Raw genomic sequence first — 46,428 nt, 5'->3', positions numbered from 1 at the left:
GCGGTAGAGGAGCGTCGTGTAAGCCGACGAAGGTGAGTCGAGAGGCTTGCTGGAGGTATCACGAGTGCGAATGCTGACATGAGTAACGACAAGGGGAGTGAAAAACTCCCCCGCCGGAAGACCAAGGGTTTCTGTTCGACGCTAATCGGAGCAGAGTGAGTCGGCCCCTAAGGCGAGGCCGAAAGGCGTAGTCGATGGGAAACGGGTCAATATTCCCGTACCTCACATGGTTGCGATGGGGGGACGAAGAAGGCTAGGTGGGCCAGGCGTTGGTTGTCCTGGTGAAAGCCGGTAGGCTGGGATCTTTGGCAAATCCGGGATCCCCAGGCCGAGAGGCGAGACGAAGGCACTACGGTGCCGAAGTCATCGATGCCACGCTTCCAGGAAAAGCCTCTAAGCTTCAGATCATGTGGGACCGTACCCCAAACCGACACAGGTGGTCAGGTAGAGAATACCCAGGCGCTTGAGAGAACTCGGGTGAAGGAACTAGGCAAAATGGTGCCGTAACTTCGGGAGAAGGCACGCCGCGTTAGTGTGAAGGCCCTCGCGGCCGGAGCACGAGGCGGTCGAAGATACCAGGTGGCTGCAACTGTTTATTAAAAACACAGCACTCTGCAAACGCGCAAGCGGACGTATAGGGTGTGACGCCTGCCCGGTGCCGGAAGGTTAATTGATGGTGTTAGCGCAAGCGAAGCTCCTGATCGAAGCCCCGGTAAACGGCGGCCGTAACTATAACGGTCCTAAGGTAGCGAAATTCCTTGTCGGGTAAGTTCCGACCTGCACGAATGGCGTAATGATGGCCACGCTGTCTCCACCCGAGACTCAGTGAAATTGAAATCGCAGTGAAGATGCTGTGTACCCGCGGCTAGACGGAAAGACCCCGTGAACCTTTACTACAGCTTCACACTGGATGCTGATGTTGCTTGTGTAGGATAGCTGGGAGGCTTTGAAACCCGGACGCCAGTTCGGGTGGAGCCAACCTTGAAATACCAGCCTGGCATCATTGGCGTTCTAACTCAGGTCCGTGATCCGGATCGAGGACAGTGTGTGGTGGGTAGTTTGACTGGGGCGGTCTCCTCCTAAAGAGTAACGGAGGAGCACGAAGGTACCCTCAGCACGGTTGGAAATCGTGCAGTGAGTGCAAGAGCATAAGGGTGCTTGACTGCGAGACAGACACGTCGAGCAGGTACGAAAGTAGGTTCTAGTGATCCGGTGGTTCTGTATGGAAGGGCCATCGCTCAACGGATAAAAGGTACTCCGGGGATAACAGGCTGATACCGCCCAAGAGTTCACATCGACGGCGGTGTTTGGCACCTCGATGTCGGCTCATCACATCCTGGGGCTGAAGTCGGTCCCAAGGGTATGGCTGTTCGCCATTTAAAGTGGTACGCGAGCTGGGTTTAGAACGTCGTGAGACAGTTCGGTCCCTATCTGCCGTGGGCGTTGGACGTTTGAGAAGAGCTGCTCCTAGTACGAGAGGACCGGAGTGGACGCACCTCTGGTGTTCCGGTTGTCACGCCAGTGGCATTGCCGGGTAGCTATGTGCGGACAGGATAACCGCTGAAGGCATCTAAGCGGGAAGCCTCCTTCAAGATGAGACGTCCCCGAGGCCTCGAGCCTCCTGAAGGGCCCAGCGAGACCAGCTGGTTGATAGGCCGGGTGTGGAAGCGCTGCAAGGCGTTGAGCTAACCGGTACTAATGGCCCGTGAGGCTTGACCATATAACACCCAAGAGGTCTGTGATCGCAGACGATTGCGGATACGCCGAGACGATCGCGCCAGCATGATTCATACGTTTTTCGCCTGACGACCATAGCGAGCGGGAACCACCTGATCCCATGCCGAACTCAGTAGTGAAACCGCTCAGCGCCGATGGTAGTGTGGGGTCTCCCCATGCGAGAGTAGGTCATCGTCAGGCATTTATTCAGAAGCCCCGGCCATTGGTCGGGGCTTCGCCGTTTTGGGGGCTCCCATGGAGAGTAGCGGAGCGCCGCCCGGGTCGTCAGGCATCTATACCGAAAGCCCCGGATTCGAATGAATCCGGGGCTTTCCTCGTTCTGCGGCTGTGGCAGCCGGTGAGAAAGGTTGAACGATCACGATTACCAGGGCCTGCTCAGGGTCTATGCTGTGAGCCACTGCAGGTGTCGGGAGGCCTACCATGGCATGGCAACGCTGGTTAGTGCTGACGGTTGTGTTCGTGCTGATGCCCGGGGGCATGGGCCATGCGGCAGCGGACAAGCGTGTGCGGATCGCCACGCTCTTCGACTACCCTCCCTATGGCTTCTACAAGGAGGATAGGGCGCCTCGCTATGCTGAAGTGGTGGTGCCGCCCGGCTCCGATGCGGTCGGATTCCAGGGCTACAGCTGGGACATCCTGCGCGAGAGCTTCCATGCTCAAGGCTATACCATTGAACTGGTCGTCACCCACTGGGCCAGGGCAATGGCCAGCGTCAAGGAAGGTCGCGTGGACCTGCTGTATCCGACCGGCATGAACACGGAGCGACTGGCCTACTTCTCCTATTCCCGTTCGCCCATCAACGATGCAGCCTTCCGTGTCTACATCAACCCGGAGACGGAGATCGACTGGCAAGGCCTGTCGTCCCTGGATGGCATGACCATCGGCATGGTGCGCGGCTACAACTTTGGCGATGCCTGGGCCGTGCAGGAAGGGATCTCGAAGTATCCCCTGGACAGTATCGAACAGGGGTTCCGCATGCTGGAGCGGCAGCGCCTGGATGGTTTTGCGGGGTACGAAACGAACTGGGACTACGTGCTCAAGGAAATGGGCCTGCAGGATCGGTTCGAGAAGCTGCCGGAGTTCGGCTCCAGCAAGGAGTATGTGGTCGGCCTGCGGGACAACCCGACCACCGAGCAGCTATTGCGCGACTTCGATACTGGCTTCGACCTCATTCGGGAGTCGGGGGAGTATCGCCGGATTACCGAGCGTTGGCGATGAGACGGCGGTAGCCGGTCATGCCGACCGGCTGCCGTCCTGGCCTCAGCGGCAGAAAGTTTCCAGGGTCTCGATCAGGCTGTTCATCTCGTCCTCGGTGCCGATGGAGATACGCAGGAAGTCACGCAGGGCGTCGCTGCCGAAGTGGCGTACCAGAATGCCGCGCTCGCGCAGCCCGACAAACAGCTGGGCGGCGTCGAATTCGGAATGGCGCGCCAGGATGAAGTTGGTCTGCGATGGTAGTGCCTCGAAGCCGAGATCTGCCAGGCGCCGTCGCGTCCGCTCCCGGGTGGTGATCACCTTCTCGCGGCAAGCCTCGAAGTGCTCCCTGTCTTCCAGTGCGGCAATGCCGATGGCGCTGGCCAGGCTGTCGATGGGGTAGGAGTTGAAGGAGTCCTTGACGCGCTCGAGCCCCTCGATCAGCTCGGGTGAGCCCACCGCGTAGCCCAGGCGTATCCCAGCCAGGCTGCGTGATTTGGAGAAGGTGCCGGTGACCAGCAGGTTGGGGTAACGCGCGACCAGCGGCACGGCGCTCTCGCCGCCGAAATCCACATAGGCCTCGTCCACCAGCACCACCGACTCGGTGACGCGCTCGAGCAGCCCGGCAATGGCGTCGCGGCCATGGCCATGGCCGGTGGGGGCATTGGGATTGGCGAAGATCACGCCGCCGCAGTCGGGGCCGAAGGCCTCCAGGTCCACCTGCCACTGGTCGTCGAGGGCGTGGGTGCGGCGCTCGATGCCATACAGTCTGCAGTAGACGGGATAGAAGCTGTAGGTGATGTCGGGCATCGCCAACGGCCTTGCCTGACAGAAGAAGGCGTGGAAGGCCAGCGCGAGGACTTCATCGGAGCCATTGCCGACGAAGACTTCCTCCACCGTCACGCCGAGCTCTCGAGCAAGCGCCTGGCGCAGGGCTCGTGACTCGGGATCGGGGTAGAGCCGCAGATGGTCCGTGGGGAAGTCGCGCAGCACCGCCCCGACGCCGGGTGCCGGGGGGTAGGGATTCTCGTTGGTGTTCAGCTTGATCAGGCGTTCACGGGGCTGCTCGCCGGGTACATAGGGCGTCAGTTCGCGAACCACGGGGCTCCAGAACTTGCTCATGGTCACTCGCTCGGGTGGCTCGGGTTGGATGGACTCCAGTCATGGTGACGCGCGCAGCGTGACCGCGCAAGCCGCCGGCATGCTAGGCTGGTGCCCATTTTCGCGTATCCGAATCCACTGGATCCCAACATGACGGCCCAGATCCTCGCCACCCTGCTGCCGGTATTCCTGATCGCCGGCTGTGGGACCCTCTACGGTCGCTACCGCACCCCCGATATTCGCGGCATGAATACCCTCAACATGGAGCTGTTCGTGCCCATGCTGGTATTCGCGGTGCTCGCCGACGGGCAGGCACCGCTGGAGGAGTATGTCGGCCTGGCCCTGGCCGGGGCGGTGGTGGTGCTGGGGTCGGGGTTGCTGCTCTGGCCGCTGGTGAAATGGTTGCGTCTGGAGCCGAAGACCTTCCTGCCGCCGATGATGTTCAACAACTCGGGCAACATGGGGATCCCGCTGTTGCTGCTGGCCTTCGGCGAGGCGGCGCTACCGGCGGCGGTGGTGTTGTTCATCGTCGAGATGCTGCTGCACTTCTCGGTGGGGCTCTACATGCTCAGCCCGCAGACGCCGCTCTGGCGACTGCTGCGGATGCCCATCGTGCTGGCCAGCATCGCCGGCCTGGGCGTCAACCTGGCGGGTGTGCCGTTGCCGGGCTGGCTGCTGGAGGCGCTGCACATGCTGGGAGGGGTCTGCATTCCGCTGCTGCTCTTCGCCCTGGGGGTGAGGATGCTGGACATCGACTTCGGCGACTGGAAGACCGGGTTGCTCGGTGCCCTGCTCTGTCCGTTCTCCGGCCTGGTGCTGGCGGCGCCGCTGGTGTGGCTGCTCGGCCTCGATGGACTCCAGGCCGCGGCACTGTGGGTGTTTGCCGCACTACCGCCGGCGGTGCTCAACTATCTGGTGGCCGAGCAGTACCGTCAGGAGCCGCACAAGGTGGCTTCGCTCGTGCTGATCGGCAACCTGGGCAGCCTGGTGGTGATACCGGTGGTACTGGCCGTGGTGTTCGCCCACGTGCATTCCGGCGCGTCATGACCGGGGAACCCCCGGCGCGGGAGACTGTCCGCTGATGACGTGAGAGGTTATGCTGTCACTCAGGCTGCCGTGGCTAACGGCGTCATGCCCTTTGGTTAGGAGGACTAAAATGCAAATCAGGACCTTGCTGGCCGGCTCGGCCTTGCTCGCCCTGCTGGCCGGTTGTGCCGCCGGCCCGACCGACGATCGTGCTGCGGCACCCGAAATGGACGACACCGAGGTGGTCTACCAGGGCACCCTGCCGTGCCGTAACTGTGATGGGATCGATCTCGACGTGCGGCTGACCGGTGACGAGCAGTCGGCAGCGGAGGAGCGCACCTTCTCCCTCCAGGCCACCTACCGGGAGCACCCGCAGAATCCGCCGGACGAGAACTATGCCGGCAACTGGGAGGTACTCGGCGGCACTGCTGCGGATCCGGATGCCACCGTCTACGAACTGACGCCGGACGGCGAGGGCCAGATCTACTATTTCCTGCGTGTCGACGACCGGACGCTGGAGTTGATCGATCCCCAGCGCCGCCGCTTCCAGAACAACGAGATGCTGCAGTTGCAGCGTCAGTGATTGCCGGAGCAGCGATTCGGGAGGGCGGCCTGCGGGCCGCCCTCCTGCGTTAGAATGGACACGACACGCCAATAGAGAGCAGCGCATGGCCAAAGCGAAAAGCGCCTTCGTCTGCACCGAGTGCGGTGCCGAATACCGCAAGTGGCAGGGGCAGTGCAGCAGCTGCCAGGAATGGAACACCCTGAGCGAAGTGCGCCTGGCGGTGGCGCGGCCCGGCGCCGGCGTGGCCACCGGTGCCGGTCGTGGGGGCTATGCCGGCGGTCTGTCGCGCGAGGTGGTCGACCTGGCCAACGTCGATCTCGCCGAAGTCCCGCGGCTCTCCTCGACCTTCGAGGAGTTCGACCGGGTATTGGGGGGCGGCCTGGTACCGGGTTCGGCCGTGCTGCTGGGCGGCAACCCCGGGGCGGGCAAGTCGACCCTGCTGTTGCAGACCGCCTGCAAGCTGGCCCAGGGACGCCGTGTCCTCTACGTCACCGGCGAGGAGTCGCTCTCCCAGGTGGCGATGCGCGCCCACCGCCTGCAACTGCCCACCCGGGGGCTCAAGATGCTGGCCGAGACCAGTGTCGAGACGATTCTCGCCGTGGCCGAGCGCGAGCGCCCGGAGATACTGGTGATCGACTCCATCCAGACCATGCACCTGGAGGACATCTCGTCGGCGCCCGGTGGCGTGGCCCAGGTGCGTGAGTCCGCGGCGGCCATGACGCGCTTCGCCAAGCAGTCGAATACCGTACTGCTGCTGGTGGGCCACGTGACCAAGGATGGCACCCTGGCCGGCCCCAAGGTGCTCGAGCACATGATCGATGCCTCGCTGCTGCTCGAGGGCGGGGCCGACTCGCGATTCCGCACCCTTCGGGGCCAGAAGAACCGCTTCGGGGCGGTCAACGAGCTGGGGGTGTTCGCCATGCTCGAGCACGGCCTCAAGGAGGTGAAGAATCCCAGCGCCATCTTCCTGTCGCGGGGCGAGGAGCAAGCCTCCGGCAGCCTGGTGATGGTGGTCTGGGAGGGCACGCGACCGATCCTGGTGGAGGTACAGGCGTTACTCGACGACTCGGCGCTCGGCAATCCGCGCCGGGTCGCCGTGGGCCTGGACCAGAACCGCCTGGCGATGCTGCTGGCGGTGCTGCATCGCCACGGTGGCCTGTTCACCGGCGACCAGGACGTCTTTCTCAACGTGGTCGGTGGGGTCAAGGTGCTGGAGACCAGTGCCGACCTCGCGGTGCTGCTGGCGGTGGTCTCCAGCCTGCAGAATCGCCCCCTGGCTCGCGAGCTGGTGGTGTTCGGCGAGGTGGGGCTCTCCGGCGAGATCCGCCCGGTGCCCAGCGGACAGGAGCGCATCGTCGAGGCCGCCAAGCACGGCTTCAGGCGAGCCATCGTGCCGCGTGCCAATGCCCCCAGGCGTCCCCCCGAGGGCATGGAAGTGGTGGTGGTGGACAAGCTGGCCGATGCCCTGGAAGTGCTGTGAGACGAGCCCCGAAGGGCGCGCCCTCATGTTGTAGAATGCCGGTAACAATTGCCTAGGAGAACGAGATGAGCGCCATCCGCCTGACTCAGTACAGCCACGGGGCTGGCTGTGGCTGCAAGATCGCCCCCGACGTACTCGACGGCATCCTGGCCAAGGCCGGGCCGGGCGCCAGTCACTCGCGGCTGATCGTCGGCAACCAGGGGCGAGAGGATGCCGCCGTCTACGACCTGGGTGACGGGCGCGGCATGATCGCTACCACCGATTTCTTCATGCCCATCGTCGATGATCCCTTCGACTTCGGCCGCATCGCCGCCACCAATGCCATCAGCGACGTCTATGCCATGGGTGGCCAGCCGGTGCTGGCACTCGGCATCCTGGGCTGGCCGCTGGACAAGCTGGGGCCGGAGGTGGCCGGTGACGTAGTAGCCGGCGCCCAGGCGGTGTGCCGCGAGCTGGGGCTGGCACTGGCCGGCGGCCACTCCATCGATGCCCCGGAGCCGATCTTCGGCCTGGCGGTCAACGGCCTGGTGGATCTCGCCCACCTCAAGCTCAACAAGGGGGCTCAGGTGGGCGACCTGCTGTTCCTGACCAAGCCACTGGGCGTGGGCATGCTGACCACCGCCGAGAAGCAGGGCCTGCTCGATGTCGACCACCGGGGGCTGGCTCGCGAGACCATGCTCAAGTCCAACGCCATTGGCATGGAGCTGGCAACGGTCAAGGGCGTGAACGCCATGACCGATGTCACCGGCTTCGGCCTGGCGGGCCACCTGGCCGAAGTGTGCGCGGCCAGCGGCGTGGCCGCGCGGATCGACTTCCGTCGCCTGCCGCGCCTGGTCGAGGCCGAGGCCTATCGCCGCCAGGGGGCGGTGCCGGGGGGCACCCGGCGTAACCGGGAGGCGCTGGGCACGTCGCTGCCGGCCATGGACGAGGCGCACTGGCAGTGGCTCTGCGACCCCCAGACCTCGGGGGGACTGCTGCTGTCGGTGCATCCCTCCTGGGAGGATGACGTCGAGCGCATCGGCCGTGCCCACGGCATCGAGCTCGTGCCCTTCGGCGAGATCATCGCCGCCACGGGTGAGGCGCTGATCGAGGTGCGTGGATGAGCCTGCCGCTGGTCGAGCCGGACCTCGCGCTACTGCGGGAAGGGCGCATGCTGATCGACGTGCGTGCCCCGGTCGAGTTCGCCCAGGGGGCACTGCCCGGCGCCGTCAACCTGCCGCTGATGGACGACGAGGAGCGTCACCTGGTCGGCATCGCCTACAAGCAGCACGGTCAGCAGGCCGCCATCGACCTCGGCGAGCGGCTGGTTCGCAACGGGATCAAGGCGGCCAGGGTCGCCGCCTGGCGCCGCCTGCTCGAGTCCCACCCCGACGCCATCATCTACTGCTTTCGCGGCGGGTTGCGCTCGCAGGTCGCCCAACAATGGCTGATGGATGCCGGCCTCGAGCGCCCGCGCATCCGCGGGGGCTGGAAGGCGATGCGCCAGGCGCTCTGCGCGCGGATCGATGCCGCCGCCGAGCAGCCGCTGCTGGTGGTGGGCGGGCTGACCGGCTGCGCCAAGACGGCGCTGATCCGCGCGCTCGGCAATGGGCTCGACCTTGAGGGGTGTGCCCGCCATAAGGGCTCCGCCTTCGGGCGGCACCCGTTGCCGGCGCCCTCCCAGATCGACTTCGAGCACGCCATGGGGCTACGCCTGCTGGATCTGCCGGGGCCGCTGGTCGTCGAGGACGAGTCCCGTCACATCGGGGCCGCCAACATTCCACTGACTTTCTGGCGGGCCATGGAGTCCGCCCCACGGCTGCGGGTGGAGATGCCCCTGGACTGGCGACTCGTGCAGATCCACAAGGACTACATCGACGATTTGTGGGAGGTGCATCGCCAGCAGTTCGGCGAGTGGCTGGGCTGGGCGTTGATGCGCAAGCAGCTCGCCGGCTCCCTGGCGCGGCTCAGGAAACGCCTGGGCAGTGCTCGGCTGGCCAGGCTGCAGCGGTTGCAGGCGCTCGCCTTCCGCGAGCACGAGCGCGGCAACCGCCAGGCCCACGAGGCGTGGCTGGCCCCGCTGCTCACCGAATACTACGACCCCATGTACCGCCACCAGTTGGAGAAGCATCCCGAGCAGCGCTTCCTCCACGTGGGGGACTGGGAGAGTTGCCTCGAGGCGGCCAGGGCCTGGGCAGTCGAGGCCAAGCAGCCGGCCTGAGGCCGCCTCAGGCCGGGACGCTGCGCAGCCATTGGCTGAGGACGCGATCGAGCAGCGGGGCGAGCAGGTCGAACCGCTTCGGCTCGTCGAGCATGGCCTCGCGCGGCTGGGTATGGGGGCTGGTGTCGCAGCCAGCGGGTGGGGCCTGGTGGTCGAGCAGCGCGGTCACGCTATCCGGGGTCGCCTCCAGGTGGCAGAGCAGGCCGACCACCCGGCCGGCATCCCAGGCGAACCCCTGCACCGGGCTCGCCGCACTGCCGCCCAGGGGCTGGCTGTCGTCGGGTAGCCCGAAGACATCGCGGTGCCACATGAAGGCGTCGAACTGCTCCGGCAGGTCGAAGGGGCTGTCGGGAGCCAAATCGACCCGATGCCAGCCGGTCTCGGCGAAGGTGCCCGCCGCGACCACGGCACCCAACGCCGAGGCGATCAGCTTCGCGCCCAGGCCGATGCCCAGCAGCGGCTTGCTGCCGTCGAGGGCCTGCTCGACCAGCTTGCGCTCTCGCCGGAGCCAGGGGTGTTCGGCATCGTCGCCGCTGCCCATGGGCCCGTCGAGCACGACCAGGGCGTCGCAGTCGGCCAGCCGGGGCGGCAGCTCCCCCGCATCGAGGTGGAAGATCGTATAGCTGTGTCCCATGCTGGTCAGCCAGTCGGCCAGCCGGGCCGGACCATGGTGGGGACTGTGCTGAAGCAGGTGAAGGTGCATGGAAGCCTCGCCATCGATGGGTGGACGCAGTGGAGCGAAAGGGTACATGAAGCGGGAGCTGGAGGAACAGATCTACACCATCGTGGCGGCGATCCCTCCGGGGCGGGTGACCACCTATGGAGGCATCGCCGCGATGACCGACGGGGCCACTCCGCGCATGGTGGGGGCGGCGCTGCGGCGCTTGCCGGATGGACACGGGTTGCCCTGGCATCGGGTGATCAGTGCCTCCCGCCGGCTCGCCGATCATGGCGGTGCGCGGACCCAGCGCGACCTGCTGATCGCCGAGGGCGTGGCCTTCGATGTGCGCGGCCGGGTCGACGCCGAGCGGCTCTGGCCCTGAGGCCGAGCGCTGCCATCCAGACATGAGACAACCGATCAGCGAGGAGACTCCATGAGCCAGGCTTCCGGCGGCTTCCACCAGCGGTTGCAGCGACTCGAGCCGCGACGGCAGCAGGCCTTCATGGCGGTGCTGTGCGAGCGGCTGCTGCCCAATTACGTTCTCTATGCCCAGACGAGCGGGTACGGTGACCCGCATGGGTGGCGGGTGATCCTCGACCTGGTCTGGGAGCGGCTGGTGGTGCATGACGCGAAGATCGACTTCGAGCGCCAGGCCGAGAAGCTGGCCGAGCTCGAGCCACCGGCGGACGATGACAGCTTCGGCGCCCGGCGGGCCCTGGAGGCGGTGGTGGCGCTCTCGGCGCTGCTCGACACCCTGCGTGGCGAGGCTCCCGAGGCGGTGCTCGAGGTCAGTCGCACCTCGAAGGGCGGCGTGCGCGCCTTTATCGAGCTCACCGAGGGCGAGGAGGATGCCGGGCGGCTGGCCGCGCTGGTGCGCGATCATCCGCTGATGGCCGACGAGAACGACTTCCAGGATGCGGTACTCGAGGCGGTCGAAGGCTCGCTCGATCGCGACGCGGTCAAGCTGCTGCGCCGCCTGGGGCGCAACGGTGGCGTCAGCAATCTGGGCCTGTCGATGGACTAGGCCCTAGAAGCGTACGCCGGCGGTCACCAACAGGCCGGCGGTGCCGAACAGGATCAGGTCGGACTCGACGCGTCCCCACTGCACGCCGACGCTGGGCAGTGCCGCCGGGGCGATCTCGTAGCGATTGAAGGGGATCTTGTCGCGGTACTCGCCGCGGTAGCCGTGGAGGGCACCGGCGGTGAGCTTGGCGCGAAAGGTGACCGACTCGGCGGGCTTCCAGAAGGGAAACTCCCGGCCCACATAGAGATAGAGGGAGTCCTGGTCGAAGGAGTTCTTGAACCACGCCGCCCCGGTCAGCCAGCGCTGCGGATTGTGCAGCTCGACGCTGACCAGGTCCTGCTGGTTGGTATGCTCCGGGTCGGGGCTGTGGTGGTGTGTGTAGAGGCTGGTCTGCACCAGCACATGGCTCAGCTCCGGCTTGGGGGGCCAGCTCGACCCTTCTTCGGCAGCGACCGGCCCCGCCGCCGCCAGCGCCAGGGCCATGACGCCGCCTGTCGCCGCCTTCCATGGTGATTGCATCGTATCCAATTCTCCCGGATGCTCGTCAGAGGCGCATCTCGATACCGCGTTCGGCCATGTAGCGCTTGGCCTCGGGGATGGTGTATTCGCCGAAGTGGAAGATGCTGGCGGCGAGCACCGCATCGGCACCGCCCTCGAGCACGCCCTCGACCAGGTGGTCGAGGTTGCCGACGCCGCCGGAGGCGATCACCGGTACGGTCACCGCCTCCGAGATGGCACGGGTCACGCCCAGGTCGAAGCCGACCTTGGTGCCGTCCCGGTCCATGCTGGTGAGCAGCAGCTCCCCGGCGCCGTATTCGACCATCTTTTTCGCCCATTCGACCGCGTCCAAGCCGGTGGGGCGACGCCCGCCGTGGGTGAAGATCTCCCAGCGCAGGGGTTCGCCTTCCCCGGATACCCGCTTGGCGTCGATGGCCACCACGATGCACTGGCTGCCGAAGCGTTCGGCGGCCTCGCGCACGAAGTCGGGGTTGTTCACCGCCGCGGTGTTGATCGACACCTTGTCCGCCCCCGCATTGAGCATGGTGCGGATGTCGTCGCAGGTACGAATGCCGCCGCCCACGGTCAGCGGGATGAACACCTCGCCGGCGATGCGCTCGACCATTTCCACGGTGGTGTCGCGGTCCTCGTGGCTCGCCGTGATGTCGAGGAAGGTGATCTCGTCGGCCCCCTGCTGGTTGTAGCGCTGGGCGATCTCCACGGGATCACCGGCGTCGCGGATGCCGATGAAGTTGACGCCCTTGACCACGCGGCCGGCGTCCACGTCCAGGCAGGGAATGATGCGCTTGGCCAGTCCCATGATTCAGCTCCCGGCTCGCTTGAGCCCTGCAGTGAGTTCGTCGCACAGTCGCTGGCCCTCGGCCACGTCCAGCGAGCCCTCGTAGATGGCACGGCCGGTGATGGCACCGAGAATGCCGGGCTCACCGGCGGCGATCAGGGCGCGCAGGTCGTCGAGGTCGGTCACCCCGCCCGAGGCGATCACCGGCAGGCCGCCCTCGCGGGCGAGCTGGGCGGTGGCCTCGACGTTGACGCCGGACATCATGCCGTCGCGGGCGATGTCGGTGTAGACGATGCTGGAGACGCCATCGTCGGCGAAGCGCTTGGCCAGGTCGGTGGCCTTCACCGACGAGACCTCGGCCCAGCCGTCGGTGGCCACATAGCCGTCACGGGCGTCGAGGCCGACGATCACGTGGCCGGGGAAGGCGCGGCACATCTCGCCGACGAAGTCGGGCTCCTTCACCGCCTTGGTGCCGATGATCACGTAAGAGACGCCGGCGGCGAGGTAGTGCTCGATGGTCTGGGCGCTGCGGATGCCGCCGCCGATCTGGATCGGCAGTTCCGGCCAGGCCCGGGCGATGGCGGTGACGGCCTCGCCGTTGACCGGGGCGCCCTCGAAGGCGCCGTTGAGGTCGACCAGGTGCAGCCGGCGTGCGCCGGCCTCGACCCAGCGGGCGGCCATGGCCACGGGGTCGTCGCCGTAGGTGGTGGCGTCGTCCATCCGGCCCTGCCTGAGGCGGACGCACTTGCCGTCCTTGAGGTCGATGGCGGGAATTACCAGCATGTCAGTGTCCTCGGTTGGCCCAGCCGCGGGCGCCTGCAGGAAGAGGGGCGCAGCCGCGGGCGCCTGTAGGGTGTGGCGCCGTTCAGGGCGTCCATTGTACGAAGTTTTCCAGCAGCTTGAGGCCGGCGCGTGAGCTCTTCTCGGGGTGGAACTGCACGGCGAAGGTGGCATCGCGGCCGATGGCCACATGGGCGCTTATCCGGCCGTAGTCGGTGGTGCCGAACACCGTGGCGTCTTCCGCCGCCTCGACATAGTAGCTGTGCACGAAGTAGAAGTGCTCGTCCTGGTCGATCCCGGACCACAGCGGATGATCGTGGTGCTGGTGCACCAGGTTCCAGCCCATGTGGGGGACCTTGAGCCGCTGCCCGCGGTCGTCTCGCATGTCGACAGGAAAACGTTTCACCTCGCCGGGCAGGAACCCCAGGCAGTTGATGCCGTGATTCTCCTCGCTGTGATCGAGCAGCATCTGCTGACCCACGCAGATACCCAGCAGCGGCTTGGCTTGCCGGGCGAGCAGCTCTTCCACCAGTCCGCGCAGCTCGGTGCGCTCGAGCTCGCCCATGCAGTCGCGAATGGCCCCCTGGCCCGGCAGCACCAGTCGGGTGGCACCGCGGATGCAGCGCGCGTCGCGGGTCACGATCACGTGCTCATGGGTGACGTGCTCCAGTGCCTTGGCAACGGAATGCAGGTTGCCCATTCCGTAGTCGATGACGGCAATGGTCATGGGGCGCTCCTCGTGTGATCGCCGGCCGGGTTCAGAGGCAGCCCTTGGTGGAGGGCATCTGACCGGCCATGCGCGGGTCCGGCTCGACGGCCATGCGCAGCGCGCGGCCGAAGGCCTTGAAGATGGTTTCCGCCTGGTGGTGGGCATTGAAGCCCTTGAGGTTGTCGATGTGCAGGGTGACCCGGGCATGGTTGACGAAGCCCTGGAAGAACTCCCAGAACAGCTGGGTATCGAGGCGGCCGATGGCGGCGCGGGTGAACTCCACATCCATGAACAGGCCCGGGCGGCCGGAGAAGTCTACCACGACCCGCGACAGGGCCTCGTCCAGGGGCACATAGGCATGACCATAGCGACGGATGCCGAGCTTGTCGCCGATCGCCTGATCGAAGGCCTGGCCCAGGGTGATGCCGAGGTCCTCGACGGTGTGATGGTCATCGATATGCAGGTCGCCGACCGCCTCGATCTCCAGGTCGATCAGGCCGTGGCGTGCCACCTGGTCGAGCATGTGGTCGAGAAAGGGCACGCCGGTCTCGCAGGTCAGGCGACCCTCGCCGTCGAGGTTGACGGTGACGGTGATCTGGGTCTCCCGGGTGTCGCGGGTGACCGTGGCGATACGCTCGGACATGTAGGGTCTCCAGCGCCGGGGCGCATATCGGATTGGGCCGGTGCCAGGCACCGGGCCGAGAAGCGAATGGGCGAAGGGACTGCTGTGCCTGTCGCCGCGAGCCTGCCATTATAGAGAATCGCCCACCCCATCCGCTACAATGCGCCCAATTCAGCGGTGGCGAGTCTCGCCACCCCGGCTCAGGGAGATCCAAGCATGCCGGTGACACTCCACCCCGTCGACCGGGCCACCTGGGAAGCGGATGCCCAGGCGCGATCCGACCTCGCCCGCATCTATGCCGATGCCCCCGCCGAGCGTCTGCCGCTGCCCGTGGCCGATTTCATTCGCGAGCACCTGGCGGCCAGCCACTTCTTCTTCTGCGCGCGCTTCAACGATCGCCTGATCGGCGCCGTGGCGGTGGAGGACGACGGCGAGGCCTGGTGGCTGTCGCACTGCTGCGTGCGCAAGACCACCCGCCGGCGCGGCGTGGGGTCGCGGCTGCTGGCGCTGGTCGGTGAGTCGGCGCTGGTCGAGGGGCGCAAGCTGCGCGCCCCCTCGTCACAGCTGCCGGTGGCCGACCAGATGCTGCTCGCCCGGCTCGGCTATCGGCTGACCCGGGCCGGGGACTACTTCGAACTGAACCTTACGGGACGGGGAGACCAGCAATGAAACGGCTGTTGCGCACCTTGCTGGCGGCCATCGGCATCCTCGCCCTGGTGGTGGTCGGGGCGGTGGTCTACGTCACCACCTTCTTCGACCCCGACGACCTCAAGCCCCGCCTGATCGAGGTGGTACGCGAGCAGAGCGGCCTCGAGCTGTCGCTGGAAGGACCGCTGACCTGGTCCTTCTACCCGCGGCTCGGGGTGAGCGTCGAGAAGGCCGAGGCCTGGCTGCCCGATCAGGAGACCGCGGAGGAGGACTCCTTCGCCGCCTTCCGTCGTGCCGAGGTGAGCCTCTCCTTCGCCCCCCTGCTGCGCGGCGAGATCGCCATCGATGGCCTGATGCTCGACGGCCTACGGCTCAACCTGGAGCGCGACGAGGCGGGACGCGGCAACTGGGAGGTGCTGCTCGAGCGCCTCGCCGAGCGTCGCGAAGCCGCCGAAGGAGCACTGGCGCCGGCCAGCGCCGGTCCCGCCCCCGACAGCACCGATGGCGGTAGCAACCTGGACGTGGCCCTGAACATTGCCAGCGTGCAGCTACGCGAGGGTGAGGTCCGCTTCCGCGATCTCCAGGCCGGCCAGGAGGTGCTGTTCGAGGGGCTCAACGTCACCGGCAGCAACGTCAACCCCAACCGGCCCTTCTCTCTCAGGACGACCTTCCGACTCGCCGCTCACGACGCCCTGAACTGGCGGGAGAGGGAGCGCCCGGCTCGATTGGCCAGCGACGTCTCCCTCGAGAGCAGGATCAGCCTGGGTCTGGCCGACGGGCGCTATGTGCTGGAGGACCTGACCCTCAACACCACCAGCCGACTGGCCGGTATCGAGGGGGAGCAGCAGGCCAACCTGCAGAGTCGTGAGCTGGTGGCCGACGTGGAGGGCCGGCGGCTGCGCCTGGACGAGGGCCGGCTCGATGCCAGCCTGCTGCATCCGAGCCTCGGCGAGAAGCGCCTGCCGCTGTCGCTGGACTTCAAGCTGGAGGCCGACCTGGCCGAGCAGACCGCCCAACTGCGAGAGCTGGAGCTGACCGGTGAGGACGGCCTGCGACTCAGCGGCAGCCTGAACCTGAGCCAGCTGCTCGATGCCCCCTCCTATAGCGGCCAGCTGAGCCTGGCACCGCTGTCGTTGCGTCCCTGGCTCGCCCGGCTGGACATGATGCCGACGATGGCCAGCGACTCGGCGCTCTCCGACGTGGGCCTGACCAGTCCCCTGCAGGGTGACCTGGAGCGACTCGAGCTGACCGGGCTGACCCTGGTGCTGGACGACAGCACCTTGACCGGGCATTTGGCGGCCGGGTTCGATGGTCGTCTGCTCGATTTCGACCTGCAGGGCGACAGCCTGGATCTGGACGCCTACCTGCCGCCGGCGGAGCCGGCGGCCGAGAGTGCTTCGCTGCGAGGCGTGCCGGGCATCCAACGGGCCCATGCCGACGAGCCCGGCACCCTGGTGCCGGCCGAGTGGCTGGCGGCGCTCGACCTCGATGGCAAGCTCAGTCTCGGGGAGCTGCGCCTGATGGGGCTCGACTTCAGTGACGTGAACCTCGCGCTCACCGGCAGCGACGGTCGAGTGCGTCTGGTCTCGTTCGACTCGGCCTTCTACGACGGCAACCTGGCGGCCAGCGGCGAGCTCGGGGTTCGTGACGAACCGCTGAGCTGGGCACTGGCGCCACGATTCTCCCGGGTGCGCATCGACTCCCTGCTCGAGGCGCTCGGCGAGGAGCCGGCACCGCTGCGCGGGCGGTTCAGTGGTGAAGGGGAGCTGACCTCCCGCGGCAATACCTGGCCGGAACTGCAGCGCCGCCTCAACGGCCCCCTCGCCGCGCGTATCGAGGAGGGCGCGATCCTCGAGGTCAACGTCTCCCGCGAGCTGTGCATGGCGGTAGCCACCCTGGAAGGCGAGGAGAGCACTCGCGACTGGCATCCGGATACCCGCTTCGACCGTGCCGAGGCCACCTTCGAACTCCGCGACGGTACCCTCCACAGCGATGACCTGCGGGTCACCATCCCCGGCATCGAGCTGGGTGGCGAGGGCCAGCTCGATCTGGTCAACGAGCGCTTCGACCTGCGGGCCGCGGCACGTTTCGTCGACACCGCCGATGCGGCGTGCAACGTCAATCCGCGACTGGAGCGAGTGCCCTTCCCGGTGCGCTGCGAGGGCAGCCTGGGCGAGGACAGCAGCGACTGGTGCCGCTTCGACCGCGAGGCCTTCCAGGGCGCGGTGGCCGAGCTGCTGCGCGACGAGGCCACCCGCCGTGCCGGCGAGGAGGTCGAGCGGCGACTCGAGGGCGCCATCGAACGCCTCGATGAGCGCCTCGGCGAGGGCTCGGGCGAGGAACTTCGTGACGCGCTGCGTGGTCTGCTCAATTGAGCATCAAGCAAGCCAGTCCCTGCGCCGACCCCGAGTCGGCGCTTTTTTTCGCCTGCCGTTTCTTTTCCTGCAAGGAATCGCCATGAAGGAGATGCCGACGCCCGTGCTGCCGGCTGACGTCTTCCAGCAGCGCCTGCTGACCTGGTTCGACGACCACGGCCGCCATGACCTGCCCTGGCAGCAGCAGCGGACGCCCTACCGGGTCTGGGTCTCGGAGATCATGCTGCAGCAGACCCAGGTCACCACGGTGATCCCCTATTTCGAACGCTTCATGGCGCGCTTCCCCGACATCGCCTCGCTGGCCGCGGCCGAGCAGGACGAGGTGCTGCACCTGTGGACGGGGCTCGGCTACTATGCCCGCGGCCGCAACCTGCACAAGGCCGCCCGGCTAGTGATGGAGGCGCATGGTGGCGAGCTGCCGCTGGAGCTCGAGGCGCTGGCCGCCCTGCCCGGCATCGGCCACTCCACGGCCGGTGCCATCATCAGCCAGAGCAGTGGCCGGCGGGCGGTGATCCTCGATGGCAACGTCAAGCGCAGCCTGACCCGGCTGCATGCGGTGGCGGGCTGGCCGGGCCGCCCGGCGGTGGAGCGCCGCCTCTGGGCCCTGGCCGAGTACTACACCCCGCACGCGCGGCTCGCCGACTATACCCAGGCGATGATGGACCTGGGGGCGACCCTCTGTCGCCGTGGTCGTCCCGACTGCGAGCGCTGCCCCTTCGATGATGTCTGCGTGGCCCGCGCCCGGGGCGAGGAGCGGCGCTTCCCCGAGTCGAAACCGAAGAGGGCGCTGCCCACACGGACCACCCTCATGCTGCTGCTGCGCGATGAACGGGACCGGGTACTGCTCGAGCAGCGCCCCTCCAGCGGCCTGTGGGGCGGGCTCTGGAGCCTGCCCCAGTTCGACGATGACGCCTCCCTGCGGGCCTGGCTCGATGCCCATGCCCCCGCTGCCGAACTCGAGCCCGGCTGGACGCCCTTTACCCATGTCTTCAGCCACTTTCGCCTGGAGATCACCCCGCAGCCGGCGCGGATCGGCGTCCTCGATTCGGTGGGTGAGGCCCGTCGCTGGTACGATCCCCGGGAGCCGGACAGCATCGGACTGGCGGCCCCGGTGAAGTCGCTGCTGACGTCGCTTGCGCCCTTTGCGCTTACGCCGCTCACCGGCCCCTGACCACCCCCCTGTCTTACGCCCCCACCCCGAGGAGAACGCCCGATGAGCCAGACCGTGTTCTGTCGCAAGTACCAGCAGGAGCTCGAGGCCCTGCCGTTTCCCCCCCTGCCCGGCAAGAAGGGCCAGGAGATCCAGGCCAGCGTGTCGAAGCAGGCCTGGGAGGAGTGGCAGGCATTGCAGACCCGACTGATCAACGAGAAGCACCTCAACATGCTCGATCCGGCCTCCCGGGAGTATCTGATGGAGCAGATGGAACGCTTCCTCGACAACCGCGAGACCGACCAGGCGGAGGGCTATGTGCCCCGCGGGGAGTGACCCAATGGCCGAGTCCTGTACGCCATCTTTTTGAAACGGAAGGGGTTGACGAAAACGGCCCCTTGGGGTTTAATACGCCCCGTTGGCAGCGGCCAGATAGCTCAGTCGGTAGAGCAGGGGATTGAAAATCCCCGTGTCGGCGGTTCGATTCCGTCTCTGGCCACCACACTGCTGGGGTATCGCCAAGTGGTAAGGCACCGGTTTTTGGTATCGGCATTCCCAGGTTCGAATCCTGGTACCCCAGCCACGCCAACCCTTTTCCGATCCTGCATTCGTGCGCGTCGGTCCCGAGCCGGCATAGCTCAGTTGGTAGAGCAACTGACTTGTAATCAGTAGGTCCCGGGTTCGACTCCTGGTGCCGGCACCATCAAGACGTCGGGACAAGCAACGAGTTGCAGTATATGAAAACCGCCCATCGAGGCGGTTTTTGCGTCTTTGTCCCCCGGCTCTCCACCGGGAGTCGTCGCCGGCCTTGAAACCCCTGCCGGGTACCACCACCTCACTTCACGCAGACCCCTGTCGGGGTCGCCACGGCGGTTACGCCGTCACAACGAGTTCGAACTGAGACTGATCACGGATTCACAGGAGGTGATTCAGATGTCAGTGCAGACATCGTCCAACCAGACCCTCTTCCATACCATCGGCGACGCTCCCGAGCCCATCAGCCGGGTGAAGGGCGCACCACGCCATGGCCAGGATCCCTATCCCACCCGGCTCGCCGAGCCACTGGACATGCCCTGGCTCAGCCGCCGCGAGCCGGTGGTCAAGGGGCGTGCCGAGGACGGTCCCCTGAGCCAGGCGCAGCTCGACGCGTTCGAGCGCCAGGGCTTCCTGTTCGAGCCCGGCTTCATCAGCGGCGACGAGCTCTCCGAGCTGCGTCGGGAGCTGAAGGCGCTGCTGGCCCGCGAGGACTTTCGTGGCCGCGACTTCAGCATTACCGAGCCCCAGGGCAAGGAGATCCGTTCGCTGTTCGCGGTGCACATCCTCTCCCGGCTGTTCTCGCGCCTGGCCCACGACGAGCGACTGATGGGGCGCGCCCGCCAGATCCTCGGCGGCGACGCCTATGTGCACCAGTCGCGGATCAACTACAAGCCCGGCTTCGAGGGCAAGGGCTTCAACTGGCACTCGGACTTCGAGACCTGGCACGCCGAGGACGGCATGCCGGCCATGCATGCGGTGAGCGCCTCCATCGTGCTCACCGACAACCACCACTTCAACGGGCCGCTGATGCTGATCCCGGGCTCGCACCGGGTCTTCGTGCCCTGCCTCGGCGCGACGCCGGACGACCACCACAAGCAGTCGCTGAAGACCCAGGAGATCGGCGTGCCGAGCCGCGAGGTGCTGACCCGGCTGATCGAGCGCCACGGCATCGAGGCGCCCACCGGGGCCGGCGGCGGGCTGCTGCTGTTCGACTGCAACACCCTGCACGGCTCCAACGCCAACATGTCGCCGGATCCGCGCAGCAACGTCTTCTTCGTCTACAATCGTCGCGATAATCGGTGTGTGGAGCCCTTTGCGGCACGCCGGCGGCGGCCGGGCTTCCTGGCCCACGCACCGGACGAGGAGTGGTCGCCACGGGCCTGAGGCGACCCGCCCGGCTCCGGAGTGTGGACCCGCGCCGCAGGTGGGGTAGACTGTGATGCCTGTCGTCGAGAAGCGGCACGCATCATGAGAAGGAGAAGACCCGCCATGCGCTTTGTTCCACGTTTCACCGATGGCCAGGAGTTTCCCCATGCGCTCGGCAAGATCGTCTGTGTTGGCCGCAACTATGCCGATCACGCCAGGGAGCTGGACAACCCGGTGCCCAGCGAGCCCCTGCTGTTCATCAAGCCGGCAACCAGCGCCGTGGCCCTCGAGGAGCCGTTGGATGCGCCCTTCTCTCGGGGCGAAGTGCACTACGAGACGGAGTTGGCGCTGCTGATCGGCGAGGAGCTGTCCCACGCCACCGCTGACGAGGCCGAACGGGCAGTGGTCGGCATCGGGCTGGCGCTGGACCTGACGCTGCGTGATATCCAGACCCGCCTCAAGGAGAAGGGCCATCCCTGGGAAATCGCCAAGGCCTTCGACGGCGCCTGCCCGCTATCGGCCTTCCTGCCGCTCACCCAGGTGCCCAACTGGAGCGCCCTGACGTTCACCCTGGAGATCGACGGGGAACAGCGGCAGCACGGTGAGGGCTCCGACATGCTGTTCCCGGTGGCGACCCTGGTGGCGGAGATGAGCCGCCATTTCACCCTGCAGCCGGGCGACGTGGTGCTGACCGGCACCCCGGCCGGCGTGGGGCCGCTGCCCCGGGGCGTCGAGCTTCGCTTCACGCTCACCGGCGGGCTGGAGGTGGCCACGCGCGTCATCGATTGAGTGGGCTGAACCCCGACACGACGATGCCCCCGCAGCCACGCCGCGGGGGCATCGTCGCGTTCGGGCCGGGCGCGCCCTGACTACTCCAGGTAGGTGTAGCCCTCGAGTCCGGCGGAGAGGTCGTCGAGGAAATGCTGCTGCTCGGTCTCGCTGAGGCCGCTGGCCGCGAGCTGCTCGGCCAGGCGGTCACGCAGGATGCCGGCATCGAAGTTCACGTAGCCGAGCACATCGGCGACCCGATCCCCTTGCTGGATCTGACTGATCGACCAGCCGCCCTGCTCGTCCAGGGCGGCGTCCGCGGAGTCGGTGTCACCGAACAGGTTGTGCAGGTCGCCGAGGATCTCCTGGTAGGCACCGACCATGAAGAAGCCCAGCAGCTTCTCCTCGCCCTCCTGCCACTCCGGCAGCGGCAGGGTGGTCTCGACCCCCTGGCCGTCGACATAGCCGTCGATACGGCCGTCGCTGTCGCAGGTGATGTCCTGGATCACCCCGCGGCGCTCGGGTTCCCGGTCGAGGCCGGTCAACGGCAGTACCGGGAAGATCTGCTGGATGCCCCACACATCGGGGACCGACTGGAACAGCGAGAAGTTGACGAACAGCTTGTCGGCGAGTTTCTCGGCCAGCTCGTCCGCGATCTCGCGATGGACGCGGTTGCGGGTGTCGAGCCGCTCGCGCAGCAGGGCGCAGGCGGCGAAGTAGGCGCCTTCTCCCTCGGCGCGGGCCTCGATGTCGGCCATGCCGATGACGAAGCGTTCATGCAGCTCACCCATGGCGTGCACCAGGTCGTGCCAGGCCTCCACCAGTCCCCGGGGCTCGGGGGAGGTGCTCAGCAGGTCGTGGACCCGCCACAGCTCGTCGACCTGGGGGTCGCCCTCGACGCGGCGCTCGGGGGCCCGCTCACTCACCCGCTCCTCGCCGATCACGTTGGTGATCAGTACCGCGTGGTGGGCGGTCAGCGCGCGGCCCGATTCGCTGATCAGGTGCGGCGGGGGCAGGTCCTGCTCCTGGCAGGCCTGGTTGAAGGCATAGACCACGTTGCGGGCGTACTCCAGCATCGAGTAGTTGGCCGAGCAGAAGCTGCGTGAGCGGGTGCCCTCGTAGTCGACGCCCAGGCCGCCGCCCACGTCCACGGTATCCACCGGGGCGCCCAGCGCCACCAGGCTCTGATAGAAGCGAGCACACTCGCGCAGGCCGCGCTGGATGTCACGGATGTTGGCGATCTGCGAGCCCAGGTGGAAGTGGACCAGTTGCAGGCTGGCCAGGGCATCGGCCTCGCGCAGCCGCTCCACGACCTCGAGGATCTGGCTGGCGGTGAGTCCGAACTTGGACTTCTCGCCGCCGGTGTTCTGCCAGCGGCCACGTCCCACCGAGGCCAGGCGCGCGCGCACCCCGATGCGCGGCTTGACGCCGATGCGTTCGGCTTCCTCGAGGATCAGCGGCAGCTCCGAGAGCTTCTCCACGACCAGATAGACCCGATGGCCGAGTTTCTCGCCCATCAGCGCCAGGCGTACGTACTCGCGGTCCTTGTAACCGTTGCAGACGATCAGCGAGGAGCCGTCGCCGGAGAGCGCCAGCACGGCGAGCAGCTCCGGCTTGCTGCCGGCCTCGAGCCCCACCCGGCCATGGCCGCGCTCCTGGGTGGCGAGGATCTCCTCCACCACCCGTCGCTGCTGGTTGACCTTGATCGGGTAGACGGCGGTGTAGCCCCCCTCGAAGGCCTCCTCCGCCATGGCCGCGTCGAAGGCGGCACAGAGCTGCTCGACCCGGTCGTGGAGGATGTCGGTGAAGCGCACCAGCACCGGCAGGCGCAGGCCGGCGCGCTTCAGCTCGGCGACCAGGTCGTCCAGCGGCAGGGCCGGGCCCTCGGCCTCGCTGCCCAGGGGGCGCACCAGGGCGTGGCCACTGTCGTCGACATCGAAATAGCCACTGCCCCACTGGTCGATGTTCCAGGTACGCCGGGCGCGCTGCGCCGGGCCGCTGGTGCTGCCGATGGGCAGGCTCATGCATTCACCTCTGGAAGTGGCAGGGCGCCAAGCTCGAGGCGCGCCAGCAGGATGGCTCGAAACTGTTCCGGATCGTGGGGCGTGAGGTCATGGGCCGGGGGATCGACATAGACCACCAGCAGCCGCGACAGCCAGTAGCGCAGGGCGGTCATGCGCAGCATCATCGGCCAGGCATCGCGCTCCACGCAGGTGAGCGGGCGGCGTGCCTGGTAGGCGCGAAGGATGGCGTCGTGGCGCTCGACATTCAGCCGGCCGTCCGCCTCGGTGGCCCAGTCGTTGATGACGATGGCCAGGTCGAACAGCAGGTCGCCGGTGCAGCCGTTGTAGAAGTCGATGATGCCCCCCAGGCGATCGCCCTCGAAGAGGGTATTGTCGCGGAACAGGTCGCCGTGCAGGGCCCCCTGGGGCAGTTCCGGAGCGTTGCCGAAGAAGCCCTGGTAGATCTCGACCTCGTCCTTCATCAGGGTCTGGTCTTCCGGCGACAGGTAGACCAGCACGCGGTGATGCATCGGCAGCAGCCAGTGCAGGTCGCGCGGATTGGGACGGTGGCCGGGGAAGCGCTGCGACACCAGGTGCATGCGGCCCAGGGCGTCACCGAGCGCCCGGCACTGCGCCAGGTTGGGGGCCTTGGGGTGTTTGCCGGGCAGGCGAGGAAACAGCAGCGCCGGCTTGCCGGCCAGGCTGTGCAGGGCGATGCCGTCACGATCGTGCAGCGGGCCGGGGACCGGCAGGCGGTGCTCGTCCAGGTAGTCGAGCAGCTCGACGAAGAACGGCAGTTCCTCGTGCTCGCCCTGTTCGAACAGGGTCAGGACCAGCTCGCGGCGGTCGGTGGTGACGAAGAAGGTGGTGTTCTCGGTGCCGGCGGGTACGCCTTCCAGGGAGACCAGCGACCCGGCATCGAAGCGGTTCAGGAATTCCGCGACCTGTGCGTCGCCAAGTGGTGTGAATACGGCCATGTGTCTCTCACCCGGATTGCCAAGCCGCCTATTGTAGCGACTTGGCAGTGCGATGCACGCACCCGAGAGTAGCAGATCGTGGTCGTCGGTGTCGGCATCCGCCGGGAGCCCCGCCCCCGGCGGGGAGTGGTCAGAAGGTGTGCAGTATCCATTGCGGGACGGCGATCCGGTCGCCCTCCTGGCGCTCGAAGTTGCCGTCGCCGTCGTGGTCCACCAGGTAGTAGGAGGGGCCACGGGCGGGGCGGATCTCGATGGCGTAGAGCTCGCCGTTGACCCGGTATTCGCGGATGGTGCGATCCTCCTCCTGACGGATGGTGATATCCGGCTCCACATCGGCGGCGGACTGGGCCAGCGCCGGGCCCGCGAGGGCGAGCGAGAGGCCCAGCGCCAGCAGCAGGGTAAGGGGGGGGCGTTGCAGTCGTTTCATGATGACCTCCGGGGCCGCCTGCGGCAGGGAGTGACGATACCCCCAGTGTAAGACGTTGCCGCCCGCCGGCCTATGGTTCGCGGCAAAAGGGGCGCGCAATGCGTATCATGGTGGCTCAGGATCACGCTTTCCCTGCCCAGACTAATGGATGCCGATACATGGCCGACACGCCCATCGTTCTCGTCGACGGTTCTTCCTATCTCTACCGCGCCTTCCACGCCCTGCCGCCGCTGACCACGTCCCGCGGCCAGCCCACCGGCGCCATCAAGGGCGTGCTCAACATGCTCAAGCGGCTGATCAAGGACTACCCGGACAGCCCCATGGCGGTGGTCTTCGACGCCAAGGGCAAGACCTTCCGCGACGAGCTGTTCGAACAGTACAAGGCGCACCGGCCGCCGATGCCCGATGACCTGCGCTCCCAGGTGGCGCCGCTGCACGCCTGCGTGAAGGCGCTGGGCCTGCCGCTGCTGTGCGTCGAGGGGGTCGAGGCCGACGACGTCATCGGCACCCTGGCCCGCCGGGCCACCGAGGCCGGTCGCGCCGCGGTGATCTCCACCGGCGACAAGGACATGGCCCAACTGGTCAATGCGCACATCACCCTGGTCAACACCATGAAGGACGAGACCCTGGACGTCGACGGCGTGAAGGGGAAGTTCGGCCTGCCGCCGGAGCTGATCATCGACTTCCTGGCGTTGATGGGCGACAAGGTCGACAACATTCCCGGGGTGCCGGGAGTCGGCGAGAAGACCGCGCTCGGCCTGCTGCAGGGCGTCGGCGGGGGGCTGGACACCATCTACGCCGATCTCGACAAGATCAAGAGCCTCGACTTCCGCGGCGCCAAGACCCTGCCGAAGAAGCTCGAGGAGCACCGCGACCAGGCGTTTCTCTCCTACCGGCTCGCCACCATCAAGACCGACTGCGACCTGCCGGTGGGGCTCGACGACCTGGACATCGCCCACCCGGACCGCGAGGCGCTGCTCGAGCTCTATCGCGAGCTGGAGTTCAAGGCCTGGCTTGCCGAACTGCTGGAGGGCAGGGACGAAGGGGTGGACGACGTCGAGGGCGGCAAGCCGACGCCGGTAGGGGATGACGAAGCGGGTGGCTCGGGCCCCGCCGCCGGGCGCGAGGATCACGTCATTCTCGCCCAGGCCGACTTAGACTCCTGGCTCGGGCGCCTGCAGGAGGCCGACGCCTTCTGCTTCGACCTGGAGACCACCAGCCTCAACTACATGGAGGCGGAGATCGTCGGGGTGGGGCTGGCGCTCGAGCCGGGCGAGGCGGCCTATATCCCGCTGGCCCACGACTACCTCGATGCCCCGGCGCAGCTCGATCGCCAGGCCGTGCTCGAGGCCCTCAAGCCGCTGTGGGAAGACCCCGGCAAGACCCGGATCGGCCAGAACCTCAAGTACGACATCTCGGTGCTGGCCAACTACGGCATCCGGGTCGCCGGGCCGCTGGAGGACACCATGCTCGAGTCCTACGTGCTCGACTCCACGGCGACCCGCCACGACATGGACTCCCTGGCGCTCAAGTACCTGGGCGAGAAGACCATCTCCTTCGAGGAGATCGCCGGCAAGGGGGCCAAGCAGCTCACCTTCAACCAGGTCGCCATGGAACAGGCCGCGCCCTACGCCTGCGAGGACGTCGACATCACTTTGCGGCTGCATCGCGAGCTGCGCCCGCGCGTCGAGGCCGAGGGCCGGCTGGCCGGCGTGCTCGAGGAGATCGAGCTACCGCTGATCCCGGTGCTCTCGCGCATGGAGCGCACCGGGGTGGCGCTCGACCCCGAGCGGCTGCATGCCCAGAGCCGTGAACTCGAGACCCGCATCCGCGAGCTCGAGGCCAAGGCCTATGAACTCGCCGGGCGCGAGTTCAACCTCGGCTCGCCCAAGCAGCTCGGCCAGATCCTCTTCGAGGAGCAGCAGATCCCGGTGATCAAGAAGACCCCCAAGGGGGCGCCCTCCACCGCGGAAGCCGTGCTCGAGGAGCTGGCGCTGGACTACCCGCTGCCCAAGGTGATCATGGAACACCGGGGACTCGCCAAGCTCAAGTCGACCTACACCGACAAGCTGCCGAAGCTGGTCAACAAGGCCACCGGGCGGTTGCATACCAGCTATCACCAGGCGGTCACCGCCACCGGTCGGCTGTCGTCATCGGATCCCAACCTGCAGAACATCCCGATCCGCACGGAAGAGGGCCGCAAGATTCGCAAGGCCTTCATCGCCCGGCCTGGCTACCGCATCGTCGCCGCCGACTACTCGCAGATCGAACTGCGCATCATGGCGCACCTCTCCGAGGACAAGGGCCTGCTCGAGGCCTTCGCCGAGGGCCGCGACATCCACGCCGCCACCGCCGCCGAGGTGTTCGGCGTGCCGCTCGAGAAGGTCTCGGGCGACCAGCGGCGCAGCGCCAAGGCGATCAATTTCGGCCTGATCTACGGCATGAGCGCCTGGGGGCTGGGCCGCCAGCTGCACATCGAGCGCCACCAGGCCCAGACCTACATCGACCGCTACTTCGACCGCTACCCGGGGGTGGCCCGCTACATGGAGCGCATTCGCACCCAGGCCGCCGATGACGGCTACGTGGAGACCGTCTTCGGCCGGCGCCTCTACCTGCCGGAGATCCACTCCCAGAACCGTGCCCGGCGCCAGGGTGCCGAGCGTACCGCCATCAATGCCCCGATGCAGGGCACCGCGGCGGACATCATCAAGCGCGCCATGATCGATGTCGACGCCTGGCTGCAGGCCGGCGAGATGGATGCCTGGATGGTGATGCAGGTCCACGACGAACTGGTCTTCGAGGTCGAGGCGGCGCAGGTGGATGCCTTCATCGAGGAGGTGAAGGGCCGCATGCAGGCCGCCGCCGAGCTCGGCGTGCCACTGATCGTCGAGGCCGAGAGCGGCGCCAACTGGGACGAGGCCCACTGAGCGCTGCCGGAGCGGCGAGCGCCTACCTGGGAACCAGCAGCACGATGCCGGAGAGCAGCGCGAACGACAGCACGCCCAGTCGTAGCCGCCGGGCATCGAGTCGATGGTGCAGGAAGCGGCTGGCGACACTGCCGGCGGCCAGTGCCGGCAGCAGGGCCAGCGCCCAGAGCCACTGATGGAGCTGGAACTGGCCGGCGAGGGCGAGGATGGCCAGCGACACCAGCTCGCCGAGCAGGAAACAGAGCGCGATGGTCGAGCGCAGCACCGGTCCCGGCCGGTGCTGGTAGAGCAGGGCCAGGGGCGGGCCACCGACCCCGGTGGCGGTCTCGGTCACCCCGGTGACGACACCGACCGCGGCGCAGGCGCGGCGCCCCGGCTGGAAGACCGGGGCGAACAGCGCCGCCAGCACGGCGAGTATCGTCGAGGCGCCGATCAGCTGGTTGAGGCCATTGGTGGACATCACCACCAGGATGCCGAGACCGGCGAGGGTGCCTGGGAGCCGTCCCAGGCTGACCCATCCCACGCCCTTCCAGTCGATGGCGTCGCGTTCGCGCAGGCCCACGTAGCCGTTGAGCGGCAGCATCAGGATCAGCAGGGCGATCGGCAGCAGGTCCGGGCGCAGCAGCCCCATCACCGGCGCCACGATCAGCGCGAAACCGATCCCCACGGTCCCCTGGATGAAGGCGGCGGCGCCGGTGGCCAGGGCCAGCATCACGAAGGTCGATAGCTCGCTCATGGGCAGTGTCGCCCCGCCGGACCGTCGGTGGGCCCGGCCGCGACCGGTCCCGGGTGGCCGCTACGGTGCTCGGCGGCGGTAGGGTGCACGCGGTAGATCGGCGCCCGGCTCACCGCAGCGGCGGCCTCGCGCACCTGGTGCAGCAAGGCGCGGCCGTCCCACTCCACGGGCCATCCCTGCCATAGCCGCAAGCGCCCGTTGGTAAAGACGGCGGTGAGCTGGTCGCGATTGGCGTAGCGTACCAGCTCCCAGGGTCGATCCCAGGAGGGGGTCATCTCGGGGATGGCCAGATCGACCAGCAGGAAGTCGGCGGCGAGCCCCGGGGCGATCTCCCCGGTCACTTGCTTGAGCCCGGCGGCGTCGGCGCCGACCCGGGTGGCATGCTCGAGCCAGCGCCAGCCGCCGCCGCAGGAAGCGTCCCCGCTGGCGAGGCCGAAGGCCAGGCGTTGACTGGTCTCCGCGGCATCCAGCAGGCGAAAGGCGTCGCTGCGAGTGCCATCGGTACCCAGGCCGAAGCGGATGCCCAGGGCCGCCATCTGCAGGGCCGGGGCCACCGCATTGCCCTTCCAGGCGCTCGCTACCGGATTGAAGGCGACCGCCGTATCGGTATCGCGCAGCAGGTTGAGTTCGTCGGGGGTGACCAGGGTGGCGTGGGCGACCAGCGCCTGGGGGCCGAGGGCCCCGACGGCATGCAGGTGCTCCAGGGGCCGCAGGCGGCGGGCGATGAGGGAGCGCTCGACGGCCTGGAGGTGTTCGTTCACATGGGTCTGGAAGATGACCCCGGCCTCCGCGCAGAGTGCCGAGGCGGCATGGAGCATGCCGTCGCTGGCCGCTTCCGGGATCGATATCGCCAGCGAGGGCCTGATCAGGGGGTGGTCCTCCCAGCGGTTGAGGTGGTGCTCGGCCCGGCGGAGGATCGCCTCGGCGGCCTGCTCGGTCGCCGTCCCGCCCAGGTCGTTGCAGATCAGGCCCAGGATGCAGCGCAGGCCGGTCTCCTCGGCGGCCCGCGCGATGGCCGCCGTGTCCGCCGCGGAGCGGGTGCCGGCGTCCGCGGCGGTAGTGAAGCCGCCGCGCAATGCCTCCCAGGCCGCCAGCTTGGCGGAGAGATGCAACAGCTCCTCGTCCAGGCTGCCCTCCAGGGGGACCCAGATACGCTTGAAGATCTCGGAGGGTTCGCCGCACACCAGGGCCTTGCCCAGCGATTGGGTCAAGTGGTGGTGGGTGTCGATGAAGCCCGGCATCAGCAACTGGTCCGGCAGTGCGAGGGGGCGCAGGTCGGGGTGGCGTCGAATCAATGCGTCGGCATCGCCCACCTCCTGGAAGCGGCCGGCCGCGATCAGCACCGCCTGCCCCCGCACACAGCCGCTGGGCAACAATACCTCCTCGGGCACCAGCAACAGGGGGTCGGCCGCGAAGTCGCCGGGCATCGGCGCCGATGCCGGTGGCATGCCGCCGCGGCGAGAGTCGGTGACGAGCGTCATGCCTTGTTCTCCTTGGGGGCTTCGCTGAGCGGGGCCTCGCTCTCCTGGCGCCGCTGGGTGGCACCCAGGTGGTGGAAGAGGATATTGACCACTACGGCGGTCAGGGTGCCCATGGCCAGGCCGTTGCCGAGGATGATCTGCAGGTGCGAGGGGAAGGCGCTGTAGAAGCCGGGGACCACGATGGGGATCAGGCCCATGGCCAGGGCCGCGGCCAGGGTGAACATGTTGCCGTTCTGGTTGAAGTCGACCCGGCGCAGGATATTGATGCCCATGACCCCGATGATGGCGAAGACGATCACCGCGGTGCCGGCCACCACGGCGGAGGGAATGGCATAGGCGAGGCGGCCGAGGGGGGCGCACAGGGCCAGCAGCACCAGCATGGCGCCGGCGGCGATGGTCACGTAGCGGGAGCGCACGCCGGTGGCGCGGATGATGCCGATGTTCTCGCCGCTGGTGATGATCAGCGAGGTGCCGAAGCAGCCGCCGAACAGCGAGCCCAGGGCGTCGGCACGGATATTACGCGGCACGATGGCCTTGTGGTCCCCCTTGCGATCGACGATCTCGGCGGTGGCCAGCGTCTGGCCGGTCGCCTCGGTCATCGAGACCACGCAGAAGATGATCAGCGGCAGCGAGGCGAACAGATCGAACGTCGGCATCCCGAAGGGAAAGGGCCGGGGCACGGCGATCAGCGGGCCGCTCAATACGCCCTCGAAGGTCATGGTACCGGTGACCACGGCCGCGGCCGCCCCGGCCAGCAGGCCCAGCATCACCGCGATCCGCTGCCACATGCCGGTGAAGGCGCGGGCGAAGACCACGGTACAGGCGATGGTGATCAGTGCCAGGCCAATGTTGCCCATGCTGGCGAACTCCGGTGAGTCGGGTCGCCCGGTGATCAGGCCGCCGAAGATGCGGATCAGGTTGACCGCCACCAGCAGCAGCATGGTACCGATCACGATCGGCGGGAAGTACTTCAGTACCCGGGTGAAGAACGGCAGCGCCAGGAAGTAGAAGAGTCCGGTCAGGATCACGGCCCCGGTGGCGGTCTGCAGGTCGGTGGCCTGGGCGATCGCCAGGAAGATCACCAGGGGGGCCCCGCCCGGCACCTGGACGAAGGGCAGCCGAGCGCCGAAGCCCAGCACACCGACGGACTGCAGGATGCCCGCCAGGCCGCAGGCGAGGAAGATGGCGCTCATCAGGCTCACCGTGACGGCATCCGGCAGGTCCAGGGTATGTCCGATCAGGAACGCGGCGGTGATCGGGGCAGCCGCCATCACCAGGACGTGCTGAAGGCCGTACAGCAGCATGGTGCCCAGTGGCAGTCGCTCATCGACGGGTTCTACCACCGCATCGGGTGGTCTGGGGGTGGTGTTCATCTCGAATCCTCTTGTTATTGTGCTCACCGGCTCTGTCTAGGGGCCGGTACCTCGGCAGGCGGATGTCGTCTGCCGATATGGCAACCCTAGCGAGGCCCCTCTGTTCTAGTCCATAATAAAGTTTAGTATTGATCGTTGCCCTAATGGCAACAGTTTGAGTGAGCCAGGAGAGCCGCCATGCATCTGCTGTTGCCGGGGCTGCGCTACTTCGAGGAGGTGGCACGACAAGGATCGCTGCGCAAGGCTGCCGAGCGGTTGCATGTCGCCGCCTCGGCCATCAATCGCCAGATTCTCAAGCTCGAGGATGAGCTGGGCGTGCCGCTCTTCGAGCGGCTGCCGCGAGGGCTCAGGCTGTCGCCGGCGGGGGAGCTGATCCTCCACCAGGTGCGTCAGTGGCAGCGGGACGAGCGCCGGCTGCAGGAGTACCTCGGCGAGATCCGCGGCACCGGCTGTGCCGAAGTACGGATTGCCACCGTCGAGTCATTGACCGACCAGTTGCTGCCGAGGGTGCTCGGCGGGTTTCGCGAGCGTTTCCCCCGGGTGCGCTTCGTGGTGATGACCGGCCTGACCGATGCGATTCTCGAGCAGGTGGTCACGGGGGACGCCGATATCGGCCTCTGCATCAATCCGGCGGTGACACCGCGGGTGCGTTTCATCGAGCAGGTGGAGTTGGAATTCGGGGCGGTGGTGGCGCCGAGCCATCCGCTGGCCGGGCATGCGGCGCTGCGGCTCAGGGACTGCCTGCCCTACCCGGCGATACTGCCGGACAGCGAGATGTATCATGGCTCGACGCTGCAGCAGGTGCTGGCACGCGCGGATATCGCGCTCGAGCCGCTCGCCTCATGCAATCGCATCCTGACCCTCAAGTCGCTGGCTCGAGCCGGGCTCGGGGTTGCCTTCCTCAACCGGCTCGACATCGCCAGGGAGCTGATTCATGGCGAGTTGCTGTTCAAGCCCTTGCTGGATCGGAATATCGCCAAGGCCAGGTTGACCCTCTGCGGGCATAGCGATCGCGCCCTGCCGATGGCCATCGCCGTGCTCGCAGAGCAGCTGCGCGAGGCGATGCTGGCCATCGAGCCTTGAGCGCCGGCTGAATGAACCGTCCAACTATTGGGGGTCAGTTCACTGGCGCCGCGGGCTTTCGGGTTCTGCGGGACGGGGCTCAGCGCCAGCCGACGCGGTCGAAGATGCGCACCGCTTCGGGGTTGTTCTCGCCGAGGATGCTGATGTTGATGTCATCCTTCTCGAAATCGCCCCAGGACTCCAGGCTCGGCGCCTTCTCGATGCCATCCACCACCGGGAACTCGTTGTTGCCGGAGGCGAAGATGGCCTGGGCGTCATCGGAGGCGAGGAACTCCAGGAAGCGGATGGCATTGTCGCGGTTCTGGGAGCTGGCGACGACGCCGGCGCCGCCGATGTTGACGTGGGTGCCGCGTCCATCCTGATTGGGGAAGAGGATACCGACCTTCTCGGCCGCTTCGCGCTCCGCCGCGTCCTCGGAGTCGAGCAGGCGGACATAGTAGTAGTGGTTGGCCACGGCCAGGTCGCACTCGCCGCTGGCGACGCCCTTGATCTGGTCGGTATCGCCGCCTTCGGGCTGGCGAGCGAAGTTGTTGACCACGCCCTGGGCCCACTCCTCGGCGCCTTCCTCGCCGTGGTGCTCGATCATCGAGGCCAGCAGCGACTGGTTGTAGATGTTGTTGGACGAGCGGATGCAGACCTTGCCCTCGAAGCGCGGGTCGGCCAGGTCTTCGTAACTGCTGATCTCGCTCGGGTCGAAGTTGTCGCGGTTGTAGAAGATCACGCGGGCCCGCTGGCTGAAGCCGAACCACTTGCCTTCGGGGTGACGCATCGCGTCGGGCAGGCGCTCGGCCAGCACGTCGGACTCGATGCTCTGGAAGATGCCCTCCTGCTCCGCGCGCCACAGGCGGCCGGCATCGACGGTCATCATGACGTCGGCGGGGCTCGCCACGCCCTCGCGCTGGATGCGCTCGATCAGTTGATCGGAGTCGCCTTCCAGGACGTTGACCTCGATGCCGGTCTGCTCGGTGAAGGCATCGTACAACCGCTCGTCCGAATCGTAGTGGCGCGCCGAGTAGAGGTTGATCTCATCGGCCGTGGCGCCGCTGGCGAAAGCCGAGCCGGCCAATGCGGCGGCGAACGGAACGGCAAGACGGTAGCGGTTGATCATTGTGTGCACCTCGTGGGATGAAGGCATTGCCATTGAATGATAATACGTTGCATTAGCGCGATCGTCATTGAACGTCTTCGCGGGCCTGCCGTCAAGCCCTGGTGAGGCCGGCCTGGGTAGATAAGTGGCTGATGCCCTGATGGAAAGCAGGAAGTGGTGGAAAAGATCGCGAATGCGAGTACATTTCAAACGTATTTGCTGGACATTTCCGGTACGATAAGGGCCGTTCTTACCATTCCGACCAAGCTGCCCTGATGCCATGACCAGCAAACCGAACCAAGTGGAAGCCGGACCAGCCTCGAACCGTCAGGCCCCCGTGTTGTCGATGGCGGGCGTGTACCATGCCTTCGGCCGCCTTGCCGCCGTGCAGGGGGTCGACCTGGAGGTCGCCCCCGGCGAGGTCGTCTGCCTGCTGGGCCCCTCGGGCTGCGGCAAGACGACCCTGCTGCGGATTGCCGCCGGGCTGGAGGTGCTGCAACGCGGGAGCGTGAGTCTCACCGGAGGTGCCACGGCGGTACCCCATGGCCGGCACCTGCCACCGGAGAAGCGCAACGTGGGCCTGGCGTTCCAGGATTCGGCGCTGTTCCCGCACCTCTCCGTGCTCGAGAACGTGACCTTCGGCCTGAAGGGCGAGCCAGTGCCGCAGCGTCGCAAGCGCGCGCTGGGGCTGCTCGAGCAACTGGGCATGGCCGCCTATGCCGAAGCCTACCCGCACATGCTCTCGGGGGGGCAGCAGCAGCGCGTGGCCCTCGCCCGGGCACTGGCGCCGGCACCACAACTGATGCTGCTCGACGAGCCGTTCTCCAGCCTGGACGCCCGGCTGCGAGACCGCATTCGCGACGACACGCTGCATGTTCTCAAGAAGGTGGGTGCCGGCACGCTGCTGGTGACCCATGACCCGGAGGAGGCCATGTTCATGGCCGACCGCATCGCCTTGATGCGCGAAGGACGCATCGTCCAGATGGGGACGCCGCGCGAGCTCTACTGCCATCCCTGCGACCCGTTCGTCGTCACCTTCTTCGGTGAAGTGAACGAGCTGAATGGCGAGGTGCGCGATGGCTGCGTGCAGACGCCGGTGGGGCCGGTGGGCGCCGGTTGGCTGGCGGAGGGCACTCGAGCCCAGGTGATGGTGCGTCCGGAAGCCTTGCGGATCACCGAACGCGATGAGCCGCCCGAGGGACATCGCTACAGTCATGTGATCATGGCCAAGCTGCTGGGGCGCAGCAGCCTGCTGCATATCTGTGCCCATGGTGCGGATGGCCGCGAAGCCCACCTGCATGCCCGGGTGCCCGGCGTCTTCCTGCCCGCCGAGGGGCAGCCGGTGGATATCCACCTCGACCCGTCACAGGTGTTTGTCTTTCCCTCCAGAGCCACCGTGGCCGGGGCGGGAGCGGCGCAGGGCGATGCTCAGCAGGATCACCGGGATTATGCCCACAGCCACGATGGCCAGTGAGGCGGTGGACGCCTCGGCGAGCCGCTCGTCCGACGCCAGGCTGTGCGCCCGCACGGCCAGCGTATCGAAGTTGAAGGGTCGCAGGATGATGGTGGCGGGCAGTTCCTTCATGACATCGACGAACACCAGGATACCGGCCGCCAGCAGGCTGCCGCGCATGATGGGGGTGTGAATCCGCCGCAATGTGCCGGTGGCGGTCTCGCCGAGGGTGCGAGCCGCCGCATCCATGCTGGGCGTCACCTTGTCGAGACTGGCCTCCACCGCGTTGAAGGAGACGGCCAGGAACCGCACCACGTAGGCATAGACGAGAATGAAGGCCGAGCCGCTGAAGATCAGCCCGATGATCACGCCGTGGTGCTCGTGCAGCCAGTTGTTGAGGGTGCTGTCCAGCCAGGCGAAGGGGATCAGGATGCCCACCGCGATGACCGAGCCGGGGATGGCATAGCCCAGGGCGGCGATACGCGTGGCCGTCCGCGTGAGCGGGCTGTTGTGGATGCGCATGCCGTAGCTGAGGATGACCGCCATGCCGACGGCGATGAGTGCCGCGACCGTGGCCAGGAACAGGCTGTTCCAGGCGAAGTCGAAAAAGCGCGTACCGAACAGCGAGTCCCCCTTCTGGATGGCGAGCTGCAACAGCAGGCCGCAGGGTATCAGAAAGCCGATCAGCATTGGCGTCGCACAGGCGGCGAAGGCACCCAGGGCGCGCCAGCCATGCAGGCGGTACTCGGGCAACTGCTGATAGCGGTTCGTGGTATGGAAATACTTGCGCTTGCCGCGGGACCAGCGTTCCAGCAACACCAGGGCGATGACGAAGATCAGCAGGCAGGCGGCGAGCTGGGCGGCGGCGACCTGCTCGCCCATGCCGAACCAGGTGCGATAGATGCCGGTGGTGAAGGTGTCGACGCCGAAGAACTGCACGGCCCCGAACTCGTTGAGGGTTTCCATCAGGGCCAGCGAGACACCGCCGATGATGGCGGGGCGCGCCAGCGGTACGGCCACGCCGCCGAACAGCCTCCAGGGGCCCCGTCCCAGGGTGCGTCCCACGTCCAGCACACAGACCGACTGCTCGATGAAGGCCGCCCGTGTCAACAAGTAGACATAGGGGTAGAGCACCAGGGTGATCAGCATCGCGGCGCCGCCCAGGGAGCGAATGTTGGGGAAATAGTAGTCGCCATGGCTCCAGCCGAAGAGGTCACGCAGCCAGGTCTGCAGCGGTCCGGCAAACTGCAGAAAATCGGTATACGCGTAGGCGATCACATAGGTGGGTACGGCCAGCGGCAGCAGCAGGGCCCATTCGAAGATCCGTCGTCCCGGAAAGCGACACATGACCACCAGCCAGGCGGTGCCGGTGCCGATCACCAGGGTGCCGGCACCCACCGCAACGGTCAAGAACAGGGTATTGGCAAGATAACGCCCCAGCACGGTGCTGGAGAGGTGCTGCCAGACCCCCCCCGTGGGCATGACGACATGGGCGAGGATGACCACCACCGGCAGGGCCACCACGGCGGCAATGGCAAGCGTCAGGATGGTCCAGGGGTTGAAACGGTTCGAGAGTCGGTGCGCAATGGCGGACAGCCCGCTGCTGGCGGATCTAGACAAGCGAGGACTCCTTGCGGTGGCAGGGTCTCGGGCCGCAAATGCGAGACCATAACGGCCGCAAATACTATCAGTTCGTGGGTGTTTCTGCAGCTTCGGTGGGTCGTCACAGGATAACGCTGCCCGCCGTCGGGTGACGGCGGGCAGCGTGTCGGCAGCCAGGCCTGTCGGTCAGTAGCCGAGCAGCAGCGACGGCAGGCCGGTGACCAGGGGCGGGAAGAAGGCCATCAGCACGCAGGCCAGCGCGATCAGTGCGCAGAACGGGATCACCGCCTTGTAGAGGTCGACGATCTCGACGCCCTTGGGTGCCACCCCCTTGAGGTAGAACAACGCATAGCCAAACGGCGGCGTGAGGAAGGACGTCTGCAATACCACGGCCACCATCACCACGAACCACAGCACATCGACGCCCATGTCGGCGACGATCGGCAGCATGATCGGGAAGCTCAGCAGCACGATACCGGTCCAGTCGAGGAACATCCCCAGCAGGAAGACCAGGAACAGCATCAGGATCAGTGCGCCGGTGGTGCCGCCGGGCATGGCCATCACCAGCTCGTGGATCACGGTCATGCCGCCGCCGCGCGAGAACACCCCGGTGAAGGCGGTGGCGCCGACCAGCACCAGCATCACCATGGTGGTGGTCTTGCCGGCATCGATCAGGGTGCGGTAGCAGGTCGAGGGCTTGCGGTCGCCGAAGATCATGAACAGCAGGAAGGCGATGGCCACGCCGATGGCCGAGGCCTCGGTGGCGGTGGCCACGCCGGTGAACAGCGCCCCGAGCACGCCCAGGATCAGCCCCATGGGCGGTACCACGTACTTGGCCAGCATGATCAGCAGCTCGCCGGTGGAGGTGTCGGCACGCTCCTCCGGGGGCACCGGCGGGCCGTAGGCGGGCTTGATGTAGCAAATCACCAGCACATAGAGGGCATACAGCGCCCCGAGCAGCAGCCCCGGCACCAGGGCGCCGGCGAACAGCGCGCCCACCGAGACCGGCGAGTAGCTGGCCATCAGGATCAGCATGATGCTGGGTGGGATCAGGATGCCCAGGCAGCCGCTGGCCATGATCACCCCGGCGCTGAGTTCCTTGTTGTAGCCATACTTGAGCATCGGGGCCAGGGCGATCATGCCCATCACCGCGATGGAGGCGCCGACGATGCCGGTGGTGGCGGCCAGCAGCACCGAGACGATGACCACGGTCAGCGCCAGGCCGCCGCGCAGGTTGGCCAGCAGCAGGCGCATGGTGTCGAACATGCGCTCGGTGACCCCCGAGTCGTTGAGGAAGCGCGCCATCAGCACGAACAGCGGAATGGCCACCAGCACGTAGTTGTCCATGGCGTTGCCATAGATGTTGTTGATGATGGTGCCGAGCACGCGGGGCCCGGGGCCGAGCCAGGCGCCGATGACCGCCACGCCGCCCAGCACGAAGGCCAGCGGATGGCCCATGAACAGGCCGACCAGCAGGCCGCCGAACATGAACAGGGTAAGCAGTTCCGCACTCATGCCGAGGCCTCCTGGCGCAATTCCTTGATGGCGCGGATGACGATGGCGATGGCCTGCAGCAGGATCAGCACGGCGGCCACCACGATCACGCCCTTCACCGGGTAGACGGGAATCGACACCATGCCGTAGGTGGTCTCGCCGCGGCTGAAGGAGCGCATGAAGAAGCTCCAGCCGTAGGTGAGCAGCATCCAGATGAAGGGCACGAAGAAGATCAGATAGGCGAGGATGTCGATGACGGCCTGCTTGCGACGCGACAGCAGGCGCTTGAGCACATCGACCTCGACATGGGCATGGTGGCGCAAGCCGTAGGCGGCCATCAGCATGAAGTGGGCACCGAACAGCATCTTGGTGATGTCGAAGGCCCAGTCGCTGGGTCGCCCGGTGAACAGGCGCAGTGCAATGTCATAGAGCACCACCAGGGTGACGACGGCGATCAGCGGCGCGATGACCCGCCCGAGCACCTCGTTGAGGGTATCGATCGCCTTGGCAATCGCATTCATGGCATACGGTCTCCGACCTCGGGACTGACACGCCCCGGCGTGAGAGCCGGGGCGACCAGGAGCGTCTTACAGGCAGGCTTCGATGGCCTCGAGGTCGGGCAGGTTGTCGAAGCTGCGGCTCATGTTGTAGGGAACCGAGACATCGCGCCAGTTGGCGTAGTGTTGCAGGTAGCTGACCATGGAGTGGTAGACCTTGGCGTGCATCGGATCCTCGCAGGCGCCTTCCACGATCACTTCGTTGGTCACTTCCTGGATACGGGCCATGTCCTCGGCGTCATAGGTGGAGATCTCCACGCCGGCCTCCTGGAACTTGATGGTACCCTCGGTCGACTCGCGCTCGGACCAGGCCAGCGACCAGGCCAGGGTGGCATCGGCGGCGATCTTCAGCTTCTCCTGGGTCTCCTCGGAGAGGGCGTCCCAGGCGTCCTTGTTGATCATCACGCCGAACACGCTGGCCGACTGGTGCCAGCCGGGCGTCGCCCAGTATTCGACCACCTCGGCGAAGCCGGCGTTGTAGTCGACCCCCGGGGTCGAGAACTCGGCACCGTCGACCACGCCGCGCTCCACGGCCTGGTAGATCTCGCCGCCGGAGAGGGTGACCTGGGAGCCGCCCAGGCGCTCTAGCACCCGACCCTGGTCGCGGCCCGAGAGACGCAGGCGCTTGCCGTCGAGGTCGGCCAGGCTCTCGATGGGGGTGCGACCCATGAAGCCGGACTCGTTGTTGGTGATACCGTAGGGCAGGTAGACCATGTCGTACTGGCCGTAGACCTCCTGGTAGAGCTCGAAGCCGCCCCACTGCTGGATCCAGTTGAGGTAGTCGAAGGCGTTGAACAGGCTGGGCGTGGCGGCCAGCGGCGAGAATGCCGAGTCGCGGCCCGCCCAGTAGCCCGGCCAGTCGCCGGCGGCCTCGATGCTGCCGGTCTCGGTGGCGTCGAACACCTCGGTGCCGGGCATCAGGGTGCCGCCGGCGCGGAATTCGATCTGCAGTTCGTCGCCGGCCAGCTTGTTGACCAGCTCCACCCAGTGGCGGTCGATCTCGATCAGGTCGATGCTATCCGGCCAGGTGGTGGTCATGGTCCACCGCTCCTGGGCCTGGGCGGTGGAGGAAAGGGCCGCTAGGGCGATGCCGGCGGCCAGGCCGGTGAGAGTAAGCTTGGTTGTCTTCTTCATGATGCGCTCCCTGGTGGGGTTGTTCTGTTGTCGAGAAGAAGCAGAAACGCCGAGGCCGCATCCATTGTAGTCTCGGGGCGGTGGCGGCACCGCCTGCCCGTGGGCTTGACCGGGTGGGCAGGTCGGCATGCAGGACAAGCTAGCATGGGGTGACTGTCACAATCGATAGGGCCCGGTGGAGGGCGACCGGATCGCCGGGGTCGGGCGCGGGCGGCCCGGGCGGTCAGGGGAAAGAGTTTTCAATCAATGGTTTGAATGATTCGGTGCCGTCTCAATTAGCATCGCGGATGTTGCCCGCTGCGTTGAATAGCACGCGAAGATACGACTAAAGTTCAGCCGGAGGGAGGCACCTTGCCATGCCTGACGATTGCTCGATGGCGGCCATCGAGGCGCTGCTCGACCATGCCCGCAGCCTGGCGGCGCGGCGCTGGCGTGGCCTGGTGTGGCTGACCGGCGCGCCGGACGAGTGCCGCTCCCGGGCCCGGGCACTGTGGCGGTCCGGTGACTGGGCCGCACCGCTCTGGGTCGCGGCGCAGCCCCCCTCCGGGCTCGAGGTCCGGCACTGGCTGGCGCCCTCGAAGGCCCGGACCCGGCTGGGTGGCGAGCAGGGCCTGCTGGTGATCGATGCGGTGTCCGACGATGCCGGTTTCGACCCCGACGCCTTCGGGGCGCTTGCCGGCACCCTGCGGGCGGGGGGGCTGCTGGTACTGATGACCCCTCCCGACTGGGGCCGGCGGCCCGATGCCGACTACGCCCGGCTGGCGGAGCACCCTTACCGGGCCGAGGGGCTGACCGCGCATTACCTGCGACGCCTGGCGCGGCAGCTCTGCCTCGCCCCCGGCGTCGTGCACTGGCCGGCCGCTGGCGAGCTCCGGTTGCCGCCGCTGCCCATCGCCCCTGCCGAGCCCCCGCCTTCCACCGATGCGGATTGCCTGACCCGCGACCAGGCGGATGCCGTGGCACGGCTCACCCGGCTACGCCGTCGCCGTCCGCTGGTGCTCACCGCCGATCGCGGCCGTGGCAAGAGCGCGGCGCTGGGCATCGCCTGCGCCCGGCTGCTGGCGGGGGGCGAGCCGCGCATCCTGGTGACGGCTCCGCGTCCGTCGGCCGTGGCGGCGCTGTTCGAGCGCCTCGAGGCGCTCTGCCCCGAGGGCCGCCGGCAGGGCCACGCCTTCGTGCTCAACGCGGGACGGGTCGCCTTCCTGCCCCCCGACGAACTGACGGCGCTGACCCGGCGAGGCGAGGTGGGCGGCCCCGGCCAGCGGTTGCTGGTGGACGAGGCGGCGGCGATACCCGCCGCCCTGCTCGGCGAGTGGCTCGAGGCCTTCCCGCGCATCGCCTTCGCCACCACGGTGCATGGCTACGAGGGCTCGGGGCGAGGGTTCGCCCTGCGCTTTCGCCGGCGACTCGAGCAACGGACACCGGAGTGGCAGGCCTGCCACCTGAGCGAGCCCATCCGCTGGGCGGCCGGCGATCCGCTGGAGGCCCTGGTCACTCGCCTGCTGCTGCTCGACGCCGAGCCCGGCGACGCCCTGGATGCCCCGCCGACGCTGCGGCGCGCTCGGCGGGCCGAACTGGCCAACGACGAGTCGCGGCTCCGCGAGCTGTTCGGGCTACTCGTCCAGGCTCACTACCGGACCACCCCGAGCGACCTGCGGCGACTGCTGGATGGGCCGGGGGTGGGGATCGCGACCCTGACGGCGGGCATTAGCCCCCAGGCGGTGCTGGTCACCACCGACGAAGGCGGCTTCGATGCCGAGCTGGCCGAACGGGTCGCCCGCGGGGAGCGGCGGCCGCGAGGCCACCTGATGGCCCAGTCGCTGGCCGCCCACGCCGGCTGCCGCGAGGCCCTGTCGGGACGGCTGCGCCGGGTGCTGCGGATCGCCGTGCACCCCGGCCAGCGGCGCCGTGGGCTCGGTCGTCGCCTGCTCGAGGCCGAGCGGCAGCGGGCCCGCCACGACTCGATCGACCTGCTGGGGGCGAGCTTCGGTGCCGAGGCGGGGCTGATCGCCTTCTGGCAGGCGCTGGGCTTTTGCGCCGTGCGGCTCGGGCTGACCCGTGAGACGGCCACCGGCGAGCATGCCCTGATGGTGGTGGCGCCGGTCAGCGCCCGTGGCGAGCGGCTGGCCGCCGACCTCCAGGCACGGTTCCAGCGCCAGCTGCCGGGATTGCTGGCCTTCGAGCTCGCGGGGCTAGAACCCGAGGTGGCGGCGGCCCTGCTGGCCGAGGGGGAGGGCCCGGTGCCGGGCCCCGGCGACCTGGTGGATATCGACGACGTGGCCTTTGGCCATCGCGAGCCGGCACTGGCCCGTCCGGCACTGCAGGCGCTGGCCCGCCGGGCCCTGGCCATGGGCTTTTCCCGGGATGACCCCGACCTCGGCCTGCTGGTGGCCTGGGCCTTCCAGGGGTACGGAACGGGCGGGTTGGTGGCCTGGCTGCGGGTGTCGGGGCAGCGGGAGGTCACGGCACGGCTGCGCCAGGCGGTGGCGGTTCTGCGCGAGCGGGTCGCCTGAGGCTTTCCATGCCACGGGGCGGTGGGTAAGGTAGCCCGGTAAACGCCGAAGAAGAACCCGCATGAACGCACATCTCGAGCAACTCTCGCCGCAGCCGCTCTGGCGCCACTTCCGCACCCTGTGCAACACGCCGCGGCCCTCCGGCCACGAGGCGGCCCTGGTGGCCCGCCTCGAGGAGTGGGCCGAGGCGCGGGGCCTCGCCCATGACCGCGACGCCTTCGGCAACCTGCGCCTCCGCAAGGCCGCCACCCCCGGCCACGAGCGCTCCCCCGGCGTGATCCTGCAGGGCCACCTGGACATGGTGGCCCAGGCCAACGCCGACCATCCCCACGACTTCACCCGCGACCCGATCGCCACCTATGTGGCCGATGGCTGGCTGCACGCCCGCGATACCACCCTGGGCGCCGACAACGGCCTGGGCGTGGCGGCGACGCTGGCGCTCCTCGAGGACGAGACCCTGGTGCACGGCCCACTCGAGGCGCTGTTTACCCTGGAGGAGGAGTCGGGCATGGGGGGCGCCCTGAACCTGGCCGAGGACTGGCTGGAAGGACGGGTACTGCTGAACCTGGACTCCGAGGATCGCGGCCAGGTGTTCATCGGCTGCGCCGGTGGTGCCGACGTGGTCGTCGAGGCGCAGTTGCCCACCGCCGCCCTGGCCGACGACGAGGTCGCCCTGCGCCTCTCGCTGACCGGCCTGGTCGGCGGCCACTCGGGGATCGACATCCACAAGGGGCGCGGCAATGCCAATCGCCTGCTGGTGCGGGTGCTGCGCTCGCTCGAGCCTTTCGATGCCCGCCTGATCGACTATCGGGGCGGCACCCTGCGCAACGCCCTGCCGCGGGAGGCCTTCGCCACCCTGGCGCTGCCGGCCGACGAGCGCGAGCATGCCCGCGAGCGTGTGGCGGCGCTCGAGGCCGAGCTGCGCGCCGAACTGGCCGGGGTGGACGAAGGGCTGTCGCTGGCGCTCGAGTCGCAAGATGCGCGCCCTGCCGAGGCCCTCACCGCCCATGCCAGCCGCATGCTGATCGGGGCGCTGCACGTGGCGCCCTGCGGCGTCGAGCGCATGAGCAGCGAGCTGCCCGGCGTGGTGGAGACGTCGAACAACCTGGGCGTGGTCAGCCTGGAGGGGGGGCGCTTTCGGCTCGGTGCCCTGGTGCGCTCGCTGCGTGACAGCGCCACCCTGGACCTGGCCGATCGCTTCCGGGCGCTGTTCGAGCTGATCGGTGCCCGCACCCGGGTCGAGAACGCCTATCCGGGCTGGACCCCGGCCCCCGAGAGCGCCCTGCTGGCGCGTTTCCGGCGCCTGCACCAGGCGCACCTGGGCAGCGACCCCGAGGTGCTGGTGATCCATGCCGGACTCGAGTGCGGCATCCTCGGTGGCAAGTACCCGCACCTGGAGATGATCTCCTTCGGCCCGCTGATTCGCGGCGCCCACTCCCCCGACGAGCGGGTGGAGCTGGCCTCCGTCGAGGAGTTCTGGGGGTTGCTCAGGGGCCTGATCGAGGACCTCGCTCAGTAACGGGCACGACCTCACCCGAGGAAAGTCGGCGCCGGCCCTCGGGGGCGCGGCGCCGATCCTGGCGAGGGGTCAGTGATTGACCTGGATGCGCAGCAGCGGGTAGCCGTCCACCGAGACCAGCGGGATATCGGTATGGCCGCGGTAGTGGCGGTCACGGTAGTGGCGGTCGCGATAGTAGCGGTCGCGGGACGGTGCCGAGTAGTAGTGGTGTTCGACCACGCGGCGTGGTGGTCCCGCGCGGTGCTTGCGATACGCCTTGTGGCGGTGCTTGTGATGGTGCCGGCCGCGGTCGGCGCGATAGTCGTGTTGATGGTAGTGGTGGTGCACCTGCGGGCCGTAGCCGCCGTGACGGTGGCGATCGGCCATCGCCGGCAGGCTCATGGCCAGGGTCAGGGCCGCGATCGCGGCGGCCATCAAGAGTCGTTTCATGGGGTGTCCTCCGGGGACGAGCCTATAACGTTGGTGATTCACCCCTGCGTTTCCTGGTGGGAGTATAGTCCCCGGCGAGCGTCGCTCGAACAGTGTTCGCTGATATGGCAGGCTTTTCCCGATTCTCTCCACATTCGAGGACGCGATGATCGAGCAGTTGCAGGAGACCGGCTGGCTGGTGGCGGCGGTGCTGGGGGGGCTGCTGCTGGTGGCGAGTGGCTGGGCGTTGGTCTGGCGGCGGCGTGTCGTCGCCCTGGCGGGGGCCCGGGCCGAAGGGGAGGTCGCCACCCGGCGGCTCGAGCAGGAACTGGCCCACAGCGATGCCCAGCTCGACGCCAGCCGCGAACGGCTCGAGGCCACCGAGGCGGCGCTGGCCGCTGCCCGGGAGCAGGTGGCCGAGCACCGCGAGCGCTGTGCGCGGCTCGAGGTGGAACGGGACCAGTTGACCAGCCGCCACCGGGAGCAGCTGGCGCTGCTCGAGGAGGCGCGGGCCGGGCTCAAGGAGGAGTTCCACCAGCTCGCCGGGCGCATCTTCGAGGATCGCCAGCGCGCCTTCAGCGCGCAGAGCCGCGATAGCCTGGAGGCACTGCTGCGCCCGTTCCGCGAGCAGGTCGACCTGTTCCGCCGCCGGGTCGAGGAGCTGCACGGCCAGGAGCAGCGGGAGCGCGGTTCGCTCAAGGCCCAGCTCGAGCAGTTGGCCGGCCTCAACGCCCGCCTGGGCGACGAGGCCAATGAACTGGCCCGGGCCCTCAAGGGCGACCGCAAGATGCAGGGCAACTGGGGCGAGCTGATGCTCGAGACGGTGCTCGAACGCAGTGGCCTGCGACGCGACATCGAGTATCGCCGCGAGGTCTCGCTGCACGGTGAGCAGGGCCGCCAGCGCCCCGATGCGGTGATCTACCTGCCCGAGGGGCGCCACCTGATCATCGACGCCAAGGTGTCGCTGACCGCCTGGACCCGGGTGGTCAACGCCGCCGACGACGCCGAGCGCGAGGCGGCGCTGAAGGCGCATCTGCAGTCGCTACGCGACCATGTCGGCGGCCTGTCGGCCAAGGCCTACCCCGACCTGCCGGGTCTCAATTCGCCGGACTTCGTGTTCCTCTTCGTGCCGGTGGAGCCGGCCTTCGCCGCCGCCTTCGAGCGCGACCCCGAGCTCTTCCAGGATGCCTTCTCCCGGCAGGTGGTGCTGGTCACCCCCACCACCCTGCTGGCCAGCCTGCGCACCGTGGCCGGGCTGTGGAGCCTGGAGCGTCAGAACGACAACGCGCGGCTGATCGGCGAGCGGGCCGAGCGACTATTGACCAAGTTCAGCGGCTTCGTCGAGAGCCTGGAGGACATGGGGCGCCATCTGGAGCGGGCCCGGGAGAGCCATCGCCAGGCGATGGGCCGGCTTTCCACCGGCCAGGGCAGCCTGGTCGCCCAGGCCGGAGAGCTGCAGCGGCTGGGCGTGCGCATGCGCAAGCCGCTGCCGGCCCACCTGCGACGCGTCGCCGAGGAGGCGGCGGGGAGTGACGCCGACGGCGAGACCGGGGCCGGCACGGATACGATGACGCCGCCCGGAGGGGCGGCGTCGTGACGTCACGAGCGGGGCCGGTGGTTCAGCCGAGATAGGCGCCGAGCATCCAGACGGTCTTCTCCTGCTCGCGGATATAGTCGCCGGCCTGGGCAGCGGTGCCCTCGTCGTCGGCGTCGGAGGCCAGCGAGAGGAGCTCGCGCTGCAGCTCGATCAGGGTCTGGTAGCCCTCGAGCACGCCCCGCACGCAGGCCTCGCCGTCGTGGACGTTCTTGTCCTCGGTGATCTTCGAGACCTTCACGTAGTCGCTGTAGGCGTGCACCGGCTGGTGACCCAGGGTCAGGATACGCTCGGCGACCTCGTCGACCTTGGTCAGCAGGTCGGTGTAGAGCTCCTCGAACTTCTCGTGGAGCTGGAAGAACTGCCGGCCCTTCACGTTCCAGTGGTAGCCACGCACATTCATGTAGAAGATCTGGTAGTTGGCCAGCAGCTCGTTGAGTTTCTCGGCCAACTGGCTGGCGCTGGCCTGGTGCAGGCCGATGGTATTGGTGTCGCTCATGCGGATGCCTCCTTGATCGCGATGGGGCGAGTGTAAGCCGCTGCCCGGGCAGCGGATAAGCGAATTCTGACGATCGTTTCCATAGCGTTACTGCATGAGAGGACATGCCGACGGGCACCCGAGGTTTCAAGGGGGCCGTCTCACGCCCCGGGCATCGCCCTCAGCAGCCGCACCAGGCTCTCGGCCCGGTCGGCCAGCAGCTCGGCGCAGCGTTCCAGCGCCTCGTCGAGGGTCATGGGGCCATCGGCGAGGGCGAAGGCGGCGCTGACCCCCTCGTCGAAGGCCGCCTGCCAGCCCGGGGCCAGGCGTCCGGCCAGCACCA

Annotated in this window: 41 protein-coding genes, 3 tRNA genes and 2 rRNA genes; 25 read left to right on the top strand and 21 right to left on the bottom strand. The window is 67.7% G+C overall.

The window, feature by feature from the left end:
- From C1H66_RS20230 to C1H66_RS20220, 3 genes are all read left to right on the top strand, one after another.
- Positions 1–1,720 (top strand): 23S ribosomal RNA (locus C1H66_RS20230); the annotation flags it as partial.
- 81 nt (positions 1,721–1,801) lie between these two features.
- Positions 1,802–1,917: ribosomal RNA gene (gene rrf, locus C1H66_RS20225) — 5S ribosomal RNA — on the top strand.
- 240 nt (positions 1,918–2,157) lie between these two features.
- Positions 2,158–2,955, top strand: a complete 798-nt coding sequence (locus C1H66_RS20220; protein ID WP_102629679.1) for a substrate-binding periplasmic protein — start codon at positions 2,158–2,160, stop codon at positions 2,953–2,955.
- Between the two features lie 42 nt (positions 2,956–2,997).
- On the opposite strand, the gene hisC is transcribed toward C1H66_RS20220, so the two are convergent.
- A complete protein-coding gene (gene hisC / locus C1H66_RS20215; RefSeq protein ID WP_102629678.1) occupies positions 2,998–4,053 on the bottom strand; it encodes a histidinol-phosphate transaminase in 1,056 nt (351 codons plus the stop codon).
- A gap of 129 nt (positions 4,054–4,182) precedes the next feature.
- On the opposite strand from hisC, the gene C1H66_RS20210 reads away from it, so the two are divergent.
- The 5 genes from C1H66_RS20210 to mnmH all read left to right on the top strand — a co-directional run bounded on the left by C1H66_RS20210 (position 4,183) and on the right by mnmH (position 9,303).
- Positions 4,183–5,079 carry an AEC family transporter gene (locus C1H66_RS20210; protein ID WP_102629677.1) on the top strand — a complete coding sequence of 299 codons (897 nt, stop codon included), beginning with the start codon at positions 4,183–4,185 and terminating at the stop codon, positions 5,077–5,079.
- Between the two features lie 109 nt (positions 5,080–5,188).
- On the top strand, positions 5,189–5,641 hold the full coding sequence (locus C1H66_RS20205; RefSeq protein WP_102629676.1) for a copper resistance protein NlpE N-terminal domain-containing protein: 453 nt from the start codon (positions 5,189–5,191) through the stop codon (positions 5,639–5,641).
- Positions 5,642–5,726: 85 nt separating this feature from the next.
- Positions 5,727–7,103, top strand: coding sequence for a DNA repair protein RadA (radA, locus tag C1H66_RS20200; RefSeq protein ID WP_102629675.1), 1,377 nt, complete (start codon positions 5,727–5,729; stop codon positions 7,101–7,103).
- 65 nt (positions 7,104–7,168) lie between these two features.
- A complete protein-coding gene (selD, locus tag C1H66_RS20195) occupies positions 7,169–8,206 on the top strand; it encodes a selenide, water dikinase SelD (protein WP_102629674.1) in 1,038 nt (345 codons plus the stop codon).
- Complete coding sequence (gene mnmH, locus C1H66_RS20190; RefSeq protein WP_102629673.1) at positions 8,203–9,303, top strand: tRNA 2-selenouridine(34) synthase MnmH; 1,101 nt, start codon at positions 8,203–8,205, stop codon at positions 9,301–9,303. Before selD ends, mnmH begins: the two co-directional genes overlap by 4 nt.
- Positions 9,304–9,310: 7 nt before the next feature.
- Here mnmH and C1H66_RS20185 read toward each other — a convergent pair whose 3' ends face one another.
- Entirely contained in the window at positions 9,311–10,006 is a 696-nt protein-coding gene (locus tag C1H66_RS20185; protein ID WP_102629672.1) for a type 1 glutamine amidotransferase, read from the bottom strand.
- 46 nt (positions 10,007–10,052) lie between these two features.
- Between C1H66_RS20185 and C1H66_RS20180 the strand changes: the two genes are divergently transcribed.
- Both C1H66_RS20180 and C1H66_RS20175 read left to right on the top strand, forming a co-directional pair.
- Positions 10,053–10,346: an MGMT family protein gene (locus C1H66_RS20180; protein WP_102629671.1), complete on the top strand. Its 294-nt coding sequence runs from the start codon at positions 10,053–10,055 to the stop codon at positions 10,344–10,346.
- A gap of 51 nt (positions 10,347–10,397) precedes the next feature.
- Positions 10,398–10,988: a YjaG family protein gene (locus C1H66_RS20175; protein ID WP_102629670.1), complete on the top strand. Its 591-nt coding sequence runs from the start codon at positions 10,398–10,400 to the stop codon at positions 10,986–10,988.
- Between the two features lie 3 nt (positions 10,989–10,991).
- On the opposite strand, the gene C1H66_RS20170 is transcribed toward C1H66_RS20175, so the two are convergent.
- The 5 genes from C1H66_RS20170 to hisB all read right to left on the bottom strand — a co-directional run bounded on the left by C1H66_RS20170 (position 10,992) and on the right by hisB (position 14,417).
- A complete protein-coding gene (locus C1H66_RS20170) occupies positions 10,992–11,507 on the bottom strand; it encodes a hypothetical protein (protein ID WP_102629669.1) in 516 nt (171 codons plus the stop codon).
- 25 nt (positions 11,508–11,532) lie between these two features.
- The gene (gene hisF / locus C1H66_RS20165; RefSeq protein WP_102629668.1) at positions 11,533–12,306 is read right to left on the bottom strand and encodes an imidazole glycerol phosphate synthase subunit HisF; all 774 of its coding nucleotides are present in this window, start codon (positions 12,304–12,306) and stop codon (positions 11,533–11,535) included.
- Between the two features lie 3 nt (positions 12,307–12,309).
- Positions 12,310–13,068, bottom strand: coding sequence for a 1-(5-phosphoribosyl)-5-[(5-phosphoribosylamino)methylideneamino]imidazole-4-carboxamide isomerase (gene hisA, locus C1H66_RS20160; RefSeq protein ID WP_102629667.1), 759 nt, complete (start codon positions 13,066–13,068; stop codon positions 12,310–12,312).
- A gap of 82 nt (positions 13,069–13,150) precedes the next feature.
- Positions 13,151–13,792, bottom strand: coding sequence for an imidazole glycerol phosphate synthase subunit HisH (hisH, locus tag C1H66_RS20155; protein WP_102629666.1), 642 nt, complete (start codon positions 13,790–13,792; stop codon positions 13,151–13,153).
- 31 nt (positions 13,793–13,823) lie between these two features.
- Entirely contained in the window at positions 13,824–14,417 is a 594-nt protein-coding gene (gene hisB, locus C1H66_RS20150; protein WP_102629665.1) for an imidazoleglycerol-phosphate dehydratase HisB, read from the bottom strand.
- A 195-nt stretch (positions 14,418–14,612) separates the two neighbouring features.
- On the opposite strand from hisB, the gene C1H66_RS20145 reads away from it, so the two are divergent.
- The 9 genes from C1H66_RS20145 (at position 14,613) to C1H66_RS20105 (ending at position 21,260) form a co-directional block, all read left to right on the top strand.
- The gene (locus C1H66_RS20145) at positions 14,613–15,065 is read left to right on the top strand and encodes an acetyl-CoA sensor PanZ family protein (RefSeq protein ID WP_102629664.1); all 453 of its coding nucleotides are present in this window, start codon (positions 14,613–14,615) and stop codon (positions 15,063–15,065) included.
- Positions 15,062–17,419, top strand: coding sequence for an AsmA family protein (locus C1H66_RS20140; RefSeq protein ID WP_102629663.1), 2,358 nt, complete (start codon positions 15,062–15,064; stop codon positions 17,417–17,419). Before C1H66_RS20145 ends, C1H66_RS20140 begins: the two co-directional genes overlap by 4 nt.
- An 82-nt stretch (positions 17,420–17,501) precedes the next feature.
- Positions 17,502–18,590, top strand: a complete 1,089-nt coding sequence (gene mutY / locus C1H66_RS20135) for an A/G-specific adenine glycosylase (protein ID WP_102629662.1) — start codon at positions 17,502–17,504, stop codon at positions 18,588–18,590.
- 42 nt (positions 18,591–18,632) lie between these two features.
- Positions 18,633–18,905, top strand: coding sequence for an oxidative damage protection protein (locus C1H66_RS20130; RefSeq protein WP_102629661.1), 273 nt, complete (start codon positions 18,633–18,635; stop codon positions 18,903–18,905).
- A 90-nt stretch (positions 18,906–18,995) separates the two neighbouring features.
- Positions 18,996–19,071 (top strand) — tRNA-Phe (locus C1H66_RS20125).
- A 6-nt stretch (positions 19,072–19,077) separates the two neighbouring features.
- A tRNA-Gln gene (locus tag C1H66_RS20120) sits at positions 19,078–19,152 on the top strand.
- A gap of 44 nt (positions 19,153–19,196) precedes the next feature.
- A tRNA-Thr gene (locus C1H66_RS20115) sits at positions 19,197–19,272 on the top strand.
- A gap of 230 nt (positions 19,273–19,502) precedes the next feature.
- The gene (thpD, locus tag C1H66_RS20110) at positions 19,503–20,489 is read left to right on the top strand and encodes an ectoine hydroxylase (protein WP_102629660.1); all 987 of its coding nucleotides are present in this window, start codon (positions 19,503–19,505) and stop codon (positions 20,487–20,489) included.
- A gap of 105 nt (positions 20,490–20,594) precedes the next feature.
- The gene (locus C1H66_RS20105; RefSeq protein WP_102629659.1) at positions 20,595–21,260 is read left to right on the top strand and encodes a fumarylacetoacetate hydrolase family protein; all 666 of its coding nucleotides are present in this window, start codon (positions 20,595–20,597) and stop codon (positions 21,258–21,260) included.
- Between the two features lie 80 nt (positions 21,261–21,340).
- Here the strand turns inward: C1H66_RS20105 and speA are convergent, their stop codons facing one another.
- The 3 genes from speA to C1H66_RS20090 all read right to left on the bottom strand — a co-directional run bounded on the left by speA (position 21,341) and on the right by C1H66_RS20090 (position 24,646).
- Complete coding sequence (speA, locus tag C1H66_RS20100) at positions 21,341–23,263, bottom strand: biosynthetic arginine decarboxylase (RefSeq protein WP_102629658.1); 1,923 nt, start codon at positions 23,261–23,263, stop codon at positions 21,341–21,343.
- Entirely contained in the window at positions 23,260–24,219 is a 960-nt protein-coding gene (locus C1H66_RS20095) for a homoserine kinase (RefSeq protein ID WP_102629657.1), read from the bottom strand. Before C1H66_RS20095 ends, speA begins: the two co-directional genes overlap by 4 nt.
- 130 nt (positions 24,220–24,349) lie before the next feature.
- A complete protein-coding gene (locus C1H66_RS20090) occupies positions 24,350–24,646 on the bottom strand; it encodes a DUF2782 domain-containing protein (protein ID WP_102629656.1) in 297 nt (98 codons plus the stop codon).
- Positions 24,647–24,804: 158 nt separating this feature from the next.
- On the opposite strand from C1H66_RS20090, the gene polA reads away from it, so the two are divergent.
- Positions 24,805–27,573, top strand: a complete 2,769-nt coding sequence (gene polA / locus C1H66_RS20085; RefSeq protein ID WP_102629655.1) for a DNA polymerase I — start codon at positions 24,805–24,807, stop codon at positions 27,571–27,573.
- A 22-nt stretch (positions 27,574–27,595) separates the two neighbouring features.
- On the opposite strand, the gene C1H66_RS20080 is transcribed toward polA, so the two are convergent.
- Genes C1H66_RS20080 through C1H66_RS20070 form a run of 3 tightly spaced genes read right to left on the bottom strand, consistent with a single transcriptional unit; the run spans position 27,596 to position 31,163 of the window.
- The gene (locus C1H66_RS20080; RefSeq protein WP_102629654.1) at positions 27,596–28,309 is read right to left on the bottom strand and encodes a sulfite exporter TauE/SafE family protein; all 714 of its coding nucleotides are present in this window, start codon (positions 28,307–28,309) and stop codon (positions 27,596–27,598) included.
- Complete coding sequence (locus C1H66_RS20075; protein ID WP_205738708.1) at positions 28,306–29,790, bottom strand: amidohydrolase family protein; 1,485 nt, start codon at positions 29,788–29,790, stop codon at positions 28,306–28,308. The genes C1H66_RS20080 and C1H66_RS20075 overlap by 4 nt, the downstream gene beginning before the upstream one ends.
- Positions 29,787–31,163: a uracil-xanthine permease family protein gene (locus tag C1H66_RS20070; protein ID WP_102629653.1), complete on the bottom strand. Its 1,377-nt coding sequence runs from the start codon at positions 31,161–31,163 to the stop codon at positions 29,787–29,789. The genes C1H66_RS20075 and C1H66_RS20070 overlap by 4 nt, the downstream gene beginning before the upstream one ends.
- Positions 31,164–31,340: 177 nt before the next feature.
- On the opposite strand from C1H66_RS20070, the gene C1H66_RS20065 reads away from it, so the two are divergent.
- A complete protein-coding gene (locus C1H66_RS20065; RefSeq protein WP_102629652.1) occupies positions 31,341–32,246 on the top strand; it encodes a LysR family transcriptional regulator in 906 nt (301 codons plus the stop codon).
- Between the two features lie 79 nt (positions 32,247–32,325).
- On the opposite strand, the gene C1H66_RS20060 is transcribed toward C1H66_RS20065, so the two are convergent.
- A complete protein-coding gene (locus C1H66_RS20060) occupies positions 32,326–33,354 on the bottom strand; it encodes a Fe(3+) ABC transporter substrate-binding protein (RefSeq protein WP_102629651.1) in 1,029 nt (342 codons plus the stop codon).
- A gap of 325 nt (positions 33,355–33,679) precedes the next feature.
- Between C1H66_RS20060 and C1H66_RS20055 the strand changes: the two genes are divergently transcribed.
- Positions 33,680–34,807 carry an ABC transporter ATP-binding protein gene (locus C1H66_RS20055; protein WP_102629650.1) on the top strand — a complete coding sequence of 376 codons (1,128 nt, stop codon included), beginning with the start codon at positions 33,680–33,682 and terminating at the stop codon, positions 34,805–34,807.
- On the opposite strand, the gene C1H66_RS20050 is transcribed toward C1H66_RS20055, so the two are convergent.
- From C1H66_RS20050 to dctP, 4 genes are all read right to left on the bottom strand, one after another.
- Complete coding sequence (locus tag C1H66_RS20050) at positions 34,697–36,406, bottom strand: ABC transporter permease (RefSeq protein WP_102629649.1); 1,710 nt, start codon at positions 36,404–36,406, stop codon at positions 34,697–34,699. The genes C1H66_RS20055 and C1H66_RS20050 overlap by 111 nt on opposite strands.
- Before the next feature lie 168 nt (positions 36,407–36,574).
- Complete coding sequence (locus C1H66_RS20045) at positions 36,575–37,903, bottom strand: TRAP transporter large permease (RefSeq protein ID WP_102629648.1); 1,329 nt, start codon at positions 37,901–37,903, stop codon at positions 36,575–36,577.
- Positions 37,900–38,403 (bottom strand): TRAP transporter small permease subunit, encoded by a 504-nt coding sequence (locus tag C1H66_RS20040; RefSeq protein WP_102629647.1) that lies wholly within the window; start codon positions 38,401–38,403, stop codon positions 37,900–37,902. The genes C1H66_RS20045 and C1H66_RS20040 overlap by 4 nt, the downstream gene beginning before the upstream one ends.
- Before the next feature lie 66 nt (positions 38,404–38,469).
- Positions 38,470–39,573, bottom strand: a complete 1,104-nt coding sequence (gene dctP, locus C1H66_RS20035) for a TRAP transporter substrate-binding protein DctP (RefSeq protein WP_102629646.1) — start codon at positions 39,571–39,573, stop codon at positions 38,470–38,472.
- A gap of 356 nt (positions 39,574–39,929) precedes the next feature.
- On the opposite strand from dctP, the gene C1H66_RS20030 reads away from it, so the two are divergent.
- Both C1H66_RS20030 and C1H66_RS20025 read left to right on the top strand, forming a co-directional pair.
- On the top strand, positions 39,930–42,086 hold the full coding sequence (locus tag C1H66_RS20030; protein WP_102629645.1) for a tRNA(Met) cytidine acetyltransferase TmcA: 2,157 nt from the start codon (positions 39,930–39,932) through the stop codon (positions 42,084–42,086).
- A gap of 61 nt (positions 42,087–42,147) precedes the next feature.
- On the top strand, positions 42,148–43,605 hold the full coding sequence (locus tag C1H66_RS20025; protein WP_102629644.1) for an aminoacyl-histidine dipeptidase: 1,458 nt from the start codon (positions 42,148–42,150) through the stop codon (positions 43,603–43,605).
- Positions 43,606–43,674: 69 nt separating this feature from the next.
- Here the strand turns inward: C1H66_RS20025 and C1H66_RS20020 are convergent, their stop codons facing one another.
- Positions 43,675–44,034: a hypothetical protein gene (locus C1H66_RS20020; RefSeq protein WP_102629643.1), complete on the bottom strand. Its 360-nt coding sequence runs from the start codon at positions 44,032–44,034 to the stop codon at positions 43,675–43,677.
- Positions 44,035–44,179: 145 nt separating this feature from the next.
- On the opposite strand from C1H66_RS20020, the gene C1H66_RS20015 reads away from it, so the two are divergent.
- On the top strand, positions 44,180–45,610 hold the full coding sequence (locus C1H66_RS20015; protein ID WP_102629642.1) for a DNA recombination protein RmuC: 1,431 nt from the start codon (positions 44,180–44,182) through the stop codon (positions 45,608–45,610).
- 22 nt (positions 45,611–45,632) lie between these two features.
- Here the strand turns inward: C1H66_RS20015 and C1H66_RS20010 are convergent, their stop codons facing one another.
- Positions 45,633–46,106 (bottom strand): Dps family protein, encoded by a 474-nt coding sequence (locus tag C1H66_RS20010; RefSeq protein WP_102629641.1) that lies wholly within the window; start codon positions 46,104–46,106, stop codon positions 45,633–45,635.
- Between the two features lie 140 nt (positions 46,107–46,246).
- A partial coding sequence (locus tag C1H66_RS20005; protein ID WP_146010747.1) for a glycerate kinase occupies positions 46,247–46,428 on the bottom strand: 182 nt, incomplete at its 5' end.

Origin of the sequence: Halomonas heilongjiangensis (assembly GCF_002879645.1) — a bacterium.
GTDB lineage: Bacteria > Pseudomonadota > Gammaproteobacteria > Pseudomonadales > Halomonadaceae > Halomonas > Halomonas heilongjiangensis.
Note: the sequence above shows the minus strand (reverse complement) of the source record. Positions and strands in the feature narration are given on the sequence as shown.

Excerpts from the sequence above, each read along its gene's own strand:
- C1H66_RS20220 (WP_102629679.1), top strand. The coding sequence starts at position 2,158 with ATGGCATGGCAACGCTGGTTAGTGCTGACGGTTGTGTTCGTGCTGATG.
- hisC (WP_102629678.1), bottom strand. The coding sequence starts at position 4,053 with ATGAGCAAGTTCTGGAGCCCCGTGGTTCGCGAACTGACGCCCTATGTA.
- C1H66_RS20210 (WP_102629677.1), top strand. The coding sequence starts at position 4,183 with ATGACGGCCCAGATCCTCGCCACCCTGCTGCCGGTATTCCTGATCGCC.
- C1H66_RS20205 (WP_102629676.1), top strand. The coding sequence starts at position 5,189 with ATGCAAATCAGGACCTTGCTGGCCGGCTCGGCCTTGCTCGCCCTGCTG.
- radA (WP_102629675.1), top strand. The coding sequence starts at position 5,727 with ATGGCCAAAGCGAAAAGCGCCTTCGTCTGCACCGAGTGCGGTGCCGAA.
- selD (WP_102629674.1), top strand. The coding sequence starts at position 7,169 with ATGAGCGCCATCCGCCTGACTCAGTACAGCCACGGGGCTGGCTGTGGC.
- mnmH (WP_102629673.1), top strand. The coding sequence starts at position 8,203 with ATGAGCCTGCCGCTGGTCGAGCCGGACCTCGCGCTACTGCGGGAAGGG.
- C1H66_RS20185 (WP_102629672.1), bottom strand. The coding sequence starts at position 10,006 with ATGCACCTTCACCTGCTTCAGCACAGTCCCCACCATGGTCCGGCCCGG.
- C1H66_RS20180 (WP_102629671.1), top strand. The coding sequence starts at position 10,053 with ATGAAGCGGGAGCTGGAGGAACAGATCTACACCATCGTGGCGGCGATC.
- C1H66_RS20175 (WP_102629670.1), top strand. The coding sequence starts at position 10,398 with ATGAGCCAGGCTTCCGGCGGCTTCCACCAGCGGTTGCAGCGACTCGAG.
- C1H66_RS20170 (WP_102629669.1), bottom strand. The coding sequence starts at position 11,507 with ATGCAATCACCATGGAAGGCGGCGACAGGCGGCGTCATGGCCCTGGCG.
- hisF (WP_102629668.1), bottom strand. The coding sequence starts at position 12,306 with ATGGGACTGGCCAAGCGCATCATTCCCTGCCTGGACGTGGACGCCGGC.
- hisA (WP_102629667.1), bottom strand. The coding sequence starts at position 13,068 with ATGCTGGTAATTCCCGCCATCGACCTCAAGGACGGCAAGTGCGTCCGC.
- hisH (WP_102629666.1), bottom strand. The coding sequence starts at position 13,792 with ATGACCATTGCCGTCATCGACTACGGAATGGGCAACCTGCATTCCGTT.
- hisB (WP_102629665.1), bottom strand. The coding sequence starts at position 14,417 with ATGTCCGAGCGTATCGCCACGGTCACCCGCGACACCCGGGAGACCCAG.
- C1H66_RS20145 (WP_102629664.1), top strand. The coding sequence starts at position 14,613 with ATGCCGGTGACACTCCACCCCGTCGACCGGGCCACCTGGGAAGCGGAT.
- C1H66_RS20140 (WP_102629663.1), top strand. The coding sequence starts at position 15,062 with ATGAAACGGCTGTTGCGCACCTTGCTGGCGGCCATCGGCATCCTCGCC.
- mutY (WP_102629662.1), top strand. The coding sequence starts at position 17,502 with ATGAAGGAGATGCCGACGCCCGTGCTGCCGGCTGACGTCTTCCAGCAG.
- C1H66_RS20130 (WP_102629661.1), top strand. The coding sequence starts at position 18,633 with ATGAGCCAGACCGTGTTCTGTCGCAAGTACCAGCAGGAGCTCGAGGCC.
- thpD (WP_102629660.1), top strand. The coding sequence starts at position 19,503 with ATGTCAGTGCAGACATCGTCCAACCAGACCCTCTTCCATACCATCGGC.
- C1H66_RS20105 (WP_102629659.1), top strand. The coding sequence starts at position 20,595 with ATGCGCTTTGTTCCACGTTTCACCGATGGCCAGGAGTTTCCCCATGCG.
- speA (WP_102629658.1), bottom strand. The coding sequence starts at position 23,263 with ATGAGCCTGCCCATCGGCAGCACCAGCGGCCCGGCGCAGCGCGCCCGG.
- C1H66_RS20095 (WP_102629657.1), bottom strand. The coding sequence starts at position 24,219 with ATGGCCGTATTCACACCACTTGGCGACGCACAGGTCGCGGAATTCCTG.
- C1H66_RS20090 (WP_102629656.1), bottom strand. The coding sequence starts at position 24,646 with ATGAAACGACTGCAACGCCCCCCCCTTACCCTGCTGCTGGCGCTGGGC.
- polA (WP_102629655.1), top strand. The coding sequence starts at position 24,805 with ATGGCCGACACGCCCATCGTTCTCGTCGACGGTTCTTCCTATCTCTAC.
- C1H66_RS20080 (WP_102629654.1), bottom strand. The coding sequence starts at position 28,309 with ATGAGCGAGCTATCGACCTTCGTGATGCTGGCCCTGGCCACCGGCGCC.
- C1H66_RS20075 (WP_205738708.1), bottom strand. The coding sequence starts at position 29,790 with ATGACGCTCGTCACCGACTCTCGCCGCGGCGGCATGCCACCGGCATCG.
- C1H66_RS20070 (WP_102629653.1), bottom strand. The coding sequence starts at position 31,163 with ATGAACACCACCCCCAGACCACCCGATGCGGTGGTAGAACCCGTCGAT.
- C1H66_RS20065 (WP_102629652.1), top strand. The coding sequence starts at position 31,341 with ATGCATCTGCTGTTGCCGGGGCTGCGCTACTTCGAGGAGGTGGCACGA.
- C1H66_RS20060 (WP_102629651.1), bottom strand. The coding sequence starts at position 33,354 with ATGATCAACCGCTACCGTCTTGCCGTTCCGTTCGCCGCCGCATTGGCC.
- C1H66_RS20055 (WP_102629650.1), top strand. The coding sequence starts at position 33,680 with ATGGCGGGCGTGTACCATGCCTTCGGCCGCCTTGCCGCCGTGCAGGGG.
- C1H66_RS20045 (WP_102629648.1), bottom strand. The coding sequence starts at position 37,903 with ATGAGTGCGGAACTGCTTACCCTGTTCATGTTCGGCGGCCTGCTGGTC.
- C1H66_RS20040 (WP_102629647.1), bottom strand. The coding sequence starts at position 38,403 with ATGAATGCGATTGCCAAGGCGATCGATACCCTCAACGAGGTGCTCGGG.
- dctP (WP_102629646.1), bottom strand. The coding sequence starts at position 39,573 with ATGAAGAAGACAACCAAGCTTACTCTCACCGGCCTGGCCGCCGGCATC.
- C1H66_RS20030 (WP_102629645.1), top strand. The coding sequence starts at position 39,930 with ATGCCTGACGATTGCTCGATGGCGGCCATCGAGGCGCTGCTCGACCAT.
- C1H66_RS20025 (WP_102629644.1), top strand. The coding sequence starts at position 42,148 with ATGAACGCACATCTCGAGCAACTCTCGCCGCAGCCGCTCTGGCGCCAC.
- C1H66_RS20020 (WP_102629643.1), bottom strand. The coding sequence starts at position 44,034 with ATGAAACGACTCTTGATGGCCGCCGCGATCGCGGCCCTGACCCTGGCC.
- C1H66_RS20015 (WP_102629642.1), top strand. The coding sequence starts at position 44,180 with ATGATCGAGCAGTTGCAGGAGACCGGCTGGCTGGTGGCGGCGGTGCTG.
- C1H66_RS20010 (WP_102629641.1), bottom strand. The coding sequence starts at position 46,106 with ATGAGCGACACCAATACCATCGGCCTGCACCAGGCCAGCGCCAGCCAG.